This is a genomic window from Rothia aerolata (genome assembly GCF_014635585.1).
GTDB lineage: Bacteria > Actinomycetota > Actinomycetes > Actinomycetales > Micrococcaceae > Rothia > Rothia aerolata.
The window spans coordinates 1051504-1108310 of the sequence record NZ_BMDC01000001.1 but is presented as its reverse complement, the minus strand read 5'-3'; the positions used below and the strand labels follow the sequence as shown (position 1 = coordinate 1108310).

Genomic DNA, 56807 nt, shown 5'->3' with positions numbered 1-56807 from the left:
GAGCTGTTTGGACCGGGGACGACGCCGCCGGGCTAGGTTGCTCGGGGCTGGTTTGCGCCGGGCTGGTTTCTTCTGAGACGGTCACTTCCGGTGACTCGCTAGCTACCACGGTGCTGGGCTGCGGGGAGTCTGTTCCGGAACTTTCTACTTGATTGCTACTGCAGGCGGTGAGTGAAAATAACAGGCAAATCCCTGCAGAGAACAATGACTTTCTGATTTTCATGGGACACCTCACTACATTGGGAGATGCCCCTCAGTCTAACAATTTTCCCCTTGTCAAACCACCAGCAACTAACTGGTGGTTCGGCGAAAAACTGGTGTCTCAGCGGCTGATCTAGCTGCCTCAAGAAACTCTCTGTAGAAGACAACCAACCCCAAAAGTTGCAGTTTTGGTTCTTAAAACCTCTGAATAAGAACCAAAACTGCAACTTTTGGATTATGGGACCACTCTGTAGAAAAGAGTGGTTTCTAGCATGCTGGCTGACTTTCAATTAATAGGCAAGCGGCGACTCAATGAAGACGAGCTAACCGCACGGCCTGCCATAATCGCCGAGTGGCCATTTTTATACCGAAAATAGAAGAAAAACGGTACAAAAGTGGCCTCTCGGGAAAGCTTGGTGGTGGTAAGGTACAAGCTTCTTCTTGCCAGGCCGTCTAAAGTACAAGCGGGATCTCGCTAATGCCTTTGGTTGACCGACAGGGAATTTAGGTGTATCGAGAGCCTGTTTCAGCGCAAAATTCAGGAATGCCCCATGTTTCCCATAGCGCAGGTGCTGGCATTTTGGACGGTAGAGGGCTGAGGTTAGCTGCTGGACCTAGCCTGTGGAGCTGGTTGTCTTGTGTTTGTTGGGGTGCGGGGTGTTGCGGACACACTTTTCTGCCTATAACCCCAGAAGCGGGCCCTGCCTCACGAAAGCTAAATGAGAAAATCTGCCCCAATTTTCTCAATAAGGCTCTTATTGAGAAAATTGGGGTATATTATTCTCAATAAGCCCCTTCAGAAAAGTTGGTTTCCTATGAGTACGTCTTGGCCAAAGCTCACCTATGCGGAGCATCAGTGGGTTCACCGTGACCCGCTAGCGTCACATAGATCGCAGCTGAGAAACCGGGGAAGCTTCAAAGCAGCTGTTGCGCCCAGCATTTCCACCCAGGAAATTTCTGTACCAACTGACATTATGCGGTTGGTTTCTGAAGCAACCACCCGGATGACTCGATTTGACCAGGAATTCTCGCAGCTGTATCATTTTCCTTTCGCTGCGGTTTTGCTCCGCGGAGAGTCAGCTACCAGCTCTCAGATTGAGAATCTAACAGTCAATGCTCGTAAACTTTCTTTAGCGTCACTGGGTGCTGAGGTAGGTGGCAATGCGGAGCTGGTAGCCCGAAATGTGACAGCTATGCGGGCCGCTATTGACCTGGCTGAAAAACTTGATGCCACCGCAATTTTGACCATGCATCGAGAGCTGACCCAGGGGTTTCAGTCTGACGCCGGGAAGTTTCGACAGGAATGGGTATGGATTGGCGGGGAATCGCCGGTAACGGCCCACTATGTTGGCCCGAGTTGGGAGCAGGTTCCAGCGCTCATTGATGATTTGGTAGCTTTTGTAGCTCGGCGCGATATCGACCCAACTCTGCAGGCCGCTATTGCCCACGCGCAGTTTGAGACGATTCACCCTTTTACCGATGGCAACGGTAGAACGGGGCGTGCTCTGGTGTCTTCAATTCTGCGGGCACGCGGAGTGACCCATAACGTCACTGTGCCTATTTCAAGCGGTCTTCTCCACGATATTTCCCATTATATTGATGCGTTAACTGCCTATCGTCAGGGGGATTTGCTCCCTCTTCTTGAGTGTTTTGTTGAGTCGGTAGATGCGGCCCTTGAGAACGCGCGCTTGCTTGCCGCTGATTTGGAAAGGGTTGAGAGCGAGATCTTGGCAACGCGGTCTCGCGTAACTCAGTCAGTTCGACTTCTGGCTCAATTTGTCTGCTCTGAGCCAGCTTTCACAGCAAGTATGTTGGAGCAGCATGCGGGGGTCTCAAAGGCTACCGCCTATCGTCTTGTCGATTCTTTGACCCAGTCTGGACTGTTGCGGATAGAGAAGAAGGTTAGCGGGCAAAAGGTGTGGTCCTGCCCTGCGGTTTTAGCGGCTTTGGATGCTTTTGCGCAGAGGGCAGGACGCCGAGACTTCAACAGGTGATGATGCGGTGAGGAGCCGTTATTTCTTCTCACCACCCCATTTCATCTTAGTGTTATGTGTCACAAGAAGGTCTATTGTGTAGATATGACTACATTTACTCACCAAGGTACCCATGGCGAGCTGTTCGCCCGTATGGAAGCACCAGTTTCACCCCGCTACCTCGTTTTGCTTGCTCATGGCTACGGAGAACATATTGGTCGCTATGAGGAACTCTTCGAAAAAATTACCCAGCACGGTGGCGCTATCTACGCTCAAGACCATCAAGGTCATGGTAAATCTGAAGGTGAGAGGGCCTACGTAGCTGATTTCGAATCTGTGGTGGAAGACCTGCATAAGCTGTACCAGCGAGCAGCCTCAGAATATCCGCAACTACCGGTCTTCCTCATTGGCCATTCTATGGGCGGTATGATTGCTGCGCGATACACCCAGCTTTACGGAACTGAACTAACGGCTACCGTGCTCTCTGGCCCGCTTCTTGAAGGCTCACCCCTGCTCGATTTTCTCCTTGAAAACGACGACGCCCGTACCGCTCCCATTGATAGTATGGCGCTCAGTCGAGACCCGGAGGTGGGCGAAGTCTACAAAGCAGACCCTCTGGTTTGGCAGGGTGAGTGGAAAATCCCCATGCTTCAGTCTCTCAAGTCAGAGTTGGAATTAATCAAGGTTGGTGGCAGGCTTGAAACTCCAACTATGTGGCTTGTCGGCGGAGAAGATCCGCTGTGCCCGCCGTCCGTGACCGAACCGGTGTGGGAAAAGATCAAACCGGTTGATTCTCGGCAAAAGGTTTATCCCGGCGCACGTCATGAAATCTTCAACGAAACTAACCGGGCAGAGGTATTTGAGGATGTGCTCACCTTCATTGTCTCGTACCTTTGAAACAAAGCTTTGATCCACCAGTTTTTTTGTTGAACCATCAGCAACTAACTAGTGGCTCAGCGGCTGACTTAACGGCCTGCCATAATCGCCGAGTGGCCATTTTTATACCGAAAATCCCAGAAAAACGGTACAAAAGTGGCCACTCGAGGAAGCTCGGTGGCGGCAAGTTATAGGTTTCTTCTTGCCAGGCTGGCGTAGGTACACCAACAGGAACCTATGTGTACCGAGAGCCTACCCTAGAAGTAGTAGGGGTAGTCCTCCCAGTTGGGGTCGCGCTTCTGCAAGAAAGCATCGCGGCCCTCCACCGCTTCGTCCGTCATATAGGCCATGCGGGTAGCCTCACCGGCAAAGACCTGCTGACCCACCATGCCGTCGTCCGGCAGATTGAAAGCAAACTTGAGCATGCGGATAGCCTGCGGCGACTGGCGGGCAATATGGGCGGCGTACTCCAGCCCCTTCTTTTCTAGCTCAGCGTGGGGAACCACGTCATTGACCGCGCCCATTTCGTACATCCGCTGAGCGTCATACTCCTTAGCCAGGAAGAAAATCTCGCGGGCAAACTTCTGACCCACCTGCCGGGCCAGCAGAGCTGAACCGTAGCCGGCGTCAAAGGAGCCCACGGTGGCATCGGTCTGCTTGAACTTGCCGTACTCTTCAGAGGCAATGGTCAGATCCGCAACCACGTGCAGGGAGTGGCCTCCGCCGGCTGCCCAGCCCGAGACCAAGGCAATAACCACCTTGGGCATGGTGCGAATCAGGCGCTGCACCTCGAGGATGTGCAGGCGGCCCGCGCGGGCGGGGTCAATGGTTTCGGCGGTCTCGCCGTCGGCGTAGTGGTAGCCGTCGCGGCCGCGAATCCGCTGGTCGCCTCCGGAGCAGAAGGCCCAGCCGCCGTCCTTGGGGGAGGGGCCGTTACCGGTCAGTAGCACGGTTCCAACATCGGAGGTCATGCGGGCGTGATCCAGGGCCCGATAGAGCTCATCGACGGTGCCGGGGCGGAAAGCGTTGCGCACCTCGGGGCGGTCAAAGGCAATGCGCACGGTAGGTAAATCGCGCACAATTTCTCCGGCTTCATTGCGTTCCACCTGGCGGTGGTAAGTGATGTCGGTGAAGTCTTCGAATCCTTCGACCACGCGCCAGGAATTGGGGTCAAAAATGTCAGAAACTTTTTCGGGGAGTTCAATGCTCATGATTCTAAGTGTACTTGGGTAGAGATGGCTGTGGCCCCTGGAGCAAGAGAAGTCTTGTTCCAAGGGCCACAGCCTTATCTTCAGAGAAGAATCGAAAACCTAGGCTTTCAGGGTCGCCTGCATCTGATCGAATTCAGCGTCAATCTCCGCATTGGGCTTGTAGGTTGCCAGGGAGACCAGCACAGCCAGAACCAGGTTCACCACAAAGCCGGGGATAATCTCGTAGAGCATACCCGAGAGGGTCTCGGAGTTACCCCAGACAAAGACGGTGATGGTCGCGGCAACCAAGCCCACGATAGCGCCCCAGTTGGTGAGCTTGCGCCAGAAGAGGGAGAGCAGCACCAGCGGGCCAAAAGCAGCACCAAAACCGGCCCAGGCGAAGCCCACCAGGTCAAGCACCGAAGAGTCGGGGTTCCAGGCCAAGAGGGCGGCAATAATAGCGACCACCAAAACGCCAGCGCGACCGAGCCAGAGACCGTGCCAGTCCTGTAGCTTCTTTTCGGTTATTACGCCGTAGAGGTCTTCTGCCAGGGCTGAAGAGCAGACAATGAGCTGAGACGAGAGGGTAGACATAATCGCTGCCAGCACCGCTGCCAGAACGAAACCGGAAATTAGCGGGTGCAGCAGGGTCTGCGAGAGGTCGAGGAAGACCGTCTCGGCGGCGTCCTTATCAGTAAGCACCGCATCGGGGTTCTTGGCAAAGAAAGCCACGCCGATGAGACCGGCAGAGCAGGCACCGAGAACGGTCAGAACCATCCAGCCGATGCCGATGCGGCGGCCGGTGGTGGCATCTTTGTGGGAGCGCAGCGCCATGAAGCGGGTGATGATGTGGGGCTGGCCGAAGTAGCCCAGACCCCAGGCTGCTGAGGAAATAATGCCCGCGAAAGTTGTTCCGGCAAACAAGGACATAGCGGTGGGGTTGATCTCAACAATGGTGTTGTAGGCCTCTACGGGGCCGCCCACATAGAAGAAAGCGATGACGGGCAGAACAATCAGCGCTGCCAGCATGAGCAGACCCTGCACCATATCGGTGTAGGAAGCACCCAGGAATCCGCCGAAGAGAGTGTAGAGAACGGTCACGCCGGCAACCAGCAACATGCCCCAGTGGAATTCCAGACCGAAGGAGGACTGGAAGAACTTGCCGCCAGCCACCATGCCGGAGGAGGCGTAGAAAGTGAAGAAAATCAGGGTAATGACCGAGGTGAGAATGCGCAACAGGCGGGTGTTATCGCGCAGACGGTTGTGGAAGAAAACCGGAACGGTCACTGAGTTGCGCGATACTTCGGTGTAAACGCGAAGGCGAGGGGCAACGACTTTCCAGTTGACCCAGGCGCCGATGGTGAGACCGATGGCCAACCAGGCTTCTGCTAGGCCCACCATGTAGAGAGCGCCGGGAAGACCCATGAGCAGCCAGCCGGACATATCCGATGCTCCCGCAGAGAGAGCTGCGGTGGTGGGGGATAAGCGGCGGCCACCGAGCACGTAGTCTTCAAGGTTCTCATTCTGGCGCTTAGCCCACAGGCCGATGGCAATCATTGCCAGAAGGTAGATTGCCAGGGCTATGAGCTGCCATGCTGATGCGTTCATGAAGCCTCATTCCAATAGAAAAAATATGTGACTGCCGTAATAATAGCGCTATGACCTTTACTCTGTGCTGTGAAACATAAAGATTTCGCGCGAAAACGGTTAGTTTTAGTAAATGATACAGGTTACTTTTTCTGGTTTTCTTCGGACTTTGGATGATGAGGACGCCGCTGCTGCGGCTTGATAGCGGGCAGCTGGCCGGTCTTGGTAGAGACAATGGCATCGAGAACAGCGGTGTGGACGGGAATTTTGAGGCCCGACCGGTTGGTCTGCCAGACCAGAACCGCTCCGGAAACAGCGATGAGCAAAATGCCAAGGTAAGCGGGCAGGGGCAGAACCTCACCGAGGAGAACGGTGCCAATCAGCGCGCCGATTACCGGGTCTAGGCTGAAGAGCACGCCAATTACCGCTGCCGAGGTGAGTCTGCCCGCTATGCCGTCTGCGGAATATGCCAGTGCCACGCCAAAGGCGCCCGCCAACAGAACCCGAATCCAGGCATCAGTGTGCAGGTGGGGGATAGCTGGTACAGAGAAGGGTGCCAGCAACAGGGCTGAGATGGTGATGGAGAGGGTGAGTCCCTTGAGTCCCTCTACCGCGGGGGAGCCGTGACCCATGCGGGCAGAGAGCAGGGTGTAGCCGCCCATGCACAGGGCACTGAGGGCACCGAAGAGGTAGCCGATAGCGTGGGAATTTTCGAAGGTGGGCCCGGCAATGAGAATTACACCCACCAGAGCACCGATAGAGAGCAGACCGTCTCGCCAGCGGCGCACGCCCAATAGAGAAACACCAAAGGCGCCAAGGAACTCGATGGTCACAGCAATGCCCAGGGGAATGTATTTGACCGCGCCAAAATAGCCGATGGTCATGAGCGTAACCACCACTCCGTAGAGTACAACCTGGGGCCAGTCGCTTCTAAGCAGACGGGAGGGGCGGGGCCGCACTAAAAGAAGCAAGATGACTGCCGCACTTGCCATGCGCAAGCCCGCAATCGAGATAGGCGAAAACTCTGTGAAAAGGGTAGAAACCACCGCCGTGGAGGTTTGGATTCCTAAAGAACCCAGTATGACAAACAGTAGCGCGGTGGTTCCCCTGTGCTGGGCGGGTACTTTATCGGCAATGGTCGCAACAGAGAATTTAGCCAATACAGCAGGTTCCTTCCATGAGCGGGTCGAGTACGGTCCAGGGATTTAGGGAAATATTCTCGGGTGAGAATACAGTCAGCATTTCAGCGGCGTTTTCGGGGAGGTGGAAATCATCATTGGTCTTCACCGGAGCAAGCGGTATAGAAGCAGAAATCATGCGCACAACATCTTCCCTGCTCAAGCCCGCCGCCAGCAGCTGCGCCAGGGTCACCGCGCCGTCCCGCTTAGCCAGGCGGGCGCCGTCCTTATTCAGCGCCAGCGGAACGTGCACGTAGCGGGGCGCCTCCCAGCCCAGCAGGTTGGCCAGGTAGGCCTGGCGGGGAGCCGAGGGGAGCAGGTCATCGCCGCGCACCACCTGGGTGACTCCCTGAAAGTGGTCATCGACCACCACCGCCAGGTTATAGGCAAAGACGCCGTCGGTGCGACGGAGCACAAAGTCGTCTACCTCGGCGGTGTATTCGCCGGCAAAGCGGTCAAGAACGGTATAGGTAGCCACCTCTGATTTCAAACGCAGAGCGGGGTTGCGCTGGGTGCGTTTTTCCGCGCGTTCTTCCTCGGTGAGGTTGCGGCAGGTACCCGGGTAGGCGCCGGGGGCACCGTGGGGAGCAGAGGACGCCGCCTGAATCTCCCTACGTGTGCAGAAGCACTCATAGACCAGGCTCTTCTCTTGAAGCTGGCTCAAGGCTTCTTCGTAGGCGGCAGTGCGGGTGCTCTGATAGAGAACCTCGGGCTCCCAATCGATGCCCAGAGCCGCCAGATCTCGCAGCTGAGACTCGGCGGCGCCCTCGCGTACCCGGTCTAAATCCTCCACCCGCATCTTCAGCACACCGCCGGCTGAACGTGCAAAAAGCCAGGCAAAGAGGGCGGTGCGCAGGTTGCCCAGGTGCAGGTCTCCCGAGGGCGACGGCGCGTAGCGGCCCACCGTCTCAGCTTCGGCTGAGACAGTGCGGGCACGGGGTGAAGAGGAGGAAGAAGTAGTCACCCTCCCATGCTAACCCCTGGAAAATTCGGGGTAAATCCTGGGAGGATGCCCCTGTGAAAATAACCGCACCTCACACCCTGAGAGTGAAATATATGCTTTTCTGCAATTTAGTCGAGTACCTTTAACATATGGCACGTACTAATGAAATCTCAGACGGTGTGTATCTGATTAGCACCGATAACTATCGTCTGAACTCCGGCCTAATCGTAGGTAAAGAACGGGCGATGGTCGTAGATACCGGAGCTGGCCCCCGCCAGGGAGCCGAAATTCTGCGCGCGGTTCGCCGTATTACCGAACTTCCTCTGGTGGTGGTGACCACCCATGCCCATTTTGATCGGTTTATGGGCAACGCAGTCTTTGAAGCAGATGGAGCCACAGACTTTTGGGCTCATGCTCGGGCGGCTCGCGCTATTGAAAAATACGGTGATTTGCAGCGCAACTACCTGGAAACTCTTGAGCCCGAGATGGCTCACGCCGAAGGGCCTAACACCCACCTGGTGGTGCCGAATAAGCACCTGCCCGGCGACGGCACCCGGGCCTCCTTTACCCGGGTCGAACTTGGCGAACGCGCGGTAACCCTCTTCTACCTGGGGCTGGCGCACACTGACTCCGACGTGTTGGTGGGGGTTGACGACGTCCTCTTCACCGGCGATTTGCTCGAGCAGGGTTCCGACCCCGCTTTTGACGATTCCTACCCCGAGCTGTGGGTCTCTACCCTGCACGATTTGGCTGGGCTTGACCGCTACCGGGTGTTTGTTCCTGGCCACGGAGTTCCGGTGGAACGTTCCTTTATCACTAAGATGGCGGGAACTATGCAGGATGCCATTGACCGAATCCGTGCTTCTGCCCTGAATACCACTGCTGGCCCTACCACAGCCGCCATGTATAAGCTGCCCTACTCGGGTGGCTCCACCCGCATTCTGCTTGACCGACTGAAGTGGTTGGAGAAGCAGGAAGAAGAGGGCAAGGGTCCCTCGCACATGCGCTTCCAGGAAGAGCCAACCGGCTTGACCGGCCCCATTACCTTAGGTAAGCAGCTCTAAAGAGAGATAAAAACCGCCAGCCCGGGTCAAATAACTGACCCGGGCTGGTTTCTTTAAGAGCAGATCTTTAGTAGGTCCAGATTTTTGTGTAGGCAGACCGCACCTTGTTTTGTGGCCTCAGCAGGGCAATCTGAAGTGAGGTGGTAAAGGCGGTGACGGAGAGAATCATGCAGGTTGCCGCCAGCAGCGCCCCGCCGGGAATAGGGTCAAAGTAGGTCACTGCGTAGAGCGCCACGGTGCAGAAGCCTAAGAAGAAACCAGCAATCGAGAGCAGGGGTACCAGAATCAGCCCGGAATAGCGGGTATTACTCATATCGAGCTCTTCGGAGCGCATAAAGCGCAGTACACCCAGCCCCAGCACAGTCCAGAAGGTCGTGAGCAGAATGGCTGAGACAACATCGACGGGGCGGTGCCAGGCGTTGACCATGGTGGAAAAACCGGCGGCCAGAGCAAAGAGGGCGCCCAGCACGGCGACGGTGGGACGGAGTTTCTTGGGTGAGGCCAAGAAGAGGGCAGCTCCTGCTCCCGCCGCGAAGGCGGTGTGGCCCGAGGGGGCCGAATTCATCAGGGCCTCTTGCACCCCGTAGTCAGGTTTAGTGAGAAGAAAGTGCTTAATGAGCTGGGTTGAACCGTTGGCGCAGAGGGCCACCAGTAGGCCAATCACAGCCGGAACAAAGCGGTGCTTCCAGATGAGAACAAAGAGCAGACCCACCAGGGCAAGAATTCCGGCGGTGGCTGGAATAAGGTTGAGCAGGCTGGTGGTCTGGGTCTGAATGCGTAAGAACTGGTAGGAGAACTCGTTGAAGGAGTCTTCATCGAGCTGCTGGCCAATGGCGGTCTGGGTGAAGAAATACAGGGAGAGAACGAAGAGTCCGCCCAGAAGAATCAGAGCCAGAAGGTGCTGAAGAATAACCCAGGTGGTGGGCCGGGTTCTGCGCCGGTGGTCAGCGAGGGGAGCCTCCTGCCCGGGCTGCGCTAATGGGGGAGCCGCTACGGCAGGCTGTGGCGTAGCACCGGATGAAGATACCGGAAGCAGACGAGTCTTCTGCGTATCTTCGTGCGATGTGTAAGGCTGATTCTCGAGGTTTCTGTTCATAGAACTAGAGAGAACTACCTTTCCTTTTCCGCTGCGGTAGTGCTTGCTGACACTGTTTTCTCCCCTATTGTGCCAGGTTCACTTGTGGGTTTCCTGGGAGTCTGCAGTGGATGAACCTGGGGAATTCACCACAGGCAGGGGCTCGGGAGTAGATTTGTTTTTATGACTATGGTTGAGCTTCCTGCTGTTTTTGAGGGTAAAGAACTTCCTGACCTGGGCGAAATCTTGGAAAATGTGCGTGTGGTGTCTCTTCCCATGCGGGTGAAATTCCGCGGGGTGACCTTTCGCGAAACCGCTCTGATTCAGGGCCCTGCGGGCTGGGGCGAATTCGCCCCATTTTTAGAGTACGGCCCCGCTGAGGCTTCGGCCTGGTTGGCAGGTGCGCTGGAGGCCGCCTGGCTTGGCTACCCTGAGCCCCTGCGAGATTCTATTGCGCTCAATGCCACGGTTCCGGCGGTAGCGCCCGAGCAGGTGGAACAGGTGCTGAGCAACTACCGCGGGGAGATCCGCGAGGTCAAGATTAAGGTGGCGGAGGCGGGGCAGACTCTTGAGGACGACGTCGCCCGGGTCGCCGCCGTTGCGGCGGCGGCCCCCGATGCTCGACTGAAGATTGACGCCAACCAGGGCTGGAACCACGAGCAGGCCCTCGAAGCCCTCACTCGGCTGGAAGAGTTTGACCTGCTCTACGCCGAGCAGCCCGTGGCCTCGGTTGAGGGGCTGGCCCGACTACGGGAGGCCCTGCGACAGCGCGGTATTTCGACCCCGATTGCCGCCGACGAGTCGGTGCGCAAGGCTGAAGACCCGCTACGGGTGGCTGAACTGGGGGCCGCCGATGTGCTCATCGTCAAAGCTGCACCGCTGGGAGGAGTGCGGCGGGCCCTGGCAATCGTTGAAAAATCGGGGCTACCCGCTGTGGTCTCCTCTGCCCTGGAATCGTCGGTGGGGATTAGAACCGGTGCTGCCCTGGCGGCGTCCCTGCCGGAGCTACCCTTTGGCTGCGGGCTGGGAACTGTTTCACTGATGAAGGCCGATACGGTACAGGACTCTCTGGTGGCTGAAAACGGCTACCTGCCGCTGCGGGACGTCACGCCTGATTCGGTGCTTCTAGAGAACCTGGCGGTCAGCGCAGAGCGCCTGCACTGGTGGAGGGAAAGAATCAAGAAAGCCTATGAGCAACTCAAGTAGCCCACTAGCCAGCCCGAGCGCGCTGGTCAACCTCCCTTAAACGCACGCTCCGCGATTCCGCTCACTCCTGAGTACTCGCAAGCTCGCACCCGTGTCGCTTCATCCCGATGCCAGTTGACCCGCGCGCTTGGGCTGACTGGCGGTAGCAAAGTTTCTTTATTTGGTTTTTCTTCATCTTCTATTTAGCCGGATTCTCCGTCTCGGTAAGGCTGACCAGCCACGATGGTTTCTGTAAGGAACGGAAGAGCTTTCCCGACTTCCGTAATAAATACAGTCAATCTCAGAAGCAAGGCGCGACATACCTGTGGGCACTTGTCCCCAAAAGTGCCGGAGTGTAATCTTGATTTCACGAATAAAACTTTCTGCTGAAAATAAGTTGTGCAGAAAGGCTCCGGATGAATCCTCTGCACCATCTCCTGATACGCAAGAGGTTCCCCACTCAACGCGCGCCAGAGAGGTACCCCATGTTCCTGTTCCAGTCAGCTTCCCAGAACTCAACTGTTCAGTCCATCAGCAGCAAGGCTGTTCAGGGTTTCAAGCAGATTTTTATGACTCCCGAGCTCACCGAAGAGGAGCGTTGGGATCTGTTCTTTGATTACTCGGCGGTAACTTCTCGCTAATTTGGTCAGGGCGCTAGCCGGTGGGGTAATAAAATAGCTGTGATGACTTCTCCAGTTCCCGCCTCAATGTTTTCCGCCCTCTCTGTGCTCGACTCCCTGGTGCGCGCCGGTATGCGCCACCTGGTGGTTTCGCCCGGCTCCCGCTCTGCCCCGCTGACCTATGCGCTGGCGGCTCTGGATCAGGAGAAGGTGGTAAAAACCCATGTGCGGATTGACGAGCGCAGCGCGGGCTTTACCGCGCTGGGTTTGGCGAAAAAGACCCTGGAGCCGGTGGGTATTGTGACCACCAGCGGAACTGCTGTGGGCGAGTTGCTCCCCGCCGTCATGGAGGCCTATCACTCGGGGCTTCCCCTGGTGCTCCTGACCGCAGACCGCCCCGAGCGCCTGCGCGGAACCGGCTCTAACCAGACCACCCGCCAGGCGGGCATGTTCAGCAATTTTGTGCGGGCAGAAGTAGACCTCACCAGCTACCCCGAAGAGACTCCGGGAGAACAGACTCGGTTGTTGAGTCGGGCTATCTCTCTGGTTGCTGGCCGGAGCGAACAAGACTGGTCGGAGGCGTCCTTACAAGCGCGCGGGCCGGTGCACCTCAACCTCGCTTTTGACACTCCGCTGACCCCTGATTTTTCAGCTGCCCCGCTGTTGAAGCAGTGGGCGCAGAGTCTGCGCGGTGCCCAGGCACCCAGCCTGGCCCACCCTGATCTGGCTGGTGAGGGGCAAGTTCCAAGTAATCTGCCCGAGCGCAAAACCGTGGTGGTCGCCGGTGACGGCGCAGGAGAAGTTGCCCAGAAATTTGCGCAGACCCTGAACCTGCCCCTGTTGGCTGAGCCCTCCTCGGGGGCGCGCTTTTCTGAGGTTGCTATTGAGGCCTACCGCGAGGTGCTTGCCGGTGAGCTGGGCGACCGTATTGACCGAGTGGTTCTCTTCGGCCACCCCACCCTCTCACGCCCGATTGCCTCGCTGCTGGCGGATGAGTCCAAGGAATCTGCGATTTTCGCCCCGGTTCAGCCCAGCTGGTTTGAGGAGGGACGACGCCGCGAGCGCGCCTTTTCCTCACTGGGCGAGCTGGCGGAATTTGCCGGTCGCGGTAGCGAGGCCTGGCTGAACTCCTGGCAGGTAGCCGGGGCGCAACGGCGGGCTCAGCTGATGGAGCAGGTGGAGAGATTCCGGTCAGACGGTGAGAGTCTTGGCCGGGCCGCCGGTATGTCGCTGGCCTTAGAGGCCTGGGAATCTGCCCTGGAACAGGGCGAGATTTTACTTTCGGGCTCCTCCAACCTGATTCGCGACCTCGATGCGATTGCACCGAGTGGGCAGCGGGCGCCCGAGGTGCTGGCCTCGCGCGGTCTCGCCGGAATTGACGGCACTCTGGCGGTGGCGGCCGGTATTTCCTTGGCGGGCGTGGACGGCGCCAGGGGAGAGCCCCTGCCGGTGCGGGTGCTCTGCGGCGACCTCACCTTTATCCACGATGCCATGTCGATGAACATTGGCCCGCTCGAAGAAAAGCCCCGGGTTCAGGTGGATGTGCTGGATGACCGCGGCGGTGGAATCTTTGCCACCCTGGAACACGGGGAGCTGGGCGCCCACCCCGATTTCGCGGCGACCGTCAATCGTTTTTTCACCACCCCCCACACTGTGGATCTGGAAAACCTTGCAGCTTCTTTCGGGACTGACAATGGGTTTAGTGTTCGGGTGGTGCGGGTTGAGCCCGCGGTTGGCTAAGAATACACCTCGACAGATCTCTCCGCTTTAATTAGCATATTAAACGCAAGATATGTAATGGGCGGGCAGAAGGAGGCCACCGTGGCAGGAACTCACGAGGGTAGGGTCATTGAGTTTAACGAGCTCTTCAAGGAGCTGGAACCCTTTGAAACCAAGCCCCAGGCCAAGAAAATTTTAGAGGCGGACGGCGCTAACCTGGTGCTTCTCGAGTTTGCCACCGGGCAAACCTGGAAGGAGCACCACAGCGTTCATCCGGTGGTGGTGCAGGTGCTCAAGGGTGCGGTGGACTTTACCGTGCGCGGAGATACGCTCCATCTGGTGCCCGGTAAGCCCATTCATCTCACCGCCCACCTGCTCCACGAACTCACGGCAACCGAACCTTCCACCGTGATGGTTACCATGCTCACCGGTGAGCTCCACCCCGAGCCCACGGTGAACCTGCCCGCTACCGAGCACTAGCTCTCCTCTAGGCCCACCCCGGTGGGGTTAAGTACGCGGGAGAGGAAGTCCTGGGTACGCGGCTGCTGGGGGTTACCAATCACCTGGTCGGAGGTGCCCTCCTCAACCACCACGCCGCCGTCCATAAAGACCACCCGATCGGCGACGTCGCGGGCGAAAGCCATCTCGTGGGTAACCACCAGCATGGTCATTCCCTCATCGGCCAGCTCGCGCATAATGGCAAGAACATCGCCCACAGTTTCGGGGTCAAGCGCTGAGGTGGGCTCATCGAAGAGCATGAGCTGTGGATCCATCGACAGGGCACGGGCAATGGCTACGCGCTGCTGCTGGCCGCCGGAAAGCTGGTCTGGAAAACGGTCTGCCTTATCGGCAAGACCCACCTTGGCCAGGTTCTTCAGGGCGACGTCGCGGGCCTGGGCCTTATCGCGCTTGAGCACCTTGATCTGGGCAACGGTGCAGTTCTCCAGCACGCTCAGATGGGGAAAGAGGTTGAACTGCTGAAAGACCATGCCGATGGTCTGGCGCAGGGCGTTAATGTCAACGTCTGGGTCGGTGACCTCGTGGTTGGCCACCTGAATGTGACCCTGGTTGGGGGTCTCCAGCATGTTTACACAGCGCAGCAGGGTTGATTTGCCCGAGCCCGAGGGGCCAATCAGGCAGACAACCTGGCCGGGCTCAACGGTCATGTTAATCCCCTTGAGCACCTCAACGGAGCCGTAAGACTTGTGCAGGTTGGTGATGGTTACCGAGGCATGGGCGGGGGCTGTAGATTCGGCAGCTACTGACATGGATTTTCCTTAAAACTGAAGTGCTAAAGCGGGTTACTTGCGGGAGCGGGCCTTGGTCTTGTTTTCAAAATAGCGGGCAAGCAGACCCAGGGGAATGGTGATAATCAGATAGCAGAAACCGGCAACCACCAGGGGAGTCAGGCCGGCCTCGGCGGCAGAGAGACCCTCACGGCCGAACTTGGCCAGCTCGTACTGGCTGACCGTCATGCCCAGCAGGTAGACCAGGGAGGAATCCTTGGTCAGCAGAATAACCTCGTTGGTCAGCGGGGGCAGAACAATGCGGAAGGCCTGGGGAATAATGATGGTGACCATGGCGCGGGTGTGGCTCATACCCAGGGTGCGGGCCGCCTCGTACTGGCCCTTGGGTACAGCCTGTAGGCCGGCGCGCAACACCTCGGCGATATAGGCAGCAGAGACCATGCCCAGTGCCAGCATCACGGTTACATAGGAGTTAAAGCGCACCTGGAAAGCCAGCGGAATACCGTAGCCGAAGGCCAGGAAAACCACCAGGGCGGGCAGGCCGCGGAAGAGCTCGATGTAGAGGGTAGAGAGCCAGCGGTAGGGAGCCACCGAAGAAATCTTCATCAGCGCCAGAAGAATACCCAGGGTCAGGCCCAGGGCAAAGCCCAGCAGGGTGTAGATAATGGTGTTCTTCAGCGCGACCGTCAGTACCTCGGGGAACTGGTCAGCAATGATGGTCGGGTTAAAAACCTGCTGAATCAGGGTGGGCCAGTCGGCCACCACAATCAGCACCAGGGCGAGCACAATCAGCAGGGCGTACTGAACCCAGCGGGAGTACTGCTGTTTCTTGCGGAGGGAGATTGCCATGAATGTGTGACCTTACTTCTGCTCGTTGTCGAGACCCAACCACTGCTCCTGCAGCCTGCTGAGTTCGCCGGTGTCTTTGAGTTCTTGAATGGTTTTGTTTGCCTGCTCCAGCATGGCGGGGTTGGCAGTGGAGACCGTGCCGGCAATCTGCTCGCCGGTTTCAATTTCGGTGGCGAGCTTGAGGCTGTCGTCTTCGGCCAGAGCCGCCGAGACAATGGAAATATTCGCGACGACGGCATCCACCTGGCCGGTCTGGAGCGAGGAGAGCATCAGAGCGGCGTCCTCATACTGCACGACGTCGGCGCCCGCCTCAGTCGCGTAGTCCTCGCCGGAGGTCGCCTGCTGGGCACCGGTGCGCACGCCAGCCAGCTGGTCAACACCGGTGATCTCTGAATCTGCGGGAACCAGCAGGGCCAGGTTGTCATCGAGGTAGGGGATGGTGAAGTCCATCTTGGACTTGCGCTCTTCGGTAACCGTAATGCCCGAGAAAGCAATATCGCACTGGCCGGTAATCAGCGATGCAGCGGAGTCAATGCCCTCAAAGCCGGTGGATGCCATGTTCAGGTCCACGCCCATGTCATCTGCGATAGCGCGGGCAATATCGGCGTCAAAGCCCACTATCTTTCCGCCCTCCTCAAATTCAAAGGGCTTGTAGGGCGGATTGGTGCAGACGGTCAGCTGCCCGTCATTGACCAGGTTAATGGAGCCGTCAGGGTTGGTTCCCGCAGTGGACTCACAGGCAGTGAGCGCCAGGGCAGAGAGAACTGAAACCAGGGCTAATGCTTTGTGAGACTGCGCCATGAGGGCTCCTTGTGCTGTGCTGGGAAAAAATCAATACACCACATCATAATGCAAAAGTATGCACATATGTGTAAATTTATTACTCTTGGCGCTGTTTGTGGGGCAGAGCATGAAGAAACACACTGAGGAAAGGTCACTTTCCATCTCGGGATTAGCGCCAAAACATGAAACAATGGCATAGTGAATCGCGCAGATCTAAACAAAAACACCGCAGATATTGCTTCTATGTTTGACCAGGTTGCAGACCGCTACGACCTGATGAACGGCGTTATGTCCATGGGGCAGCACCTCTACTGGCGTGCCCAGACGGTCAAAGCTGTTGAGGCCGCCCCCGGCCAGCGAATTCTAGATATTGCCGCCGGTACCGGAACCTCCTCGGAGCCCTTTGCTGACCTCGGTGCAGATGTGGTGGCTGCCGATCTTTCCGAAGGCATGCTCGAAGTCGGCCGCAAGCGGCGTCCTGACATCACCTTTGTACAGGCGGACGTCACCGACCTGCGGTTTGAGGATGAAGAGTTCGACGCCGTCACTATGTCCTACGGTCTGCGCAACGTGGCAGACTATCCCAGGGCCCTGCGCGAACTGTACCGGGTGACCAAGCCCGGTGGCCGAATCGTCATCAACGAATTCTCCACCCCCACCTTTGCCCCCTTCCGCGCGGTGTATAAAAACTACATCATGAAGGCAATCCCCCCGGTTGCCCGTGCCCTTTCCTCCAACCCCGAATCTTACGTCTATCTGGCAGAATCAATTATTGATTGGCCCGATCAAGACACCCTGGCTCAGGCTTTTGAGCAGGCGGGCTGGCGGAATGTTCAGTACCGTAACCTCACCGGCGGAATCGTGGCCCTCCACCGCGGTTTCAAGCCCGGAAAGTAACCCCAGCTAAGCACGAGAAGAAAAGAAACAAGATTCGTGACTGATACTCAGCAGACACCTGAAGCAGGCTCATCAGCTTCTCTTTTCCTGGATACCGATCTCAAGCTACCCAAGGGCTTTGAGATTATTGCTCAGGATGAGCAGCTCGGACCACAGATTCTCGAGTCGCTCACCGAGATTGAAGAGCGGCTGTCTCGTTCTGTTAACCAGACTTCTCGTATCGCCGATGTGGCCTCCCGCCATCTGCTCCAGGCGGGTGGCAAGCGGGTGCGCCCGCTGCTGACCCTACTGGCGGCCGCCGCCGGTGGTGGCATTAATGACCGGGTTTTGGACGCCGCTGTGGTGGTGGAGCTGACCCATTTGGCAACCCTCTATCACGACGACGTGATGGATGATGCCCCCAAGCGCCGCGGAGTAGACACCGCCCAGAACATCTGGGGTAATTCGGTAGCCATTTTGACCGGCGATCTGATTTTCTCTCGCGCCTCGCTGATCGTCTCAGAACTGGGCTCTCGCGCGCTGGCGGTACAGGCACAGACCTTCGAGCGGCTGGTGCTGGGCCAGCTCTTTGAGACTACCGGCCCCGAGCACGGTGAAGATTTGCTCTCCCACTACATCAAGGTGATTGAGGGTAAGACCGGCTCGCTGATTGCTGCCGCCGGCTCCTATGGAACCATTCTCTCTGACTCGCCTGAGGCAACCGTGCAGATGCTCGCCCGCTACGGCGAGCTGGTGGGTGTGGCCTTCCAGCTGGCCGACGACGTCATTGACGTTACCTCCGCCTCCCAGACCTCCGGTAAAACTCCCGGCACCGACCTGCGCGAGGGCGTGCCCACCCTGCCGACCATCCTGCTACAGCAGGAGGCGGCAGAGGGTGACGAAGCCGCCGCGGCCCTGCTGGAGCGGATTAGGGGAGACCTTTCGGACGACGCCGAGCTGGCTCGGGTGGTTGCCGCCCTGGCTGAGCACCCGGTGACCGATAGGGCCTGGAAGATTGCCTACGGTTGGGCGGACGACGCTATTGCTGCTCTTGAGCCCCTGCCGGACTCCACCGCCAAGGAGGCGCTGAAGTCCTTTGCCCACGCGGTGGTGCACCGAGAAGCCTAGGTCTACTGAGACCCCGCAGGTGTCTCAAAATGTGAAATTTACTAGTTTTTGACCTCATAATTAGTCACAATCTAAGAGCCGACCGAAGAGAGTGCCCTGGGGCACGTCAGCGGTCGGCTCTCACTTTTTCATTCAAACATTTCACTCAGCTGAGGTCACCATGGCAGTAAGTGCTCCGGCACCGAAGAAGCGCGAGAGCTTCTCCAGCCGCAAGGTCTTTATTTTCGCCGCGATTGGCTCCGCGGTTGGTCTGGGAAACATCTGGCGTTTCCCCTACATCGCCTACGATAACGGCGGCGGTGCCTTCATGATTCCCTACCTGGTAGCTTTGCTCACCGCGGGTCTACCCTTCCTCTTCTTCGACTACGCTGTGGGCCACCGCGGCCGCGCGTCGTCCCCCCTGTCTTTCCGCCGACTGAACCGGGGCACCGAGTTCATCGGTTGGTGGCACATGGGAATCAACTGCATCATTGCCATTTACTACGCGGCAATTCTGGCCTGGTCTCTGCGCTACATGATTTTCTCCTTCACCCAGGCCTGGGGTGATGACCCCGCGACCTTCTTCGCCGCCGACTTCCTCCAAGCCGGTGACCCCGAGCTGTCTTTCAACTTCGTACCCGGTATTCTCATTCCCACCGTTCTGGTGTGGGTTGCGCTCATCGCCGTGATGTCCCTGGGCGTACAGAAGGGAATCGGCGCTGCCAATATCGTTTTTATTCCGCTGCTGATTCTCATGTTCGTGGCCCTGGTGGTCTACTCTCTGACGCTGGACGGCGCTCTGACCGGCCTGACCGCCCTCTTCACCCCCGACTGGTCATCTTTGGCTGAGCCCCAGGTGTGGGTTGCCGCCTACGGGCAGATTTTCTTCTCCCTGTCCATCGGCTTTGGCATTATGATTACCTACTCCTCCTACCTGAAGTCCAAGACCGACCTCACCGGCACCGGCGCCGTCGTCGGCTTCGCAAACTCGGGCTTTGAGCTGCTGGCGGGTATCGGCGTTTTCGCGGCCCTGGGCTTCATGGCCACCGCTGCCGGCACCCAGGTTTCTGAGGTAGCAACCTCCGGTATCGGCCTGGCCTTTATCGCCTTCCCCACCATCATCTCCCAGGCACCCGGTGGTGCGATTATCGGCCTGCTCTTCTTCGGCTCCCTGCTCTTTGCCGGTTTTACCTCTATGATCTCTATCGTTGAGGTGATTGTGGCGGGTATTCAGGATAAGTTCGACATGGGCCGGGTCAACGCCACCCTGCTGGTCGGTGTTCCTCTGGCTGCCCTCTCGATTCTGCTGATGCCCACCGAGTCTGGCCTCTACGTGCTGGATATTCTCGATAACTTCGTCAACCAGTTCGGTATTCTGGCGGCGGGCCTGGTATCTATCATTACCCTGGCCTACATCGTGCGGGCCCTGCCCGCCCTGCGCGACCACGTCAATAAGAGTGCCTCTTTGAAGATTGGCCCTATTTGGATGGTTCTGCTGGCGCTGGTGACCCCGATTATCCTGGGTTACAGCCTGATTTCCACCCTGATTACCTCACTCCAGGAACCCTACGAGGGCTACCCGCCCGCCCTGCTGAACGTCTTTGGCTGGGGCATGGTGGTGTTGCTGCTGGTTCTTGCAATTGTGGTCTCTTTCCTGCCCTGGTCTAAGACCTCCCGCGCGGCTCTGAAGCCTCCGGCACCTCCGATCTCCGGCGGTAAGGTTCAGGACTCCCACGTTGATCCTTCGCGGGCAGCCGCCCGGGCTCACCTGAATAAGGAGGTATAACCGATGACTTCTTCGGCACTCATTATGCTCATCGTCTCCATCGTGATGATTTGGGGCGGACTGGGCCTGGCCATCCTCAACCTGATGCGCCACCCCGAACCGACTGAGCACGCCAGCGAGGTAGACGAATACGACCCGTTGGCTGACTAAGCCGGGCTAGGGCTCCTCATTACTAAAACAGCGGTGTCTTATCTCCCCACTAGATGGTAGGGATAAGACACCGCTGTTTTTAGCTATTGTTCTGAGATTTGCTCACTGAGCTTTACGTGCTGTACGAGAATGTCTCATCGTACTACTAGCAAAGATAAGGCAGGCAATCCAAATGCCGATGAAGCCCAGCAGGCGTTCGGTGGTGAGTGGCTCGTCAAAAATAAAGAAAGCAATCAGAAACTGCAGGGTGGGAGTGATGTACTGGGCCATGCCGATGACATTCAGGGGGAGCTTGGAGGCGGCGTCGGCAAAGAGCAGCAGGGGCACGGCGGTGATGATTCCGGACGCCGCTAAGATCCAGAAGTGCGCGGAGCCTTCTGAGACGAGGGTGGCGGTTCCGGTTGAGAAAAAGATTCCCATGCTGAGTAGTGCCAGGGGCAGAAGCACCAGGGTTTCCAGGGTGAGCGAGGTCAGTGGAGTTACCTTACCGCCCAGCTTGGACTTGACGAGCCCGTAGAAGCCAAAAGACCCCGCCAGGCCCAAGCCCAACCAGGGAACCTGGCCGTAGAAGATACTCATGAGAATAATCGAGATTCCCGCCAGCGCCACCGCAATCCATTGTGCGGGGCGGAGCCGCTCACCCAGAAAGAGCACCCCCAAGAAGACCGAGACCAGCGGATTGATGAAGTAACCTAGCGAAGCGTCCAGGGTGTGCCCCGAGGTAGTGGCTACCACGTAGAGGGTCCAGTTGGCGCCGATGAGCAGGGCACAGGCGGCCAGAATACCCAGCATTCGGGGGCTCTTCATCAGACTAATCACCCGGGCAAAGCCTCCGCGGGTGAGCGCGAGAAGAAAAACGCAGAAGATCAGCGAAAAGACAACGCGGGCGGAAACCACCTCAAAGGCATGAGCCGGAGCTGTCAGAGCAAAGTAGAGGGGCAGGGCGCCCCACAGAAGGTAGGTGCCCAAAATTGAGCCCGTACCGTTCTTCAAGAAACCGTGCGCCTGCTCCGCTTCTTTCACCGCTACCCTTCCTCTCGTGTTTTAGTGCTTGAACCATCATAGGGGCAAAAGAAAGTCCCCGGCTGCGCCAGGGGTGCTACCGGGGACTGGAGAAGGTCTGTTTAGAGACCGAAGAAGCGGGAGAAGAAGCCCTTCTTCTTGTCGTCTTTCTTTTCGGGACGACGCGCTGCCTCTTCGCGCTCTGCCTCGAGGTCGGGGGCCTGGCCAGCCACGCGGAAGGCACCGGGACGGCGGTCGGCTTCGTCGATCTCTTCGTCTTCGGTCGCACCTACAGCAACGGAGCTGGGTCGCTCAGAAGTCTCGGCAGCTTCTGCCTCATGCTCGCTTGACTGAACAGCCTCGGTTTCGGCAACCTGAGCTTCTGCAGGCTCTGCCTCGATTTCTTCATCGGCAATGGCAGAGGTGGTCACGCGACCGGGCTGAGCGTCCTCGCGGGGATCCTGGTCGAAGGGAGCCTCGGCATCGCGGTAGACGCGGTCGGTAGAGACAACGCCCTCAACCTCTTCAGGTGCCTCAGCTGCCTGGGGCTGCTCGGTGGAGGTGCTCTCGCCGGTCTCGGCTGAGGATTCAGTCTCGGCCTCTTCGGCGGCGGCAGCTTCTGCTGCGGCGCGCTCGGCAGCTGCCTCAGCCTCAGCCCTCTGGCGCACCTCTTCAGCGTGGGCCTCTTCGCGGGCTGCAATCTGCTGGGCTGCTTCGGTTGCGGCAATGCGCTCAATCTCGGCTCGCTCGGAGGCCAGCTGCTCGCGCAGGGCAACAGCCTGGGCAGCGCAACGGTTGAGCTCGGCAGAATCTGCCTGGGGCTCGGCGGACTCAATGCCGGAGATCTTGCCCTCGTCGAACCACAGGCGCAGGGCGCCGTCGGTGGCGGTAATCACCGCGGTAGCCTCGGTGTCCCAGGCGATGTGGGCACCGCGCAGACGGGCGTAGGAATCAACGGCCCGCTGCTGGTTGACGATGGTGTTGGACTTCAGGGTCTCAGCCATCACCCGACCCATACGGTTGACGGTGGGGGCCTCGAGCTCCAGGGCGTCGCCGTCCAGAAGAATCCAGGCGCGCACACCGGCACCGGCGCTCACCGGGTAGTGGGCGTAGAGGCCGGTCAGGGCTTTGGCCGCCAGGGTTAGACGGCGGGCCAGGCCGTCAGAGAGCACCAGCTCGTCGGTGGTGAGCTCAGCAATGCTGTGCTGCCCGCCCGACTCCCGCGCCTGAATCGCTGCAGAAACGACCGAATCGGGGAAGTGGCCCAGTTCCTGCCACGACCAAATCCAGGAACCGCGGTTCTCAGACTCGGTACCCAGCAGGTAGGGATTCAGCTGAACAGAGCTATCAGAATTCAGCGTAAAAGAGGGCGCTGAGAAGTCCACCGACCAGTCAGAACCATTGCTGATTTCGGCAAGCCGCGCCTGGTATTCAGTAGAGATGAAGATTGATTCGTCAATCAGATCCTGCAGTGATTTAGTCATGCTTTAAAGGCTAGCAATGATTGGGGCTAACTGCCTGTTCATTTCGCCCTCAACATGGAGGTTACACAGCCCACTTGGCAAATCCGCTTTGGAGGCCCAAGAGATAAATCACAGACCGCGCTCAAGGAAACTTGATTTAATGGATATATGACTGAAACAACCCGTTTTGCCCCGGAAGAACGCCCCGCCAAGATTCAAGAAGCGCTCAACGCTATCGGTAGTTGGTTGCTGGCGACCGTGCAGGCAGAACCCGGCTGGAACGAGCTGGTGCTCGATATCAAGCCGCTGACCGACTCGGTTTTTGTTCGCGTGGTTGAAAGCCGCGACGACCAAGACTACGTCGGTAGCGTTGGCCCCCTGAAGTCGACCTCCAAGGCGCTGCCGGAAATTCACAAGCTTCAGCAGGCGGCCTATGACGAGGTGGAGGGCACCTGGTTTACCGCAACCGTGGTGGTTGCCGCCAAGGACTGGCCCAACCCCCAGTACCAGATTGGCGCGGCCTATAACCGCCAGGAAGAACCCCAGGACTGGGAGGGTGAGGGGCGGTTGACCGCCCGCGAACTGCGCGCCCACCTGGCGGAGTTTCCCCGCGCCGAAGAGCGGATTCCCGACTGGGCGCGGCAGCGTCTTGAAGGACGCCGCACGGGCGGGTCGAGCGGGCGAGGTGAGGATGCCGAGGTGCCCAACCCCTACCTGGTGGTCGCCCTCGAAGCTATTGAGCCCGGCCGGCGGACTGACTCCGGGGTGGTCAATGTGCTCCGGGCCAGCCTGGGTGGAGAAATTCTCATGGACATCACCGGTTCAGAGCTGGTGGCTGAGGGGCAGAATCCGGCCGGGCCCCAATCCCGTATCGAGTATAAGACCCTGATTCTTTCCAACGGTATGCGGGCGGTGTGCGCCTTTTCCTCCTCGGAACACCTGCTCAATCACGCAGAAGCTACTAGCCCCGACGTGCAACCGCTGATGATGCGCGAGAACGCCACCAAGATTCTCATGGACTTTGTGCAGGATTCCTCTACCGACCTGCTGGTGATTGACCCCGGTACGGATCACGAGACTTTTATTGAGAAGCCGCAGGCAGGCTGGGTGCTCTCCACTCCCTTTAACGATTCCGCCAAGCGGGCACTAATGACAGGAGACATGCAGCTGCTGCTCTCCTCGCTGGCTGCCCCCGGCGCTTTTCTGCTCATGGGGGTTCGCCCCGGTACAGACACCCCCATTTTTGTACCTTCCACCGGTGACGAAGACCCAGATACCATGCTGGCCTTCACCTCTGCCGCCGAGGTGGCCGCGGTAGACCCCAGCCTCGAGGTGCGCTCAGCGCCCGCCCTGGAAGTCCTCAAGTTTGCCCAGCAGATGAATGCCACGGGAATCCGTATTAACGCGGCTAACCCCTCGGCAACCCTGCCTATTGAGCAGGTGAGGGAGCTGATTAGTTTGGTGGAGAATTCCCAGGCCTAAGAGAAGTACCGCCGGTTGGACCGGCGGTACTTCTTTTAAAGTTGGCTCAGAAGAGTAAATGGAGGGCCCGAGAGTGCCCCCGCCCAACCTCCCTTAGTGGGCGGGGCGCTCTCGGACGCTCCCTGAATATCTACTGCGCGGCGTTTACAGCCTCACGCACGCGGCGTCCCAGTTCCTCGTGAACCGAAGACCAGTAGCCGAAAGCGCGCTCGCGAATCTCAGCGGACTCCACAGCACCCACGTGGCCGGCGATGTTGTGCACCAGGCGCTCGCGGGCGGCGTCGTCCATAACATCGGTGTAGAGGGTGCGGGCCTGGCCGAAGTCATCGTCCTCGGCATGCAGGGTGGCGGCGGTACGTACCAGCTCACCGTCGGACTCCCAGTTGGCCTCGGTGGTGCGCTCGGGCTCCGCGTGGGGGCCACCGGCACCGTTGGGGGCGTAGGTGGGAACGTCGGGAGCGTTGAACTCGTGGCGCATAGCACCGTCGATGCTGTAGTTATTCACCGGAGCGTTCTTCGCCTGGTTGATGGGCAGCTGGGCGAAGTTAGCGCCGATGCGGTAACGGTGGGCATCGGGGTAGGAGAAGATGCGGCCCAGCAGCATCTTGTCAGGGGAGGGGCCAATGCCCGGAACGAAGTTCGCGGGGGAGTAGGCAGCCTGCTCCACCTCGGCAAAGAAGTTGTTGGGGTTCTCGTTCAGGGTCATCTTGCCCACCTTAATCAGGGGGTAGTCAGAGTGCGGCCAGACCTTGGTCAGGTCGAAGGGGTTGAAGCGGTAGGTCTTGGCATCCTCGTAGGGCATCACCTGTACGTAGAGGGTCCAGGAGGGGAAGTCACCCCTGGCAATTGCGTTGTGCAGATCTTCGCGGTGGTAGTCGGGGTCGCTACCTGCCAGACGCTCTGCTTCTTCGGCGGTCAGGTAGTCGTTACCCTGGTCGGTCTTGAAGTGATACTTGATCCAGAATCGCTCGCCCTCAGCGTTAATCCACTGGTAGGTATGGGAACCGAAACCATCCATCTGGCGGAAGCTTGCGGGAATACCGCGGTCGCCCATGAGCCAGGTGACCTGGTGGGCAGATTCGGTGCGCAGGCTCCAGAAGTCCCACTGCATATCGTGGGAGCGCAGACCGGTCTGGGGGTGGCGCTTCTGAGAGTGGATGAAATCGGGGAACTTAATGGTGTCTCGAATGAAGAAGACCGGGGTGTTGTTACCCACCAGGTCGTAGTTACCCTCGGTGGTGTAGAACTTAATGGCGAAGCCGCGGGGGTCGCGCCAGGTATCGGGCGAGCCCTGCTCGCCTGCCACGGTGGAGAAACGGATGGAAAGATCGGTTTTCACACCGGGCTGGAAAAGGGCAGCCTTGGTGTACTGGGAAACGTCTTCGGTGACTTCCAGGTAGCCGAAAGCGCCCGCACCCTTGGCGTGGACGACGCGCTCGGGAACGCGCTCGCGGTTGAACTGGGCCAGCTTCTCAACGGCGTAGACATCGTGGAGAACGATGGGGCCGTCAGCGCCGACGGTCAGCGAATCGTTATCTGAAGCAACGGGGGTACCGGTGGTTGTAGTGGTGAACTTTTCGGGATGAATAGGCTGGTGAGCAACCATTGTTTTTCCTATCTGTGAGTTGTAGCCGGGCTACGGACACCGTTGAGGCCTGGAGCTTCAACGGAAGTTTACGAGGCAACCTTGAAAACGTGCGGGTGTTCGGCCGCCGCTGCTGCCTGCTGGCGGGTGGCCAGCTCGTGTTCTTCGCTGGTCTGGCAGTCTGCGCAGATTCCCTGGTAAAGCACATCTGCTGAAAGCAACGCCATGCCGTGGAAGTTGTTGGGAACCAGGCAGGGAGCAGACCCCACAGCGCAGTCGACGTCCTCCACTTTTCCGCAGCGAATGCAGAAGGCGTGGTGGTGGTTATCGCCGATTCGGGTTTCGTAGAGGGCGGGGGTTCCCGGCGGCTCGAAGCGCCGGAGCAGGTCGATATCTACCAGGTCTGCAAGAATCACGTAAACGGACTGAACCGTGATGCTGGGTAATTCTTCACGCACCGCCTCCACAATGGCCTCGGCGGGGGAGTGCTGGTGCTTTTGGACTGCGGTAAGGACGGCGAGGCGTTGCTTGGTCACGCGCCGCCCCTTATTGCGCAGGGTGGAAGACCAGGTCTCTTTGAGAGCCTCGGGCGAAATATCTTGACCTACATACACGGTGTCACCTCCTTGAGGATTGGGTAGGGGTATTCTTCGTTGCTTTCCATTTTATTTTGACTTACTCAAAATAACAAGGGTCCCGGGGAGGTTTGGCGCTGGGGGAGGGAAGAAAATTTAAAAACTTTTGGCAGAGTGTTTCTGCTAGTCAAACGCTCTTTAAGGGGATTTGTGCGAAAAAATTAAAAATTTTTTTGGATTTTCGCGTCATGATTTTGCCCCGCTCCGCTCTTAATGGGTGACGGCGTAAAAACCGTTGCCCGCAAGCGGGAACCAAAGGCAGTCACCCAGGAATGCTCCTGATCGCGCCGGTGAAGATGCTGATGGTGAGCAGAGAAATCTGCGACAAGCTCGCGGGGGCTCTTGAACCGGTTGGGGAATCGGGGCAAGACATAACTAAATAGGGACGTAAGGGTTGAATGGGGAAGAATCCCTTACGCATCAATGCGAGGGTGAGTGTGACGTCGCAGGTCAATACTCTTAGGGACTCTGGCATTGCGGGGAAACTTAGAACCCGGGAAGTTCTTGGTTTCACCCCACCGGTCGTTGTTGACCGGATTATATAGATACGCACCTTCTCCGAGGTGGAGCCGGGGTACAGTCTGGTGCCCCGGCTTCATGCTCGTAGGTGATAAATCTTTCGACTAAATAGCCCAATTATGTCGTAGTATCTATATAAAGGGGAATTACCGCTTACCGGTGTACTCAGCGTGGAGTCCGGGCCGTTACTACTTGAAAATTTGTTCACTTATGAAACCACAGGAAGAAAGTCGGGGGCTGGAGCTAAGCTTCTCGGTTTTATGGAATTAGATTCGTCATGCAAACCCAACATTCGCTAGGTGGCGCAGAGATATCGGATGAGGCTCTGCTCGCGGCTGTGCGCGAGGGCGATATTGACCAGTTTGGTCAGCTCTATAAGCGCTATTACGGTATGGCGCGGGCTATTGCGTTTAAGCACACCTCTGATGCTTCTCGTGTAGATGATGTGGTCTCTGAATCTTTCGCCCGAATTCTTCAGGCGCTGAAAAACGGCAAGGGCCCCCACTCTTACATGGGCGGCTATCTCTCGACCACCATTGCCCACCTTGCCGGGGAATACGGAATGCTCTCGGCCAAGGAACTGCCCAGTGAGCAAGAGCATCTTGAGGCGATGGGCTCCCTTGACGATACTGTGCTGAAGCTCCACGAGTCCCACGAAGTGGTGACTGCCTTTACCTCCCTGCCTGAGCGGTGGCAGACCGTGCTGTGGATGACCGAGATTGAGTTGAAGAAGCCGCGCGAGGTTGCCACCGCTATGGCTCTGTCTCCCAATGCGGTATCAGCCCTGGCGGTTCGGGCAAAAGAATCTCTGCGCGAGGGCTTTCTGCGCGCCCACCAGAATTCACCGGCCACTGCCGAGTGCCACCGTTTTCATTCTTTTATTAGCCCCTACGTGCGAGGTTCGCTGAGCCAAAAGCGCTCTGACGCACTGCGTTCCCACATGGAAGAGTGTAAACACTGTACCGCTGAGTATCTTTCGCTGGTGGGCATTAATAAGTCCATGCGTAGCTGGGTTTTCCCGGTACTGGCGGGCTTGGGGCTGTGGACGACGGACGGCGCCACCCTGCTGACTGCCGCCGGCGTTTCGGCTAGCAGTGGAGCTTCGGCGGCCGCTACCGGTTCTACAGTGGGCCAGAACGGCTCTGCAGGTACGGCCGCGGGCGGGTCTTCTGCCGCCACGGCGTCGTCCTCGAACTTTTCTCTTCTCGCGCCCTCAACCTGGGGCATGGGCGCCCAGGTGATTGCGGGTGCGGCGGCAACGGCTGTTGCGGTGGTTGCCGTGGTGGGCGGCTCGATTCTTGCCGACAATAACCAGGAACCAGACCACGTCCAGGCAGACCCCCAGGGTTATGCCCAGGTAGAGGAGCAGCAGACCTCCCGCCTGGGGGAAGAGTTTAGCCCCTATACCGAGACTCCTACCTGGAATGCGCAGAATCCCTCATCTGCTGCACCTACCGCAGCGGGTTCTACCACGGCGGGTCGAGTTCCTGCCCCTGTTGCGGCCCCTTCTTCTGCCCGGATCGGTCGAGATACCGGCGGTTCTTCAGCCCTGGCTAACAGTGGCTTGGGAGCCTTTGGCGCGCCGGGTAGCGTGGACGGCTCGGTGGGGTCGTCTGAATCGACCGGCCTGTCCTCTAACACTGGTTCCCGGCTGCTGGCTGACGGAGCCCCCGGTGCAGGGAACGGTATGACGCCGCGTGCCCCTCTGAGTTTTGGAGCCTCCTCCCTGCCAACGGCCGGCCCTTCTCTGGGTGGCTCCGTCTCTGACGGCGCTGCGGGTGCCAGCTCTCCCTCGGCATCTGAACTGCCCCTAGAGCCCCAGCAGAATACTGCTACCCCCACCCCGGCAGAGGGTACCTCGCCCGAGGCTGAGACAGCACCGCCGGCGACTGGCCCCTATGCCGCTGACCCCACGCCCACGGCAGAGGCACCCGACGCTCCTGCAACTGAACCGACAGCGACCGATGGCGAGGAAGAATACCGGGCGGCAGAGCCTTCTGCCCCCGGAACTGACCCGGCAGCTGAGACCGGAGAGCCCGGCCCTGCTGAAAATGGGAACCCGACTCAACCCGCAGATCAGCCCAGCGAACCAGCTGCTGATACCGAAACTCCTGCTCCTGGATCCGGGGATCCTGCCGAGGGCGTAGAGCCCGGCTCTCCCGCTGAGGAACCTGGTTCTCCCGACGAAGAACCCGGTACTCAGCCCGGGGAGACACCCGGAGAAGTTACGCCAACGCCGTCCGACGACGCTATTCCCGAGCCCAAACCTACCTACTCTGCCCCCAAAATCGAGGCACCTGAAGGATCCAACGAGGAGGACTTCTGGCGGTGGTTTAGTTCTGTCAACTGGGCGGACTTTGGAAAGACCTCGGCTTTCGCCCCCAATAACAGTATGTACACCATCCTGTATGTCAACGATGAGGGCGAAAACAAGTGGGTCAATATGTACCTGCCCCGATCTTTTGTCGGTTCCCCCTATACCAAGGACGTTCTGACACAGATGTACGGCTGGCAACAGGTCGTTGACCTGCATCGGGCCTTCTTCTAGTGCCTCCCGTTCAGCTGAATTCCAGCCTCATGGAGTAAATATTTACTATGCATAGACACAACAACGGACTTAAAACCGCGTTGCTGATGGGCGGCATGGTGGGTGTTCTCCTGCTCATCGGTGCGGCAATTTCCGCGATGACCCGCAGTAGCGTCTTCATCTGGATTTTCGCCCTGATCGGGGTGGCAACAGTTGCCTACAGCTACTGGAATTCAGATAAGCTGGCAATCCGCTCGATGAACGCCTACCCGGTCACCCGCGAGCAGGTACCCGGCCTCTACAAGATTGTGGAGGAGCTCAGCGCCAAGGCGGGCAAGCCCATGCCCCGCCTCTATGTGGCGCCAACCATGACCCCCAACGCCTTTGCCACCGGACGAAACCCCGAGAACGCGGCGGTCTGCTGCACCGAGGGCATTCTTCAGCTTCTGAACGAACGCGAAATGCGCGGGGTGTTAGGGCACGAGCTCATGCACGTCTACAACCGCGATATTCTCACCAGCTCCATTGCCGCCGCTATGGCAACGGTGATTACCTCGGTGGCCCAGTACCTGAGCTTCGCCGGCATTTTCGGCGGGGGTAACCGCGACAACAACGGCGGTAACGTAATCGGTACCCTGGCGCTGGCCTTTCTCGCGCCCATCGCCACCTCGGTGATTCAAATGGCGATTAGCCGCACCCGCGAGTATGACGCCGATGAGGACGGCGCCGCGCTCACCGAAGACCCGCTGGCGCTGGCTTCTGCCCTCCACAAGCTGCACAACGGAATTAATACGGCCCCGCTCTACACCGAAGACCGCAAGGTGGCCTCTACCGCCTCCATGATGATTGCCAACCCCTTCCGCGGTGGCAACTTCAAGAACATGATGTCTACCCATCCGCCCATGGAGGACCGCATCGCCCGCCTGGAGAACCAGGCCCGCGCTATGGGTCAGTTCTAACGCTCTGTTAAAGCAGCTAAAGACAGCGCATGGGGAGTCATCACGCCGCGGGGAGCCGCGACGCGCCGTATGGACTGAAAAAACGCCCCAAGCCCTCTAGGGGCTTGCGGCGTTTTGAGGGAATCAGGCGCTAGCGACTCCCCGCGGCTGTTGCGTCAGTTGCTTTCCGCGCTCTGCTGTGGCTGAGGCGTCGTCCTAGCGGTAGTTCACGAACTGCAGATCTACCTCCAGGTCGGCTCCCTTCAGCAGGGCGATGACCTCCTGCAGGTCGTCGCGGGACTTGGAAGAGACGCGCAGCTCGTCGCCCTGGATAACAGCCTTGACTCCCTTGGGGCCTTCATCGCGGATGAGCTTGGTGATCTTCTTTGCCTGGTCTTGGGCAATGCCCTCCTTGATGGAGGACTCAATGCGGTATTCCTTGCCCGAGGCATAGGGCTCGCCTGAATCCAGCGATTTGAGGGAGATGCCGCGCTTGACCAGCTTGGACTGGAAAACATCGAGCACGGCCAGGGCGCGTTCCTCGGAATTTGCCTTAATGAGAATCTTCTCGCCGGAAAAGTCGATGTCGGCACCCACACCGCGGAAATCGTAGCGCTGCGCTACCTCTTTCGAGGCCTGGTTTAGCGCGTTGGAAACTTCCTGCTTGTCTACCTTAGATACAACATCGAATGATGATTCGCTGGCCATGGTTTCTCCTTCTACTCAAGGGTTTTCACTTTCCACCGTACATGCTTCACCGCGGGGTTGGAGTTAATCATAAACGTTACAGACTCGTGACCTAATTCTCAGCTGAATTTAATGTTGGGCAGGAACAATGGTGTTTATGAAGAAGAATAAGCAAGCCCTGCGTGAGATTCTGTCGGCTGAAGATGCCGAGCTACTGCTGGCGCTGGGCGATTCTATCTACCTGCCAGAATTGAAAGATCGCTTCCAGGGCGTTTTTGAAGACATCGTGCGTGAAATTCGCGGTGGCATGTGTACTGTCGACCAGGGGTATGCCTACCTGGAGCACTTCGAAATGCGTTTGCGGGTAGAGCAGGCCCGTATTGAAGAATCAACCCCGATCGGGGCTTAAAAGTTGCCTTTGTCACAAAACTGAGTTTTGATTTTACTTTGGCTGAAAATCTCCGGTAGTGTAGTCACGTTCGCTCATGCGAATGGACAACCAAATATTTGGTTGCGGCAGATTACCCGAGCGGCCAAAGGGGGCTGACTGTAAATCAGCTGGCACTGCCTACGGGGGTTCGAATCCCTCATCTGCCACCCACTAAGAATCCCGGTTTGGAAATATCCAAACCGGGATTTTTGTTATGCCCTGAGTACGGTGCCAACCACCGCGTAAGCGGGCCAGATTCATTGAGAGAGAAATTAGGTTGGCAGTGACTAGGAAGAAAGGTAGTGTAAACAGCATGGCTACACAAGAAATTACTCAGGAAAACCTCACTCAGACCGTTGAGAACAGCGACATTCTGTTCTTGGACTTCTGGGCTGACTGGTGCGGCCCCTGTAAGCAGTTCGCTCCCGTTTTTGAGGAAGCATCTGAGCAGCACTCCGACATTACCTTCGGCAAGGTAGATACCGAGGATCAGCAGGAGCTGGCAGCGGCTGCGGGTATTTCTTCTATCCCCACCCTGATGGCTTTCCGCGAGGGCATTCTGGTCTTCTCTCAGCCCGGTGCACTCAACGGTAACCAGTTTGACCAGGTGATTCAGGCTGTTCGCGACCTCGACATGGACGAGGTGCGTCAGCAGGTTGCTGAGGCAGAGGCTGCCGAGGCTAACAAGCAAGCATAATAGGTTTTAGTAGAGGGGCGTCTTCCGGTCAGGAAGACGCCCTTTTTCTTGTGATTGTGGGAAGAAAAGTGTGCTCCCTGGGCTTGTCATCCGCGATAGCGGCAGAAAAGCGCCTCTTCTAACATGCTGGGTGTTTTTCAAGAATAGGCAAGCGCACTGAGTCGCCGCTTAGATTACAGACGCCGCTTCAACGACGTTTCGCCGGTAACGAACCGGCGAAACGTCGTTGAAACGGCGACTCGACGAGCACAGGGGCAACTGCACGGTCTGCCATAATCGCCGAGTGGCCATTTTTATACCGTTTTTCTCCGATTTTCGGTATAAAAATGGCCTCTCGGGAAAGCTCAGCGATGACAAGGTATAGGTTTCTTCTTGCCGGGCTATCTAGGGTACAAGTGAAGTCCCCGAGTACAAGTATTGTCTTGTACCTGGGGACTTCACGTGTACCTTTGGCCTCTTCACGGGAATTTGCTTGTACCTGAGGTCTACTAACAGGAATCTATGTGTACCGAGAGCTTGTTTCAGCTCAAAATTCACGACTGGTCCATATTGCAGGTGCTGGAGTTTTGGGTGGGGGAGGACTGGGGTTAGCTTCTGGGGCTAAGTTGTGGGGCTGGTTGCCTGGTGGTTGTTGATGCGGGGCGGGACATACTTTTCTGCCTATAGCCCTTTTCTTCTTCCCTGATCCTGACACCCCCGGGAGCAGGGGGCGGGCTAGTGGTGCCGGTGGTCCTGCGGTGCCAGCCGGGCCCCGTGCTTGGGGGCCTCAATCCGGGCGGCCTTAATCAGGGCGACCACCCGGTTGCGGTGCCCGGTGAAGGGGGCCAGCAGCTGAAGCATACGGGCGTCGTCCGCGCGCTTTTGCTCAAAAGCCCAGCCCACGTGCTTGGCCAGGTGGTAGTCGCCCACGCTCACGGCGTCGGGGTGGCCGTGGGTTCTCTGCAGGATTTCGGCGATGGTCCAGGGGCCAATACCCGAAATCGAGTGCAGGGCGGTGGAGAGCTCCGCGGCGCTGCGGGTCTGCGCGATTTTCTCGAGGGAGTCTGCGCGGCGGGCGTATTCGAGGACGGCGCGTGAGCGGGCGGAATCGTAGCCGGCCCGGTGCCAAATCCAGCTGGGAACTTCGAGAAAAGACGCTGTGACGGGAAAAAAGAGCATACCGCGGGGCTGGTCGGCCAGACCCGTATTCGGCAGGGGCTCTGCGATGCGGCGCAGGACGGCGCGAAGTCCGCCCATTGCCTCAATTCCGGTGACCCGCTGTTCGGTGATGGCCGAGATAGCGTGCCAGGTGAGCTGGCCGGTGGCTCCCAGGCGCAGACCGGGGTGCTCGCGGTGGGCCAGCTGAAGCTGCTCGGGGAGGTGGGCGTAGGCGGGGGAGCCCAGAAAATCTGACCAGTCATCGCGGGCGCCCACCCAGGCATCGAGGTCAGCGCTCAGTGCCTCGATAGCCGCCAGTCCAGCGGCAGAGCGCTCTGCCCACAGCCGTACATGAATGGGAGCCAGATAGCGTTCGGCGGTAGGAGCAGCCCGGCGGGTTTCCTGCTCGAAGCGCAGGACGACGGGCGTGGAACCCACTCGAGCGCTCGTCCAGAAAGAAGGAGCTCCACCGGCACCTGCCCGCGCCACCGGGTCTTGATTACCCCTGCTCCAGGGCGCCACAACAGAGCCCAGACTAACGGGAAAGGGCGGGGTAACGGTGACGGTGGCTGAATACACGACCTCATTTTCTCACTCCAGCCCGGTGTGCGCTGAATCCGGGCAGGCTGTACCCTTGAAATTTGAAGAGCACCTAAACCAAGGGGAAAACTCGTGCAGCAAATCAAAAGCAAAACCCGGCAGCTGGGGCTTCCTGCCCTGCTGGCGCTGGCGAGCTTTGCGCTCTACAGCGTGTTTTCCTTCTTCCAGTACAGACATTTTGTCACCCCCTCCTGGGACCTGGGTATTTTTACCCAGCTGGCCCAGGACTACGCCAGGTTCCAGCTACCGCCGATCGTTGAAATTAAGGGGGCGGGCTTCAACCTCTGGGGCGACCATTTTCACCCCATCCTGGTTCTGCTGGGGCCCATCTACTGGCTCTTCCCCTCACCGCTGACCCTGCTTCTGGTGCAGAACGCCCTGGTTGCGGTTTCTGTCTTTATCATGACGGCGGTTGCCCAGCGGGTTCTGGGGCGGGGGGTTGCTGCCCTGCTGGGGCTGGCCTATGCCCTGAGTTTCGGGGTTCAAAATGCCGTTTACGTTCAGTTCCACGAAGTAGCTTTTGCTCTGCCTTTTCTTGCTGCTTCGCTGGGGCACCTGGTGTTGGCCAGGGCACAGGGGCAAGCCGCAAACCACCTGAAAAAGGCTGTCTGGTGGGCTATGCCCCTTGCCTTTGTCAAAGAGGATTTGGGCGTGACCGCCGCCCTGGTTGGCATTGCGGTGATTCTTCGCTCGGGCTGGCTCAGGCAGGCAGTCGATCTTCTCTTTCCCTCCGCCTCCAGCATCTCAGCGGAGGATGAAAAATTCTCTTCCCGCTTGCTCAGCACAGCCCGATCGTGGGTGCGCACCCCCGCTGTGCTTGAGGCGAGTTTCCTGGTGCTCTGGGGCTTTGGCTGGTCTCTGCTGGCCATGAAGTTCATTCTCCCTTTCTTCAACACCTCTGGGGTCTTCGACTACGCAGACCGCGTAGATTTAGCGGGAGCTCTGGGAGACCCCCTGCAGGGGCTGGGTCAAATGTTCTACCCCTGGCAGAAGGCCCAGAGCCTGGGTCTTCTTCTGCTGGTGGGAGTTGCCATCTGGGTCTTCTCGCCCCTGGCCCTGGTGGCTCTGCCCACCCTCGCCTGGCGCTTTCTCTCCACCAACGAGGGCTACTGGGACTCCACCTGGCACTACTCCCTGGTGCTGATGCCGGTGGTGTTCCTGGCGCTGGCCGACTCCCTGGCCGGGTTCAAGCGGCCGGCCTGGCGCGCTTGTGCCCCCACCGTTTTCTCAGCGGTGGCGCTGGTGGTTGCCCTGGTTCTTACCCCCGGCCTGCCGCTGGCCCGCCTCGCCGACCCCGCTTTCGCCACCGCCGCGGCGTCGTCCTCCGATCAAGAAAAACAGCGGGTCATCGACTCCATTCCCGCAGGCACCGTCGTGGCCGCAGACCTCTCGGTACTGACCTACCTCATACCCGACCACACCGTCTACTGGATTGGCCATGAGGGGGAGCCGGCGCCAGATTACGTGGTGATTGACTCGCTGGGAACCGCCTGGGGCGGCAACCCGCCAGCAGACCCGGTTGCCTACGCCCAGCAGCGCTACGGGCAGGTCTACGAGCTCGAGCGGCAGGTGGGCAGCATCTCGGTGGTCAAGAAGAGCAGCTAAAAGTGTGTTGTACCCTTTATCACCAGCTCCACCTTTTTCTCCTGCCCTGCTGTAAGGTTGAACCTGTACACACCGGATAACCCCGATGACCCGCGCCAACCGACTGAAAACACAGCGCACGAGCAGCCTCAGATAGGTTGCTCGAAAACGGTTAGAAGATGACAGCTCGCCCAAGAGTGCATCAACGCTCATAGACTCCCTCAGACACAGGGAAGAGAAGCGTTCAGAAAGACTCACGAAATTTTCGTGCATCATTGCGCCCATGAACAGATTCACTGACTGAGTGGAAGACTGGTTTTGCGAGCATATTGAAGGGGGAAACCGGTACAGCACCTCTGCCGGGTGCTGCCGTTCCCACTCGATTGAGGAAAATTGACTAAAGAAAACTCTGTGTCCGTAGCAGAACCGGCTTTCATTGAGCCCACTCTCGATAATGTAGAGAACAAAACCGAAGAAAAAGGCGTGAAATTCGCTGATCTTGGCCTGGACCCCCGCGTTCTGGCAGCCGTTGAAGAGGTCGGCTATGAAACCCCTTCTCCCATTCAGGAACAGACTATTCCGCTGCTGCTCGAGGGCAAGGACGTCATGGGTCTGGCCCAGACCGGTACCGGTAAAACCGCAGCCTTTGCCCTGCCCGCCCTGTCTCGCCTGGCTGAGCTGGCAGATGTCAACGGCCCCTCCAAGGATGTTCAGGTTCTGGTGCTGGCCCCCACCCGCGAGCTGGCACTTCAGGTAGCCGAGGCCTTTGGTTCCTACACCACCCAGCTTGAGGGCTTTACCGTGCTGCCCATCTACGGCGGCTCCCCCTACGGCCCCCAGCTCAACGGCCTGCGCCGCGGTGCCCAGATTGTAGTGGGTACCCCCGGCCGCGTGATTGACCACCTGAACAAGGGCTCCCTGGACCTTTCCAACCTGCAGTACCTGGTGCTCGATGAAGCAGACGAAATGCTGCGCATGGGCTTCCAGGAGGCCGTGGAGGAAATCTTCGAGAAGACCCCCGAAGAGAAGCAGGTTGCCCTCTTCTCGGCAACCATGCCCAAGTCAATCCGCAAGATTGCAGACCAGTACCTCAACGATCCCAGCGAGGTTCGGGTTAAGGCTAAGACCACCACCTCGGCCAACATCAAGCAGCGCTACATGCAGGTGATGCACTCCCATAAGCTCGAGGCGATGACCCGCGTGCTTGAGGTGGGGGACTATGACGGCGTGATCGCCTTCGTGCGCACCAAGAAGGAAACCGAGGAACTGGCCGATAAGCTCAAGGCCCGCGGCTACCAGGCGGCAGCGATTAACGGCGACATTCCGCAGAACCTGCGCGAGCGTACCGTTGACTCCCTGCGCGACGGTCGTATTGATATTCTGATTGCCACCGACGTTGCCGCTCGCGGTCTTGACGTTGAGCGTATTTCCCTGGTGGTTAACTACGACATTCCTCACGACACCGAGTCTTACGTGCACCGCATTGGCCGTACCGGCCGTGCTGGCCGCGACGGTGAGGCTATCCTCTTCATGACTCCCCGTGAGAAGTACATGCTGCGCCAGATTGAGAAGGCAACCCGCCAGAAGGTTGAGCTCATGCACATGCCTTCTGTCGATGACGTCAACGAGAACCGCAAGACTCGTTTTGCCCAGCAGATTACCGACACCATTGAGACCGAAGATCTTTCGATCTTCCGCGAGATTATCACCGCCTACGAGAATGAAAACGACGTAGACGCGCTAGAGATCGCAGCCGCTATCGCTGTGATCGCCCAGCAGGGTCGCCCCTTCTTTGCCGAAGAGACGATTCCCGCTAAGGGCCGCGGCCGCGACCGTTTCGAGGACGACGACCGCGGTGGCGAGCGCCGCGAGCGTAAGGGCCGCCGCTCTGAAGAGGGCATGGTGGACTACAAGCTGCAGGTGGGCCACGTGAACCGCGTGAACCCCGGCATGATTGTGGGTGCCCTGACCAACGAGGGCGGTATCAAGGGTAACCAGGTTGGTTCCATTGATATCCGTAAGCACTTCACCATCGTGGGTCTGCCCGAGGATCTTCCGCGGGACTTCTTTGACCGCCTGGAGAACACCGAGCTCAACGGTCAGCCGCTGGACATTACCAAGGACGACGGCCCCAAGAAAGGCGGCCGTGGTTTCGGCGGAGGCCGCAAGTTCGACCGCGATGATCGCCGGGGAGGCCGCGGCTTTGGTGGCCGTAAGTTCGACCGGGACGACCGTCGCGGTGGCTTCGGCGGCGGCTTCAAGAAAGACCGTAAGGGTGGCAAGAAGTTCTAACTTCTTCCCCCTAATTTAGGGTGGTGCAGAACACGCCAAAAAGCACAAATTCAATTTGCACTACCCGCAGAGAATCGGTAGAGTATTCTCTGTTGCCCCGATAGCTCAGTGGTAGAGCGCCATCTTGGTAAGATGGAGGTCCCGGGATCGATTCCCGGTCGGGGCTCTCGTATGAGCCCATACAGTTCATACATGGCGGTGTAGCTCAGCTGGTTAGAGCGCACGACTCATAATCGTGAGGTCGACGGATCGAGCCCGTCCACCGCTACGCCCCGATAGCTCAGTGGTAGAGCGCCATCTTGGTAAGATGGAGGTCCCGGGATCGATTCCCGGTCGGGGCTCAGACAAACCTGTCAAGCAGATTGCTTGACAGGTTTTTTCTTTGCCTAGAGAACCTTCACCACCGCGTCGATGGTCTGGTAGACACCCAGCGCCACGAAAAGCACAGCGCAGACTGCCAGGGTGATGTTGGTGAACCAACCGTTGCGCCACTGATCGGGAACCCGCCGGGTATTGAGAATCCAGAGCAGGGTTACAGCGAGGAAGGGCATAAAGAGGGCTCCCAAAACGCCGTAGAGCAGAATCAGGAAAATCGGGCGGTCAAGGAAGAAGAGGAGCATGGGCGGAAAAGTAATCCACAGCAGGTAGAACTTGAAGTACTTACCGCCGGTCATGGTATCGGGGTGACCGGTGGGCTTGTTGCGCATGTTGCCCCAGAAGTCGGCAAACATGAGGGAAACGCCAGACCACACGCCAATAATGGATGAGAAAGAAGCAGCCCAGAAACCGACAAGAAAGAGGTTGCCAATCACGGTACCGTAGCGGCCCTTCAGCACGTCTGCCAGGTCAAGTAGACCCTTGTCGCCGGTGGAGACAGCAACTCCGGCGGAGTAGAGAACCTCCACGCCCAGCACGAGGGTTGACGCCACGAAGATACCGGAAATCAGGTAGGCAACCGTGTTATCCAGCTGCATCACCCGCATGAAGCGAGGGGAGCCCCACCCTTTTTCCCTCAGCCAGTAGCCGTAGGCGGCCAGGGTAATGGTGCCGCCCACCGAGCCTGCCAAGGCGAGGGTGTAGGTAACACCACCGGAGGGAATCATGGGAATAAGCCCCTTAAGCAGGGCGGGAACATTGGGCAGGGTCAGCAGGGCTAGGCCCACAATGAGAATGAACATCAGGCCCACCAGAACCGCGGTGATTTTTTCAATGGCCTGGTACTTACCCAGCCAGACCATGCCGAAGCCAATCAGACCCATGATGATAGCCCAGCCCCAGAGCGGTAGAAAGGGAAAGAGAACCGCCAGCGGCATGGCGGCTGAACTCATGGCGGTGGCGCCGTAGACAAAGCCCCAAATGAGAATGTAGGGGCCGAAGTAGACAGAGGTCCAGCGACCCAGGGTGCGCCAGCCCTCAAACATGGTGCGGCCGGTGGCCAGGCTGTAGCGGCCAGCTCCTTCAACCAGCACAATTTTCATAATCACGCCCACCACGATTGCCCACATCAGGGCGTAGCCGTAGCGGGAGCCCGCTACCAGGGTCGCCACCAGGTCGGCTGCGCCGATGCCGGTGGCAGCCACCACCAGACCCGGCCCAATGATCTTGTATTTTTGGGCGCGGTCCACCGGTTCATTGGGGTCTACCAGGTGGGTCAGGAATTTTTCATGCTTGTTCATGGGTACTCCCTGTTCGTAAGAAACAATCGACAACCAGTGTTACACGTCACCTGTCACACGCGGGTAAAATTATGCCGTTTCCCTAAACCCGATAGACTAAAACCATGTCTGAAACTAAAGGTATTAACCCCGAGATTGTGGGCAGGGTTTATCCCGCCCGCGAGGTATTTCAGGTGGGCCGCGAGCACATTCGCGACTTCGCCCGCGCCGTCAAGGCTGAGAACGCCCTGCACTTTGATGTTGAAGCTGCCCAGCAGGCAGGATATGCCGATCTGGTTGCTCCGCCGACCTTCGCTATCATCCTGGCGCAGAAGGCAGACGCCGCGCTGATTCAAGACCCGGGCGCGGGCATCGACTTCTCACGCGTCGTCCACGCTGATCAGCGGTTCACCCACCACCGGCCGATTGTGGCCGGCGATGAGCTGAGCACCGAGGTACACGTCGATAAGCTGCGCGCTATGGGCGCCGGCGCTATGCTGACCACCCGCGAGGAGATTAAGGACGCCGCTGGGCAGCCCGTGGCGACCTGTGTTTCGTCTTTGCTGGTGCGAGGGGAGAGCTAAGAACCATGAAGGTACAGTTTGAAAATCTTGAAAAGGGCGAGGAAATCGGTAGCCGAGACATCTCGGTAACTCGCGCTGACTTGGTGCGCTACGCCGGGGCCTCCGGTGACTTTAACCCGATTCACTGGAACGAGCGCTTTGCCACCGAGGTGGGCCTGCCCGGTGTGATTGCCCACGGCATGTTTACCATGGGAGCGGCTGTACAGCTGGTGACCGACTGGGTGGGTGATCCTGGCGCTATTATGGACTACCAGACCCGTTTCACCAAGCCGGTGCCGGTGCCCGATGCTCAGGGCGCCGAGAACCCGGCCACCGGCGGCAACGTAATTTCCGTAAGCGGTACGATTGGTGCCCTGGATGAAGAAGCCCGCACCGCCCGGGTTGATCTGACGGTTTCAGCCCCCGATACCGAGGGCAAAGAGCAGAAGGTGCTGGGCAAGGCCCAGGCCCTGGTGCAGCTCTAGCCACCGCCCTCGCGGGAAAATTTGAATAAATCCCATATTTCTGTGGAAGGTTCCTCCCTCTGTGGTTTCATCCGCCGCTCTCACCAAAACTGAGATTAACCGCTGGTACCGCGCCGTCCTGGCTATCTTTTTCGCCTCCGGGCTACTGACCGCCTCGCTTCTGGCCCGACTACCCGACGTCGCTACCGGTCTGAACCTCAGCCCCGGCCCCATGGGCGCCCTGCTACTGGGCATGACTCTAGGCTCCTTCTGCGCGGTGACCGTCTCGGGCATCCTGGTTTCAAAGCTGGGCTCCCGTACCTGCCTGGTGCTCGGCTACCTGGTTGCCTGCTGCGGTATCTCCCTGGTGGGCCTTGCCGTACATCTGAGCACGGTGGCGCTGGCTGTGGTGGGCCTGGTGATGCAGGGGCTGGGGACGGCGGTCTCCAACGTCGCTGCCAACGTGCAGGGCGTTTCCGCCGAGCGCGCCCTGGGCCGCTTCGTCACCCCCATCATGCACGGCTTCTTCTCTATCGGAACCGTGCTGGGTGCCGGAGTGGGCTCCCTGGATACCAAGCTGGGCGTGCCCTTCCTCTGGCACATGCTCTATTTCGCCGTCGTCATTCTCGCCATCGTTCTCTTCAGCCTCACCCGCTGCCACAGCGAGAACTACGGGCAGGACGACACTCAGGCGCTCGCCGCCGTGGGAAACTACCGGGTACGCGATGCCTGGCGCGATAAGCACACCATTTTGATTGGGCTTTTTGTGCTGGGCATGGCGCTGGCTGAGGGCTCGGCCAACGACTGGGTGGCGCTGGCCCTGACCGATGACTACGGAACCAACAAAACCGTAGGCTCCCTGGGCTACACCATGTTTGTGGTGGCGATGATGACCGGCAGGCTCTCCGGCACCTGGTTCCTGAACCGCTTTGGCAGGGTGAAGGTGCTGAGAGTTACCTGTTCGCTGGCGATTCTGGGGCTGGCAATCTTTATTTTTTCGCCCAGCCTGCCGCTGGGTTTTGTGGGTCTCTTTATCTGGGGCGTGGGCGCCTCTCTGGGCTTTCCCACCGGTATGTCGGCAGCCTCAGACGACCCTCTCAAATCAGCGGTGCGGGTTTCGGTGGTCTCCACCATCGGCTACGGCGCTTTCTTGGGCGGGCCGCCCATTCTCGGTCTGCTGGGCGAGCACTTTGGTATTCGTAACGGTCTGCTGGCGGTGCTCATTTTTGTGGCGCTCTCGCTCTATCTCACCCGCTATCTTGAGCCGGAGAAGGGCACCAGGGAGCACGGTGCCATTTACACCGAGACCATACCCACTATTTATCCGCACACCGGTGAAATAACAATCGTGCCTGAGCCTCAGAGCTCCTCGGCCGAAGCCGAAAAACCAAAAAGGGTAGACTAGAGACCGTGACTGAGAAGCTTTTATCTGAACTGACCACTGCCGCTGTGGGCGGCCCCGCGCGCAAGTACGTGCGGGCCGAGACCGAGCAGGAGATTATGGACGCCGTCGCAGCGGCTGACGCTGCCGGCGAGAAGGTGCTGATTGTGGGCGGCGGATCCAATATCCTGGTGGCCGACTCGGGCTTTGAGGGCACCGTGGTTCACATTGCCTCCACCGGCATTGAGAAGCTGGATATTCCCGCCTGCGGTGGCGCTAACGTGCGGGTGGCAGCCGGCCATAACTGGGATGACTTCGTTGAATACGCTATCTCTCAGGAGTGGGTGGGCATCGAGGCTCTCTCGGGTATTCCCGGCGTGGTGGGCGCTACTCCCGTGCAGAACGTGGGGGCCTACGGCTGCGAGGTAGCACAGACTATCTCTCAGGTGCGAACCTACGACCGCGAAACAGGCCAGCGCAAGACTTTCGCCCTGGCCGACCTCAAATTCTCCTACCGAGATTCTATTCTTAAGCAGTCCATGGTCAACGGTTCTCCCCGCTACGTGGTGCTCTCAGTTGACTTCCAGTTCACGCTGGGCAACCTCTCGGCGCCGATTCGCTATGCTGAGCTGGCCCGCCAGCTGGGTGTAGAGGTGGGCGACCGCGCTGATTCCGCCACGGTTCGTGAAACCGTGCTGCGCCTGCGCGCCGGCAAGGGCATGGTGCTTGACTCCGCCGATCGCGATACTTTCTCCACCGGCTCCTTCTTCACCAACCCGATTGTGGACGATGCCCTGCTGGCTTCCCTGCCCGACGAAGCCCCGCGCTACCCGGTCACCGATGCCACCAGCGGGGCCGTGATGGAGGGCAAGACCAAGCTCTCCGCTGCCTGGCTAATTCAACATGCTGGCTTCGATAAGGGCTTTGGCCTTGAGGGTGACTCAGCGGCGATTGCCGGTGGCCGGGCTTCCCTCTCCACCAAGCACACCCTGGCAATTACTAACCGCGGTGGGGCAAGCTGTGCCGACCTGCTGGCCATTGCCCGCACCGTGCGAGACGGAGTTTTGCAAGCCTTCGGCGTAAAGCTGGTGCCTGAACCCGTGATCGTGGGCGAAAGTCTCTAAAATAATCGGTAATGAGAGCCTAGGGGAGGGGAAACCGTGGCGATTCACCACGAGATTGCCGATAGCGAGTCGGGCCCCATCCACCGCGCCATGGAACGCTTTCGGGGCTTCATGGGCAGGCACTACCTTCTGCGGCTCATCTACCGCAGCGTCGTCATTACCCTGGGTCTCATCTTTATTTTGGCGGGCATTATCATGCTTGTTACCCCGGGCCCGGGCTGGCTCTTTATCTTTCTGGGCATGGGTCTGTGGGGCACAGAATTTCACTGGGCCCACAGGCTCAATGTCTGGGCCAAAGCCAAGGTGCTGGCCTTTTTCCACGCGGCGGAGGCCCGCCGTTACAAGCGCCGTCTAGCCAAACGCAACGCCCTCTGGCAGCAGCGGGGCAACACTAACCACTATTGCCCCACCGGCTGCCACTACCACTAATCCAAGCCCAACTCGTGCTGGCAGAGCGCTAAAATAGCGTCGTCCTCAAGCCCTAACTTCCGCATGGAAGAAATGTAACGGCTGGTCAGTTCGTGGGTTTTCTGCGCGGTTGTATCAACCGCCGTGATAAAGCTACCTGCCCGCCCGTGCGTCTCAATGGCGCCTGCGGCCTCTAACTCTTTATAAGCTTTGGCCACGGTGTTGACCGCCAGGCCCAGCTCGGTGGCCAGAGACCTCATGGGCGGCAGCCGATCACCGGCAACCAGGGCACCGGAGGCCCGCAGACCAATAATGGCGCGGCGCAACTGGGCATAGGGAGGCACGTCAGAGTCTTTGTCTACCCTGAGGTTAAGGCCGGAAATCCCGGCGGATACGGGTTGGGCAGATAGCTGATCAGACATAAGAACCTCGCGCAGAGATTAGAGGGTACCGGTCGCAATCTTAAGCATACGACGAATCGGCTCTGCTGCACCCCACAAAAGCTGGTCGCCCACGGTAAATGCCGAGATGTACTCGGGGCCCATGGCCAGCTTGCGGATACGGCCCACCGGGATAGTCAGCGAGCCGGACGCCGCCACGGGGGTGAGGTCTCGCATGGAGGCCTCGCGCTCGTTGGGTACGACCTTCGACCACTCGTTGTCCTCATCGATAATCTTCTCGATTTCTTCAACGGTGAGGTCTTCTTTGAGCTTCAGGGTCAGCGCCTGCGAGTGGGAGCGCATGGTGGCAATGCGAACGCACAGACCGTCGAGAATCACGCGGTCATCGCCTTCGAGGCCAAGAATCTTGTTGGACTCTGCATCGGCCTTCCACTCTTCCTTGGACTGGCCGTTGCCAAGATCCTTGTCGATCCAGGGGATTAGCGAACCAGCCAGGGGCACCTCAAACTGTTCGGTATCGAGTTCGCCCGAGCGCTGCTTCTCTAGCACCTTGCGGTCGATTTCTAGAATGGCAGAGGCGGGGTCAGCCAGCTCGGTCTGCACAGAACCGTTGATATCGCCAAACTGCTTGAGCACCTCGCGCATGTGGCGGGCGCCGCCACCGGAGGCTGCCTGGTAGGTCATGGAAGTTCCCCACTCCACCAGGCCCTGCTTCCAGAGGCCGCCCAGGCCCATGAGCAGGCAGGAGACGGTGCAGTTACCGCCGATAAAGTCTTGCACGCCAGATTCCAGGCCGCGGTCAATGACGTCGCGGTTGATGGGATCGAGCACAATCACCGAGTCGTCCTTCATGCGCAGGGTTGAGGCGGCGTCAATCCAGAGCCCCTTCCAGCCGGCATCGTGGAGCTGCTTGCGCACGGCGGTGGTGTAGTCGCCGCCCTGGGTGGTCACAATAATGGGTAGCTTGGCTAGCTCCTCAATATCGTAGGCGTCTTTTAGGGTTGATTCCTCCAGCACACCGTTGAAGGTGGGGGCGGGCTTGCCAGCCGCCGAGGTGGAGAAAAAGACGGGCTTAATGCCCTCGAAGTCGTTTTCTTCGAGCATGCGGTTCATGAGCACGGAGCCCACCATGCCGCGGTATCCTACAAAACCTACTGAGTCGCCGGGAGTAAAAGTCATGACCCCAGTCTAACCTTTTATCGAGCTGGGAAGATAGGCGCTTTTCTTATGCTGAAATGAAAGCTTAACCTCCCTCCCGCGAGGGGTCACATATCGTTCAAAAAATAGCTAATTTGGGGTGTTTTTTGAACGATATGTGACCCCTCGCGGAGAGAAGGAGGGGAGTTATCCACAGATTTTAAAAACTACTGTTGAATTCAACATCTAAATGCAAAAATTTAGCTATGAATCACATCTATCCATCTGTGTTTACAACAAATGAAGCAAAAATACATGGAGTATCAGCTTCTGCTCTCTATAGAGCCAGCAACGTTCTGAGCCATTCAAGGAACATAAAACCTCTGGTCAGCCGGAGTATCTTGAACTTGCTCGCAAAATCTGCGAAATTTCACCCCATGCTGTGCTCTCTCACTTCACGGCTGCCGAGATTCACATGCTGAGATTGCCACACTGGTGGTTTAGACAACCTGCGGATGAACGGAAAATCTATTTGCTCAATGACGGCGATTTTCGGGCTGTGCGTCGGAAAGAAGTTCAAGCTTTTCGCACTAAAAATCTGCGGGATGATGAAAAGGTGATGTGGAAAGGGGTTCTTATAACCTCGGTGGAACGCACTGTCTTCGATCTTTCTCACGAGCTGTCTCCCTACCAGTTAGTTCAGCTGATAGACGGAGCTATCAATGCTCACGGAGGCTACAGAACCATTGAACCGCTCACTTCTATTGACAAGCTTTTTGCCCTCTGCCGAAACCACCGCGGGGAACGCGGCGTCAAGAAACTGAAGCTCTGTCTCCAACGAGCGCGGGTCGGTTCAGACTCCGCGCAGGAAACTCTTTTGCGTTTGCTGCTTGAGGATCACGGTGTAAAAGATTTGGCGCTCAACAAAGCTGTTTATGGTGAGCATGGCGAGCTACTCTTTCAAGCTGATCTTGCTGTAGAGAAAGAGCGAATCAGTATTCAGTACGAGGGAGAGCACCATAGCGGAGTCGAACAAATGCAGAAAGATATTCATCGTCAGAGGAGAACAGAGTCTATGGGGTGGAAAGAAGTCCGTATCGTTTCCAAGGATCTCTACCAGTCCGAGTTCGACCATGAGGTGAAAGATTGGGTGCCGCGAGCGGTGCTTTTGGTGCGGAGAGCCTTTAACCAAGCCCGAGGGGTCACATATCATTCAAAAAACACCCCAAATTAGCTATTTTTTGAACGATATGTGACCCCTCGCGTGAGAGGTGGGGTCTAGCGGGTCCAGGTCTCGAAGCGGTAGCCCAGGGGTAGTTTCTCACCGCCGGTCATCGGCTGAATCCAGCCCTTCTCGCTCGTTTCCCAGGACGACGCTTCGGCCAGCTTCCAGCGGGTATCGAGTTCCGGGGCGGTTGCGGCGCCGTCGGCGGCCTCTGAAAAGAGGGTCCGTTCCACCAGACTGACTCGCCCGCCGGCAACATAGGGGAGGTCGGTGCGGGGCAGTATTGCTTCAAAGAGCTGGCCGCCTCCGATCAGCCAGACCTTCTCGCCGGACTCAGACTCTGCCCGCGCCAGGGCCGCCTCGAAAGAACTCACCCATACCGCGCCGTCCTTCTCGGGGGAGGCGCCATCAAGCCCGGTGCCGCCCTGCTCCGTCTCTTCAGCCACAGTTGAGGAAACAACAATGTTGAGCCGGCCCGGCAGAGGCCTGAAGCGGGCAGGAAAAGACTCCCAGGTCAGCCGGCCCATAATCACCGGAGAACCCAGGGTCACTGACTTGAAGTGCGCTAAATCTTCGGGGGCGTACCAGGGCATGGTGCCGTCTCTACCAATCACCCCGTTAGCAGCCTGCGCCCAGACGGCGCCCAAAATCTTAGTCATGCCTAGACCGCAATCGGGGCTTTGATGCCGGGGTGGTGCTTGTAGTCGATGAGCTCAAAGTCTTCGAACTCGTAGTCGGCCAAAGACTGCTTCTTGTTCTTGATGACCAGCTTGGGGTAGGGGTAGGGCTCACGGCTCAGCTGCTCGCGTACCTGCTCAAAGTGGTTGGAGTAGATGTGGCAGTCGCCGCCGGTCCAGACGAATTCTCCGGGTTCCATACCCACCTCTTCGGCAATCATCTGGGTGAGCAGAGCGTAGGAAGCGATGTTGAAGGGCACCCCCAGGAACATATCGGCAGAACGCTGGTAGAGCTGGCAGGAGAGCTCGCGGGTACCGTCTGCTCGAGTGGAGACGTAGAACTGGAAGAGGGCGTGGCAGGGAGGAAGCGCCATGTCGTCTACCTCCGCCGGGTTCCAGGCGGAGACAATATGACGCCGTGAGTCGGGGTTGTTCTTCAAAGAATCCACGACCTTTTCGATTTGGTCGATGGTTTCACCGTGGCCGGCGGGCCAGGAGCGCCACTGCACACCGTAGACCGGACCCAACTCGCCGTGCTCATCGGCCCATTCGTCCCAGATAGTCACCCCGCGCTCCTGCAACCAGCGCACGTTGGATTCTCCGCGCAAGAACCAGAGCAGCTCCAGGGCAACGGACTTGAAGTGAACCCGCTTGGTGGTGATCAGCGGGAAGGATTCTCGCAGGTCAAAGCGCATTTGGCGGCCAAAAACAGAACGGGTACCGGTTCCGGTGCGGTCGCTCTTGTCTTCGCCGTGCTCGATGATTTCACGGAGCAAATCTTCATAGGGCGTGGGGATAGAAGTAGTCATCACTTCTTACTATAACTCAGTCAGCGAAGGGCTTGATCTGCTCCAGAGAAACTACCTGAGAGGGGTTTCTACGGGAGACCTGAAGTACCAGCATTTCGCCGGGAGCCAGGTAGGGATCTTTCTCGGGAAGATGTCCAGCCAGGGTCTTGTTGCAATGCTTGGCCAAAACCTCTAGCACGGTGGGTAAGACGGGCCGGTGGGTGCACAGGGCAACGGGGTTGCTTTTCTCGAAGAGAGACTCCACTACCTTGCCAGCTTTCTTGGGGGAACGCTTGTGGGCGGCTTCGGTCAGGGCGGGCTTTTCTTTGATGGGCACACCGGTGGACTTGTTATAGCTAATAACGGTCTGCATACACCGCACCCAGGGGGAGGAATAGACCTTTTCGGGTCGCCATGCCTCCAGTAGACGGCAGACAGAGATTGCCTGGCGCTTGCCGGTGGCCGCCAGGGGGCGCTCGCCCTCAGCCGCGCTCCAGGAGGAGCGGGGTTTCGCCTTGGCGTGGCGAACAATAATGACCGGCCGAGTAGCCAGGGCAGATTCCTCAGCGAGCTTCTCAAGCACATCGAGGGGCTGCCGGTCAGATTTGTTGGTGAGCAATTTACGGGCTTGGGAGATAGAAACCCAGCGCAGCTCATCGACTTCGCCCTCGTCTGCCTTTGCCTTGGAGCCCACCGGAGCCTCAGCGGCCCAGTAGAAGACCTCCTTGTTGCCCCCGCGCACCTTGTACTTGGTCACCGCCAGAGGAACCCCCAGGGTCACCTGAAGGTTAACCTCTTCGCTTACCTCTCGAATGGCGGTCTCTGCCACGGTCTCACCGGGATCCTGCTTACCCTTGGGCCATGACCAGTCGTCGTAGTTGGGGCGGTGAATTACCAGAACCTCAAGCTTGCCCTCGTTCAGTCGCCAAATCAGGCATCCGGCAGCGGTGACGTCCGGTGTGTTGGCAGGGGTTCGGGTAACCGAAAGCTGACCATCGCGCAGGTGGGCGCTGTAGAGCGGTGTTTTGGGCATGAGTTCCTGACCTTAGTGTGTTGCTGAGACAAGACTATAAAAGAATGTCTTGGGAAAGAACACTTTCCCAAGACATTCTAGTGCCTGATCAACCAACTATTTGGTCTTCTTACGTTCGCGGGATGCGAGGTAGAAAGACTGCACATCGGTTAAGGGCTCATTTGTTGCCGAACGGTGGTGGCGGGTCCACTCGCCGTCGGATTCCAGGTGCCAGCTTGAGGTTTTCTCCGAGAGGTACTGGTCGAACATGTCGAGCAGGTACTTCTGGTTTTCCTCTGACTTGATGATGGTCAGGGCCTCCACACGGCGGTCAAGGTTGCGGTGCATCATATCAGCCGAGCCAATGTAAATCTTGGGCTTGCCGGCGTTTTCAAAGGTGAAGACGCGGGAGTGCTCAAGGAAGCGACCCAGAATTGAGCGCACCTTGATGTTCTCGGAGAGTCCGGGCACGCCGGGGCGCAGGGCGCAGATACCGCGCACCACCACATTGACCTCCACCCCTGCCTGAGAGGCGCGGTAGAGGGAGTCAATGATTGCTTCATCGACCATAGAGTTGCACTTAATCTGAATCTTTGCCTTGCGGCCCTGTAGCTTGTGCTCGATTTCCTTGTTAATGCAGTCAATCAAGCCGGAGCGGATAGACCGCGGTGCCACCAGCAGAGACTTGTAGGTGGTCTTCGGGGCGTAACCCGAGAGCTGGTTAAAGAGGCGCGAGACATCCTCGGTAATCTGCGCATCGCAGGTGAGCAGACCCAAATCCTCGTAGAAGCGGGCGGTAGAGGGGTGGTAGTTACCGGTACCGATGTGGGCGTAACGGCGCAGGCCGTCTGCCTCCTTGCGTACCACCAGCGAGAGCTTACAGTGGGTTTTCAGTCCCACAATGCCGTAGACCACGTGCACGCCTGCGCGCTCGAGTTTACGGGCCCAGCGAATGTTTGCCTCTTCGTCAAAGCGAGCCTTAATTTCCACTAGGGCCAGAACCTGCTTGCCCGCCTCCGCGGCCTCAATCAGTGCATCCACAATGGGGGAGTCGCCGGAGGTGCGGTAGAGGGTCTGCTTGATTGCCATGACGTTGGGGTCTGCCGCAGCCTGCTCCAGGAAGGCCTGCACCGAGGTGGCGAAGGAATCGTAGGGATGGTGGAGTAGGACGTCGTGGGAGCGGGTGGCCGCGAAAACGTTGGCTGCCTTAGCGGTTTCGTTTTCGTTAAGACGGCGCGAGGTATGGGCGATGTGCTTGGGGTAGTGCAGGGCCGGGCGGTTAGCCTTGACGATGGCCCCCACCCCGCGTAGATCCAGCGGGGCGGGGAGTTTGTAAACCTCAGACTCCTCAATACGCAGCTCAGAAATTAGCAGTTCCAGCACGGTGGGGTTGATGGTGTCTTCGACCTCCAGACGCACCGGAGGGCCAAAGCGGCGGCGCAGCAGCTCCTTCTCCAGCGCCTGCAGCAGGTTCTCGGCGTCGTCCTCTTCTACTTCCAAATCCTCGTTGCGGGTCACACGGAAGGCGTGGTGCTCCACCACCTCCATGCCGGGGAAGAGCACGTCCAGGTGCTGGGCAATAACGTCTTCGAGGGCAATAAACCGGGCCTCGCGGGAGGGAGAGTTCACGTTGCGGGAGCCGTCGATAGAAATCATGCGGTCAATCTGATCGGGCACCTTCAAACGGGCAAAGAGCTCCTTGCCCGACTGGGGGTTGCGCACCACAACAGCCAGGTTTAGCGAGAGACCCGAGATGTAGGGGAAGGGGTGGGCGGGGTCAACCGCCAGTGGGGTCAGAATCGGAAAGAGCTCTTCTTTGAAGTAGTGGGTGAGCTTGGCCTGAGCTTCATCTTCGAGCTCGTTCCACTTCACAATCCGCAGCTTTTCCTGCTCTAGAGCGGGCAGAATTTCCTGGTGGAAGCAGCGGTGGGAGCGCTTCATCAGCTCGTGGGCAGACTCAGAAATCTGCTCCATCTGCTCGTCGGGGGTGAGCCCCGAGGCGGTGGGAACAGCAATGCCGGTGGCAATGCGGCGGCGCAGACCAGCTACGCGCACCATAAAGAATTCGTCGAGGTTAGAGCCCACGATGGAGAGGAAGTTCAGTCGTTCCAGCAGATAGAGGTCTGGGTCTTCCGCCAGCTCTAGCACGCGGGTGTTGAACTCCAGCCAGCTGGTTTCACGGTCGAGAAAGCGCTCGGGGCCAAAGTCGCCCGCCAGGTGGGGGAGCTTGACCTTCTCGAGAACCTCAATGCGGTCACCCTGGGTTTCGGCTCGATCAATCTTGTTGATGTCGCCACCGAGGTGGTGGGGTTCGGCAGTGGCTGCCTGCGACGCTGTCTTAGCGGCCTCAGTGCTCATGGGTTTCCTTTCGTTCAAGGGATGAAAGCCTGTTAGTGGTCGGAGGAAGAATCGGCGGGGAACTGCGCGGTGTACATAATGTCGATGGTCTCTGGCTCAAAGCCCAGCGACTCGTAGAGCTTGACCGCCGCGACGTTCTCGGCATCCACGTAGAGGGCAATTTTTTCAAGTGATTCACCCTCGGCGCTTGCCTGAGCCAGGTAGTTCATACCCGCCAGAGTCAGTGCCCGGCCCAGGCCCTTTCCCTGCCAGGCCGGTGAAATACCCACCGCGTAGACCTCGCCCTCTTCGTGCTGGCCCGCGGGAATCTTGGTCCAGTGGTAGCCCGCAAAATCTTTGCCGTCTCTGGCAATGAAGAAGCCCTCAGCCCTGAACCAGTCGCTGTTCACGCGCTCGTCTAAATCTGCCTGAGTGAGCGATCCCTGCTCGGGGTGGTTGGCAAAGGCCGCCGCGTTGAGCTCTAGCCAGGCGGCGTCGTCCTCACCCGGCACAAAGGTGGTCAGCTCCAGGCCCTGCGGCAGGGAAGCCGCTACGGCGGCGTCCTTAATCTTCTCCCGCGAACTATCGGTCAGCGCCAGCGCCATCTTCCGCAAATCTCGAACGGGCCGAAAGCCCAGGGCACTCGCCAGGTGCTCGGCGTGGGCGGTCGGCTCGGCTCCCGCCTCACCGCGAATCTGGTGGGCCCAGAGGTTAAATTCGCCGGGATTATCGGCGAGATAGGTGGCCAACGCATCGGCGAGTTTCCGCCCCAGCCCCCGGCCGCGGTAGGACGGCGCTACGGCGGCTTCGATGGTGCCCGCGGCCTGGTCGGTGGGCGGCAGAATCACCGCTAGAGCGTGAAGCTGTCCCTGCTCGCTCAGCCAGAAGCTCACGGGCTGCTGCTGGGACTTCTGCCCTGAAGCGGAGGCAGCCTTGCGCACCTCTACCAGGGTCTGCTCGGAGAAAGCCGGGGTGCCGTCTTCGGTATGAACCTCCTGCACAAAGCGCTCAAAATCAGCCAGGGCTGATGAATCGATGCTACCTACCCAAAGCGGCTGCCCGGCGGGCTGGGGGGAAGATGATACAGACACGGTGCCTCCTGAAACCTACTATTTTTCTACTCTACCGGTTGTCTCAGGCGCCACATGTTTCTTCAGCTCGCAGCCGGGGCCAGATCAGGCGCCAAGAGTAAAAGTTCATGCTGCGTTCACCTAAACCCCTATTTATCTGATTTGTCTGAGGACTTAGGGGTGTTGAAACAGTAGCCAACATTGCGCACCGTAGAAATCAGGTGCTCGTGCTCGGTGCCCAGCTTGGAACGTAGGCGGCGCACGTGTACATCGACCGTGCGGGTGCCGCCGTAGTAGTCGTAGCCCCAGACCTCAGAGAGCAGCTGGGCGCGGGTGAAGACCCTGCCGGTGTGCTGGGCCAGGAACTTCAGCAGCTCAAATTCCTTGTAGGTGAGGTTCAGCGGAGCGCCGTCGAGACGGGCGGTATATGAAGCCTCGTCAATGAGCACCGCCCCCGACTTAATAATGGAGTCGTCTTCATCGGCCGATTCCTGGCTCTGGGCTGTTGCCAACCGAAGCCGGGCCTCTAGCTCGGCGGGGCCAACGCCGGGCAGTAGCACGTCGTCCACCAGCCAGGTGGCAGAAACCGCAGCCATGCCGCCCTCGGTTAAGACCATAAGAACGGGGGCAGAAACCCCGCCGCTTTTGAGCATCTGGGCGGTGTTGCGGGCACCCACCAGCGCGCTGGTTGCGTCAATCATAATGACGTCGGGGTGGTTGGACTCAAGCGCGCCAGTCTGCACCGACTGGGGGAAGGTTTGTACCTCGTGGCTGAGCAGGTCGAGGGAAGGAATGAGCTCGTTGTAGGGGGCTGAGGAATCGGACAAGAGGGCGATTCGCATCATTTTTGTACCCCACCAACTTTCACATGTGCATCCGGCATTTTGGGCTCTGACTAACTCACTCAGTATTCTCCCAATATTAAACGTTCGGTATATGAATTGATAACTTTGTCTCACAAACAAAGATTCAGTGTCACAATAGAACGTAATAGAAGATCACTCCCGATACTTCTGTTCCCATGCCCAGCGCGCAACACGAAAGAATGTCGGAATCACCTTGAGTCAAAAGCAGACCACCGTTCACACCTCGCGCTATCGCAACTTTGTGCCCCAGTTGCGTGAGCGCAGAGACCGCTTTGTTTACTCCGGGCGAGTGGGCGCCATCGGAGCCACTCCCCGCTCCCGCTACCAGCTGGTGGGCTTCTCTGCGGTGCTGACCCTGCTCGCCCTGATTGCTTCAGCCCTTATCCACCCCGTAGCCACCGCCGTCATCGCCGTGGTGGTGGTAGCCCTGATCGCCGGGGGCTGGCCCGCGGCAACCGGCGTGGCAGAACTGCGCCGGGTAGAGCGTATCTACTCGCACTCCACCATTATTTTGGTCTCTGGCCTCTTTGCCGTGGGGTTTGCGCTGATGGACCACGGTATCTACCGGCTAGCCCTTTTGCCCGCGGTGGCGGCGGTGGGCATTGTCGCCAGCTTTATCGTTGAGCTGGTGCGCGGTGAGGGTTCAGTGGGCCGCCTTGAGTCGGTGATCTCCTGCGTTTCGGGCGTGCTGGCCGCCATCTCTACCGCCGGCTGGATTGCCATAGCCGATCTTCAGCAGACCTCCCGAGATACCTCGTCCATTCTGCTTATTGGCCTAGGTCTTGCCCTGGTAATCGGCGCCTTCGGAATACGCATGATTTCTGCCAGCCCCAAAGACGGCCCCCGTCGCGGCGCCGTAACCTTGGGCGTAACACCCGTAGCATTTGTGGGCGTAGTCGCCTATGTCATCGCGATCTCCATCTCACCCGTGATAGGGTGAATCACATGTTAGTAGCACTTGAAATCTTCTTCCTCTGCCTTCTGGGCGTAGCAGGTCTGTGCATTGCTGGCTTCATGGCAGCGGTGCTCATGGGTCTTTTCCGCGGTCAGAAGTAAGACTCGAAGAAATACGAAACAATAGCGGCGCCGCGGCAAAGTAGCCAGTAGCGCCAGTAACCCGCCCTCTATGATGGGGGCGGGTTTTTTTATCGGGCTTTCTTGGGTTCCCACAGGCTACTAGACTGGTGGCTATGCCTATTGAAATCCCCACTAACCTCACTCCCGAACTGGTTCCTTTCTCATGGTTGCTCGGCACCTGGGAGGGCACCGGCACCCTCTGGTACCCAGAAGCAGAGGGCACCAACTTCGGGCAGATTATTACTTTTTCCCAGGACGGCCTGCCCTTTATCGAATACCGCGCAGAGTCCTTCCTGCTCGATGACCAGGGTAACAAGCTGCGCCCCTTGACCGTTGAGACCGGCTTCTGGCAGCTGGACCGTGCCCAGGTGGACGGCGACGTCGGCCCCGGCCTCAGGGCCGCCGATGTAGTGCCCGTTCACCCCGATGCCGAGTCCGTTGAAAAACTGCGCAACGGAGACGACGGTTTTAATATTCTCGCCACCATCAATCACCCCGGAGGCATTAGCGAAAACTACTCGGGCCTGATTAAGGGACCGGTGGTTCGCATGCAGACCGCCAACCTGATGCGCGACTCTATCTCTAAGGACTACGCCGGTTCGGTGCGCCTCTGGGGCCTGGTCAATAGCAACCTGATGTGGGACTGGGAGGTTGCCGACGAAAAGGGCAAGCTGCACAAGCACGCCTCGGCCGAACTGCGCAAGACCAGCTCCATGAGCGGTATGGATCTGGGCTCCCACCTTTTTGAGACCGGCGCTGAGTCTGATGCCAACGGAGATGAGAAGTAGGAATGTCTGCTTATACCAGTCCTCTGCTCTCAGCTTTTGGAGTCTTTGAGGCAACCGGCCCCGACGCCGGCGTTGCCGCCCACTACGGTGAGCCGCTGAAGGAACAGCGCCGCCTGGTGCTCGGTGCCGAGAAGTTTGTGCTCGCAGACTACTCCCACCTGGGCGTGGTGACCGTGAGCGGCCCTGACCGGCTCTCCTGGCTGACCACCATCTCCTCCCAGGTGCTGGCAGGACTTTCTGCCGGTGAATCCACCGAGCTGCTCTTGCTCTCGGTACAGGGCCGCATTGACTTTGCCGCCTATGCGGTGGACGACGGCGAGAAGGTGTGGCTGATCTGCGAGGGTAGCCAGGCCGCTGACCTTGCAGAATACCTGGACTCCATGAAGTTCATGCTCCGCGTGGAAATCGCAGACGTGAGCGATACATATGCGGTCCTGAGCTCAACAGCCGACCCGCGCACCGCCGAGACAGCGCCCGAAAAGCTGGCGGCCGGCGTCATCTGGGAAGACCCCTGGCCGGGCATTACTGCAGGTGGCCACTCCTACGCCGAGGTTTCCGAGCAGGAGCACCCCGGCGCTGACTTCAAGCGCTTCTTCACTATTGTTAACCGCTCAGATTTGATGGAGATTGCTTCTTCGGTATCGCTGGCAGGCGTTTGGGCAGCTGAGGCCCTGCGGATTGAGGCCTGGCGGCCGCGCTTCGGCACCGAGGTGGACGAGAAGACCATACCCCACGAGCTCGACCTCATGCGCACCGCCGTCCACATGAATAAGGGCTGCTACAAGGGGCAGGAGACCATCGCGCGGGTGCACAACCTGGGGCACCCGCCGCGCAGGCTGGTTTTTCTTGACCTGGACGGCTCCGAGCACACCCTGCCCGCTGCAGGCTCCAGTGTCTACGCGGGCAGCAAGAAGGTGGGGCGCGTTACCTCGGTAGCCCAGCACTGGGAAGCCGGCTCTATCGCTTTGGCGGTAATCAAGCGCAACGTTGATCCCGCCGCTGAACTGCGGGTGGTTGACGAAACGACTAACGCTGATACCCCCGCCCAGTATGCCGCCGCGCAGACCGTGATTGTTTCGCCCGAGGCGGGGCAGACGGTAGGACGACGCGACATGGGGGACTTCCTGCGTAGGTAGGGCCTCAAACTTTTTCAGGTATAAGGTTTTGAGGCGATTAATTCTTCAGGGCTTTTCGAGAGGCCATTTTTGAACCGAAAATCTGCGAAAAACGGTATAAAAATGGCCACTCGGCCGGCGAATTCGCCACTCATGCCCACTAAAAACGCCTGCCAGCCCTCTGAAGGCTGGCAGGCGTTTTTTGAAGAAGATGCCGAGAGCGTATTCTCTGGCTCGAGAGGCTTAGCGGCCGAAGAGAACCTTTGCCTCTTCCCAACGATGCTGGGGAACAGTCTTCAGGCCGTCCAGAGCAACCGAGAGATCAACGCGGTTAATCTCGGTGCCCTGCAGAGCAACCATCTTGCCCCATTCCTTATCGTGAACCATATCGGTCACGGCCATGCCCAGGCGGGTTGCCAGCACACGGTCAAAACCGGTGGGGGCGCCACCGCGCTGAATGTGGCCCAGAATGGTGTTGCGGGTTTCAATGCCGGTCAGACGCTCAATCTCCTGGGTGACGTAGTCGCCGATACCGCCCAGGCGGGGGCGGCCGTCCTTCTCTACACCCTTGTTGTGCAGAACCTCGTCGAAGCCTTCGGGAATGAAGCCCTCAGCCACAACAACCAGGGGAGAGCGGCCGCGCTCGTGAACCTCAGAAACCCACTTGGCAACCTGCTCCATAGAAACCTGCTGCTCGGGAATCAGCACCGCGTGGGCACCTGCGGACATACC

52 protein-coding genes and 4 tRNA genes (2 of these 56 only partly in view) are annotated in these 56807 nt (G+C 58.6%); 31 read left to right on the top strand and 25 right to left on the bottom strand.

Annotation, left to right across the window (positions count from 1 at the left end):
* Positions 1–85, bottom strand: partial view of a hypothetical protein gene (locus IEV00_RS04960; RefSeq protein ID WP_188359171.1) — the beginning only. It extends 704 nt beyond the left edge of the window; 85 of the gene's 789 nt are visible here — the first part of the coding sequence; the start codon lies at positions 83–85; its stop codon lies off the left edge, out of view.
* Positions 86–1205: 1120 nt separating this feature from the next.
* On the opposite strand from IEV00_RS04960, the gene IEV00_RS04955 reads away from it, so the two are divergent.
* Both IEV00_RS04955 and IEV00_RS04950 read left to right on the top strand, forming a co-directional pair.
* On the top strand, positions 1206–2195 hold the full coding sequence (locus tag IEV00_RS04955) for a Fic family protein (RefSeq protein ID WP_229723064.1): 990 nt from the start codon (positions 1206–1208) through the stop codon (positions 2193–2195).
* Positions 2196–2279: 84 nt separating this feature from the next.
* Positions 2280–3071 carry an alpha/beta hydrolase gene (locus tag IEV00_RS04950; RefSeq protein ID WP_229723063.1) on the top strand — a complete coding sequence of 264 codons (792 nt, stop codon included), beginning with the start codon at positions 2280–2282 and terminating at the stop codon, positions 3069–3071.
* A gap of 236 nt (positions 3072–3307) precedes the next feature.
* Here IEV00_RS04950 and IEV00_RS04945 read toward each other — a convergent pair whose 3' ends face one another.
* The 4 genes from IEV00_RS04945 to gluQRS form a co-directional block, all read right to left on the bottom strand.
* A complete protein-coding gene (locus tag IEV00_RS04945; protein ID WP_188359169.1) occupies positions 3308–4261 on the bottom strand; it encodes a 1,4-dihydroxy-2-naphthoyl-CoA synthase in 954 nt (317 codons plus the stop codon).
* A gap of 99 nt (positions 4262–4360) precedes the next feature.
* On the bottom strand, positions 4361–5848 hold the full coding sequence (gene putP / locus IEV00_RS04940) for a sodium/proline symporter PutP (RefSeq protein ID WP_188359168.1): 1488 nt from the start codon (positions 5846–5848) through the stop codon (positions 4361–4363).
* Positions 5849–5970: 122 nt separating this feature from the next.
* Positions 5971–6987, bottom strand: coding sequence for an EamA family transporter (locus tag IEV00_RS04935; protein ID WP_188359167.1), 1017 nt, complete (start codon positions 6985–6987; stop codon positions 5971–5973).
* Positions 6980–7969, bottom strand: a complete 990-nt coding sequence (gene gluQRS / locus IEV00_RS04930) for a tRNA glutamyl-Q(34) synthetase GluQRS (protein ID WP_188359166.1) — start codon at positions 7967–7969, stop codon at positions 6980–6982. The genes IEV00_RS04935 and gluQRS overlap by 8 nt, the downstream gene beginning before the upstream one ends.
* A gap of 128 nt (positions 7970–8097) precedes the next feature.
* Between gluQRS and IEV00_RS04925 the strand changes: the two genes are divergently transcribed.
* The gene (locus IEV00_RS04925; protein ID WP_188359165.1) at positions 8098–9012 is read left to right on the top strand and encodes an MBL fold metallo-hydrolase; all 915 of its coding nucleotides are present in this window, start codon (positions 8098–8100) and stop codon (positions 9010–9012) included.
* A gap of 67 nt (positions 9013–9079) precedes the next feature.
* Here IEV00_RS04925 and IEV00_RS04920 read toward each other — a convergent pair whose 3' ends face one another.
* On the bottom strand, positions 9080–10108 hold the full coding sequence (locus IEV00_RS04920; protein ID WP_188359164.1) for a phosphatase PAP2 family protein: 1029 nt from the start codon (positions 10106–10108) through the stop codon (positions 9080–9082).
* 162 nt (positions 10109–10270) lie between these two features.
* On the opposite strand from IEV00_RS04920, the gene IEV00_RS04915 reads away from it, so the two are divergent.
* From IEV00_RS04915 to IEV00_RS04900, 4 genes are all read left to right on the top strand, one after another.
* Entirely contained in the window at positions 10271–11293 is a 1023-nt protein-coding gene (locus IEV00_RS04915; RefSeq protein WP_229723062.1) for an o-succinylbenzoate synthase, read from the top strand.
* 464 nt (positions 11294–11757) lie between these two features.
* Positions 11758–11913: a hypothetical protein gene (locus tag IEV00_RS04910; RefSeq protein ID WP_188359163.1), complete on the top strand. Its 156-nt coding sequence runs from the start codon at positions 11758–11760 to the stop codon at positions 11911–11913.
* Positions 11914–11955: 42 nt separating this feature from the next.
* On the top strand, positions 11956–13632 hold the full coding sequence (menD, locus tag IEV00_RS04905) for a 2-succinyl-5-enolpyruvyl-6-hydroxy-3-cyclohexene-1-carboxylic-acid synthase (RefSeq protein WP_229723061.1): 1677 nt from the start codon (positions 11956–11958) through the stop codon (positions 13630–13632).
* Between the two features lie 81 nt (positions 13633–13713).
* Positions 13714–14091 (top strand): cupin domain-containing protein, encoded by a 378-nt coding sequence (locus tag IEV00_RS04900; protein WP_188359162.1) that lies wholly within the window; start codon positions 13714–13716, stop codon positions 14089–14091.
* On the opposite strand, the gene IEV00_RS04895 is transcribed toward IEV00_RS04900, so the two are convergent.
* From IEV00_RS04895 to IEV00_RS04885, 3 genes are read right to left on the bottom strand one after another with little or no spacing between them, the layout of a single operon-like run.
* The gene (locus IEV00_RS04895) at positions 14088–14879 is read right to left on the bottom strand and encodes an amino acid ABC transporter ATP-binding protein (RefSeq protein WP_188359161.1); all 792 of its coding nucleotides are present in this window, start codon (positions 14877–14879) and stop codon (positions 14088–14090) included. The genes IEV00_RS04900 and IEV00_RS04895 overlap by 4 nt on opposite strands.
* Positions 14880–14912: 33 nt before the next feature.
* The gene (locus IEV00_RS04890; protein ID WP_188359160.1) at positions 14913–15707 is read right to left on the bottom strand and encodes an amino acid ABC transporter permease; all 795 of its coding nucleotides are present in this window, start codon (positions 15705–15707) and stop codon (positions 14913–14915) included.
* A 12-nt stretch (positions 15708–15719) separates the two neighbouring features.
* Complete coding sequence (locus IEV00_RS04885; RefSeq protein WP_188359159.1) at positions 15720–16508, bottom strand: ABC transporter substrate-binding protein; 789 nt, start codon at positions 16506–16508, stop codon at positions 15720–15722.
* A 180-nt stretch (positions 16509–16688) separates the two neighbouring features.
* On the opposite strand from IEV00_RS04885, the gene IEV00_RS04880 reads away from it, so the two are divergent.
* From IEV00_RS04880 to IEV00_RS04865, 4 genes are all read left to right on the top strand, one after another.
* A complete protein-coding gene (locus IEV00_RS04880) occupies positions 16689–17387 on the top strand; it encodes a demethylmenaquinone methyltransferase (RefSeq protein WP_188359158.1) in 699 nt (232 codons plus the stop codon).
* A gap of 36 nt (positions 17388–17423) precedes the next feature.
* On the top strand, positions 17424–18494 hold the full coding sequence (locus IEV00_RS04875) for a polyprenyl synthetase family protein (RefSeq protein WP_188359157.1): 1071 nt from the start codon (positions 17424–17426) through the stop codon (positions 18492–18494).
* Positions 18495–18654: 160 nt separating this feature from the next.
* Positions 18655–20259, top strand: a complete 1605-nt coding sequence (locus IEV00_RS04870) for a sodium-dependent transporter (RefSeq protein WP_188359156.1) — start codon at positions 18655–18657, stop codon at positions 20257–20259.
* Between the two features lie 3 nt (positions 20260–20262).
* Entirely contained in the window at positions 20263–20409 is a 147-nt protein-coding gene (locus IEV00_RS04865) for a methionine/alanine import family NSS transporter small subunit (protein ID WP_188359155.1), read from the top strand.
* Between the two features lie 102 nt (positions 20410–20511).
* On the opposite strand, the gene rarD is transcribed toward IEV00_RS04865, so the two are convergent.
* Positions 20512–21432: an EamA family transporter RarD gene (gene rarD / locus IEV00_RS04860; protein WP_229723060.1), complete on the bottom strand. Its 921-nt coding sequence runs from the start codon at positions 21430–21432 to the stop codon at positions 20512–20514.
* A 101-nt stretch (positions 21433–21533) separates the two neighbouring features.
* Positions 21534–22895, bottom strand: a complete 1362-nt coding sequence (locus IEV00_RS04855) for a DUF6882 domain-containing protein (RefSeq protein WP_188359154.1) — start codon at positions 22893–22895, stop codon at positions 21534–21536.
* A 147-nt stretch (positions 22896–23042) separates the two neighbouring features.
* Between IEV00_RS04855 and IEV00_RS04850 the strand changes: the two genes are divergently transcribed.
* Positions 23043–24356 (top strand): SseB family protein, encoded by a 1314-nt coding sequence (locus IEV00_RS04850; protein ID WP_188359153.1) that lies wholly within the window; start codon positions 23043–23045, stop codon positions 24354–24356.
* 130 nt (positions 24357–24486) lie between these two features.
* On the opposite strand, the gene IEV00_RS04845 is transcribed toward IEV00_RS04850, so the two are convergent.
* Positions 24487–25962, bottom strand: a complete 1476-nt coding sequence (locus tag IEV00_RS04845) for a catalase (protein ID WP_188359152.1) — start codon at positions 25960–25962, stop codon at positions 24487–24489.
* A 68-nt stretch (positions 25963–26030) separates the two neighbouring features.
* A complete protein-coding gene (locus tag IEV00_RS04840; RefSeq protein WP_229723059.1) occupies positions 26031–26555 on the bottom strand; it encodes a Fur family transcriptional regulator in 525 nt (174 codons plus the stop codon).
* An 817-nt stretch (positions 26556–27372) separates the two neighbouring features.
* On the opposite strand from IEV00_RS04840, the gene IEV00_RS04835 reads away from it, so the two are divergent.
* Positions 27373–29643, top strand: coding sequence for a sigma-70 family RNA polymerase sigma factor (locus IEV00_RS04835; protein ID WP_188359151.1), 2271 nt, complete (start codon positions 27373–27375; stop codon positions 29641–29643).
* A 47-nt stretch (positions 29644–29690) separates the two neighbouring features.
* Complete coding sequence (gene htpX, locus IEV00_RS04830; protein ID WP_188359150.1) at positions 29691–30581, top strand: zinc metalloprotease HtpX; 891 nt, start codon at positions 29691–29693, stop codon at positions 30579–30581.
* A 195-nt stretch (positions 30582–30776) separates the two neighbouring features.
* Here htpX and IEV00_RS04825 read toward each other — a convergent pair whose 3' ends face one another.
* Positions 30777–31268 (bottom strand): YajQ family cyclic di-GMP-binding protein, encoded by a 492-nt coding sequence (locus tag IEV00_RS04825; RefSeq protein WP_188359149.1) that lies wholly within the window; start codon positions 31266–31268, stop codon positions 30777–30779.
* A gap of 136 nt (positions 31269–31404) precedes the next feature.
* On the opposite strand from IEV00_RS04825, the gene IEV00_RS04820 reads away from it, so the two are divergent.
* The 3 genes from IEV00_RS04820 to trxA all read left to right on the top strand — a co-directional run bounded on the left by IEV00_RS04820 (position 31405) and on the right by trxA (position 32374).
* Positions 31405–31656 carry a hypothetical protein gene (locus IEV00_RS04820; RefSeq protein WP_188359148.1) on the top strand — a complete coding sequence of 84 codons (252 nt, stop codon included), beginning with the start codon at positions 31405–31407 and terminating at the stop codon, positions 31654–31656.
* A gap of 106 nt (positions 31657–31762) precedes the next feature.
* Positions 31763–31844: transfer RNA gene (locus IEV00_RS04815), tRNA-Tyr, on the top strand.
* A gap of 146 nt (positions 31845–31990) precedes the next feature.
* Positions 31991–32374 (top strand): thioredoxin, encoded by a 384-nt coding sequence (gene trxA / locus IEV00_RS04810; protein WP_188359147.1) that lies wholly within the window; start codon positions 31991–31993, stop codon positions 32372–32374.
* 714 nt (positions 32375–33088) lie between these two features.
* Here the strand turns inward: trxA and IEV00_RS04805 are convergent.
* Positions 33089–34090 carry a DNA-3-methyladenine glycosylase family protein gene (locus IEV00_RS04805; RefSeq protein ID WP_188359146.1) on the bottom strand — a complete coding sequence of 334 codons (1002 nt, stop codon included), beginning with the start codon at positions 34088–34090 and terminating at the stop codon, positions 33089–33091.
* A 93-nt stretch (positions 34091–34183) separates the two neighbouring features.
* On the opposite strand from IEV00_RS04805, the gene IEV00_RS04800 reads away from it, so the two are divergent.
* From IEV00_RS04800 to IEV00_RS04780, 5 genes are all read left to right on the top strand, one after another.
* On the top strand, positions 34184–35716 hold the full coding sequence (locus IEV00_RS04800; RefSeq protein ID WP_188359145.1) for a DUF2079 domain-containing protein: 1533 nt from the start codon (positions 34184–34186) through the stop codon (positions 35714–35716).
* 390 nt (positions 35717–36106) lie between these two features.
* Positions 36107–37987 (top strand): DEAD/DEAH box helicase, encoded by a 1881-nt coding sequence (locus IEV00_RS04795; RefSeq protein ID WP_229723058.1) that lies wholly within the window; start codon positions 36107–36109, stop codon positions 37985–37987.
* Between the two features lie 94 nt (positions 37988–38081).
* Positions 38082–38153, top strand: a tRNA-Thr gene (locus IEV00_RS04790).
* Positions 38154–38181: 28 nt separating this feature from the next.
* A tRNA-Met gene (locus IEV00_RS04785) sits at positions 38182–38255 on the top strand.
* Between the two features lies 1 nt (position 38256).
* Positions 38257–38328 (top strand) — tRNA-Thr (locus tag IEV00_RS04780).
* Between the two features lie 45 nt (positions 38329–38373).
* Here the strand turns inward: IEV00_RS04780 and IEV00_RS04775 are convergent.
* A complete protein-coding gene (locus IEV00_RS04775) occupies positions 38374–39663 on the bottom strand; it encodes an Nramp family divalent metal transporter (RefSeq protein WP_188359143.1) in 1290 nt (429 codons plus the stop codon).
* A gap of 104 nt (positions 39664–39767) precedes the next feature.
* Between IEV00_RS04775 and IEV00_RS04770 the strand changes: the two genes are divergently transcribed.
* The 5 genes from IEV00_RS04770 (at position 39768) to IEV00_RS04750 (ending at position 43603) form a co-directional block, all read left to right on the top strand.
* On the top strand, positions 39768–40226 hold the full coding sequence (locus IEV00_RS04770) for a MaoC family dehydratase N-terminal domain-containing protein (RefSeq protein ID WP_188359142.1): 459 nt from the start codon (positions 39768–39770) through the stop codon (positions 40224–40226).
* Between the two features lie 5 nt (positions 40227–40231).
* Positions 40232–40690 (top strand): MaoC family dehydratase, encoded by a 459-nt coding sequence (locus IEV00_RS04765; protein WP_188359141.1) that lies wholly within the window; start codon positions 40232–40234, stop codon positions 40688–40690.
* A 61-nt stretch (positions 40691–40751) separates the two neighbouring features.
* Positions 40752–42074 (top strand): MFS transporter, encoded by a 1323-nt coding sequence (locus tag IEV00_RS04760; RefSeq protein ID WP_188359140.1) that lies wholly within the window; start codon positions 40752–40754, stop codon positions 42072–42074.
* A gap of 5 nt (positions 42075–42079) precedes the next feature.
* Positions 42080–43174 (top strand): UDP-N-acetylmuramate dehydrogenase, encoded by a 1095-nt coding sequence (locus IEV00_RS04755; RefSeq protein WP_188359139.1) that lies wholly within the window; start codon positions 42080–42082, stop codon positions 43172–43174.
* Between the two features lie 36 nt (positions 43175–43210).
* Positions 43211–43603, top strand: a complete 393-nt coding sequence (locus tag IEV00_RS04750) for a TIGR02611 family protein (protein ID WP_229723057.1) — start codon at positions 43211–43213, stop codon at positions 43601–43603.
* Here the strand turns inward: IEV00_RS04750 and IEV00_RS04745 are convergent.
* Both IEV00_RS04745 and asd read right to left on the bottom strand, forming a co-directional pair.
* Positions 43600–44004 (bottom strand): GntR family transcriptional regulator, encoded by a 405-nt coding sequence (locus tag IEV00_RS04745; protein ID WP_188359138.1) that lies wholly within the window; start codon positions 44002–44004, stop codon positions 43600–43602. The genes IEV00_RS04750 and IEV00_RS04745 overlap by 4 nt on opposite strands.
* 18 nt (positions 44005–44022) lie before the next feature.
* Entirely contained in the window at positions 44023–45162 is a 1140-nt protein-coding gene (asd, locus tag IEV00_RS04740) for an aspartate-semialdehyde dehydrogenase (protein WP_188359137.1), read from the bottom strand.
* A gap of 490 nt (positions 45163–45652) precedes the next feature.
* On the opposite strand from asd, the gene IEV00_RS04735 reads away from it, so the two are divergent.
* Positions 45653–46354, top strand: a complete 702-nt coding sequence (locus IEV00_RS04735) for a putative endonuclease domain-containing protein (protein WP_188359136.1) — start codon at positions 45653–45655, stop codon at positions 46352–46354.
* Between the two features lie 44 nt (positions 46355–46398).
* Here IEV00_RS04735 and IEV00_RS04730 read toward each other — a convergent pair whose 3' ends face one another.
* From IEV00_RS04730 to IEV00_RS04705, 6 genes are all read right to left on the bottom strand, one after another.
* A complete protein-coding gene (locus IEV00_RS04730) occupies positions 46399–47004 on the bottom strand; it encodes a dihydrofolate reductase (RefSeq protein ID WP_188359135.1) in 606 nt (201 codons plus the stop codon).
* A gap of 2 nt (positions 47005–47006) precedes the next feature.
* A complete protein-coding gene (locus IEV00_RS04725) occupies positions 47007–47831 on the bottom strand; it encodes a thymidylate synthase (RefSeq protein WP_188359134.1) in 825 nt (274 codons plus the stop codon).
* 16 nt (positions 47832–47847) lie between these two features.
* The gene (locus IEV00_RS04720; RefSeq protein ID WP_188359133.1) at positions 47848–48843 is read right to left on the bottom strand and encodes an NUDIX hydrolase; all 996 of its coding nucleotides are present in this window, start codon (positions 48841–48843) and stop codon (positions 47848–47850) included.
* A gap of 96 nt (positions 48844–48939) precedes the next feature.
* Positions 48940–51180, bottom strand: coding sequence for an RNA degradosome polyphosphate kinase (locus tag IEV00_RS04715; protein WP_188359132.1), 2241 nt, complete (start codon positions 51178–51180; stop codon positions 48940–48942).
* 32 nt (positions 51181–51212) lie between these two features.
* Positions 51213–52250 carry a mycothiol synthase gene (mshD, locus tag IEV00_RS04710; protein ID WP_188359131.1) on the bottom strand — a complete coding sequence of 346 codons (1038 nt, stop codon included), beginning with the start codon at positions 52248–52250 and terminating at the stop codon, positions 51213–51215.
* Between the two features lie 128 nt (positions 52251–52378).
* The gene (locus IEV00_RS04705; protein ID WP_188359130.1) at positions 52379–53074 is read right to left on the bottom strand and encodes a winged helix-turn-helix transcriptional regulator; all 696 of its coding nucleotides are present in this window, start codon (positions 53072–53074) and stop codon (positions 52379–52381) included.
* 214 nt (positions 53075–53288) lie between these two features.
* Here IEV00_RS04705 and IEV00_RS04700 point away from each other — a divergent pair, with 214 nt between their 5' ends.
* The 3 genes from IEV00_RS04700 (at position 53289) to ygfZ (ending at position 56096) form a co-directional block, all read left to right on the top strand.
* Entirely contained in the window at positions 53289–54035 is a 747-nt protein-coding gene (locus IEV00_RS04700) for a hypothetical protein (RefSeq protein ID WP_188359129.1), read from the top strand.
* Between the two features lie 250 nt (positions 54036–54285).
* Positions 54286–54960 (top strand): nitrobindin family protein, encoded by a 675-nt coding sequence (locus IEV00_RS04695; protein ID WP_188359128.1) that lies wholly within the window; start codon positions 54286–54288, stop codon positions 54958–54960.
* Positions 54961–54962: 2 nt separating this feature from the next.
* Entirely contained in the window at positions 54963–56096 is a 1134-nt protein-coding gene (gene ygfZ, locus IEV00_RS04690; protein WP_188359127.1) for a CAF17-like 4Fe-4S cluster assembly/insertion protein YgfZ, read from the top strand.
* 222 nt (positions 56097–56318) lie between these two features.
* On the opposite strand, the gene IEV00_RS04685 is transcribed toward ygfZ, so the two are convergent.
* A protein-coding gene (locus tag IEV00_RS04685) for a 6-phosphofructokinase (RefSeq protein WP_188359126.1) crosses the window boundary here: on the bottom strand, positions 56319–56807 show its end. The gene runs 543 nt beyond the window's last position; 489 of the gene's 1032 nt are visible here — the last part of the coding sequence; the start codon falls outside the window, past its right edge; its stop codon occupies positions 56319–56321.

What these genes read in the sequence shown, in the direction of transcription:
- IEV00_RS04955 (WP_229723064.1), top strand. Translation starts at nt 1,206, where the DNA reads ATGACTCGATTTGACCAGGAATTCTCGCAGCTGTATCATTTTCCTTTC.
- IEV00_RS04950 (WP_229723063.1), top strand. Translation starts at nt 2,280, where the DNA reads ATGACTACATTTACTCACCAAGGTACCCATGGCGAGCTGTTCGCCCGT.
- IEV00_RS04945 (WP_188359169.1), bottom strand. Translation starts at nt 4,261, where the DNA reads ATGAGCATTGAACTCCCCGAAAAAGTTTCTGACATTTTTGACCCCAAT.
- putP (WP_188359168.1), bottom strand. Translation starts at nt 5,848, where the DNA reads ATGAACGCATCAGCATGGCAGCTCATAGCCCTGGCAATCTACCTTCTG.
- IEV00_RS04925 (WP_188359165.1), top strand. Translation starts at nt 8,098, where the DNA reads ATGGCACGTACTAATGAAATCTCAGACGGTGTGTATCTGATTAGCACC.
- IEV00_RS04920 (WP_188359164.1), bottom strand. Translation starts at nt 10,108, where the DNA reads ATGAACAGAAACCTCGAGAATCAGCCTTACACATCGCACGAAGATACG.
- IEV00_RS04915 (WP_229723062.1), top strand. Translation starts at nt 10,271, where the DNA reads ATGACTATGGTTGAGCTTCCTGCTGTTTTTGAGGGTAAAGAACTTCCT.
- IEV00_RS04910 (WP_188359163.1), top strand. Translation starts at nt 11,758, where the DNA reads ATGTTCCTGTTCCAGTCAGCTTCCCAGAACTCAACTGTTCAGTCCATC.
- menD (WP_229723061.1), top strand. Translation starts at nt 11,956, where the DNA reads ATGACTTCTCCAGTTCCCGCCTCAATGTTTTCCGCCCTCTCTGTGCTC.
- IEV00_RS04895 (WP_188359161.1), bottom strand. Translation starts at nt 14,879, where the DNA reads ATGTCAGTAGCTGCCGAATCTACAGCCCCCGCCCATGCCTCGGTAACC.
- IEV00_RS04890 (WP_188359160.1), bottom strand. Translation starts at nt 15,707, where the DNA reads ATGGCAATCTCCCTCCGCAAGAAACAGCAGTACTCCCGCTGGGTTCAG.
- IEV00_RS04885 (WP_188359159.1), bottom strand. Translation starts at nt 16,508, where the DNA reads ATGGCGCAGTCTCACAAAGCATTAGCCCTGGTTTCAGTTCTCTCTGCC.
- IEV00_RS04870 (WP_188359156.1), top strand. Translation starts at nt 18,655, where the DNA reads ATGGCAGTAAGTGCTCCGGCACCGAAGAAGCGCGAGAGCTTCTCCAGC.
- IEV00_RS04865 (WP_188359155.1), top strand. Translation starts at nt 20,263, where the DNA reads ATGACTTCTTCGGCACTCATTATGCTCATCGTCTCCATCGTGATGATT.
- IEV00_RS04855 (WP_188359154.1), bottom strand. Translation starts at nt 22,895, where the DNA reads ATGACTAAATCACTGCAGGATCTGATTGACGAATCAATCTTCATCTCT.
- IEV00_RS04850 (WP_188359153.1), top strand. Translation starts at nt 23,043, where the DNA reads ATGACTGAAACAACCCGTTTTGCCCCGGAAGAACGCCCCGCCAAGATT.
- IEV00_RS04845 (WP_188359152.1), bottom strand. Translation starts at nt 25,962, where the DNA reads ATGGTTGCTCACCAGCCTATTCATCCCGAAAAGTTCACCACTACAACC.
- IEV00_RS04835 (WP_188359151.1), top strand. Translation starts at nt 27,373, where the DNA reads ATGCAAACCCAACATTCGCTAGGTGGCGCAGAGATATCGGATGAGGCT.
- htpX (WP_188359150.1), top strand. Translation starts at nt 29,691, where the DNA reads ATGCATAGACACAACAACGGACTTAAAACCGCGTTGCTGATGGGCGGC.
- IEV00_RS04825 (WP_188359149.1), bottom strand. Translation starts at nt 31,268, where the DNA reads ATGGCCAGCGAATCATCATTCGATGTTGTATCTAAGGTAGACAAGCAG.
- IEV00_RS04820 (WP_188359148.1), top strand. Translation starts at nt 31,405, where the DNA reads ATGAAGAAGAATAAGCAAGCCCTGCGTGAGATTCTGTCGGCTGAAGAT.
- trxA (WP_188359147.1), top strand. Translation starts at nt 31,991, where the DNA reads ATGGCTACACAAGAAATTACTCAGGAAAACCTCACTCAGACCGTTGAG.
- IEV00_RS04775 (WP_188359143.1), bottom strand. Translation starts at nt 39,663, where the DNA reads ATGAACAAGCATGAAAAATTCCTGACCCACCTGGTAGACCCCAATGAA.
- IEV00_RS04770 (WP_188359142.1), top strand. Translation starts at nt 39,768, where the DNA reads ATGTCTGAAACTAAAGGTATTAACCCCGAGATTGTGGGCAGGGTTTAT.
- IEV00_RS04765 (WP_188359141.1), top strand. Translation starts at nt 40,232, where the DNA reads ATGAAGGTACAGTTTGAAAATCTTGAAAAGGGCGAGGAAATCGGTAGC.
- IEV00_RS04745 (WP_188359138.1), bottom strand. Translation starts at nt 44,004, where the DNA reads ATGTCTGATCAGCTATCTGCCCAACCCGTATCCGCCGGGATTTCCGGC.
- asd (WP_188359137.1), bottom strand. Translation starts at nt 45,162, where the DNA reads ATGACTTTTACTCCCGGCGACTCAGTAGGTTTTGTAGGATACCGCGGC.
- IEV00_RS04730 (WP_188359135.1), bottom strand. Translation starts at nt 47,004, where the DNA reads ATGACTAAGATTTTGGGCGCCGTCTGGGCGCAGGCTGCTAACGGGGTG.
- IEV00_RS04725 (WP_188359134.1), bottom strand. Translation starts at nt 47,831, where the DNA reads ATGACTACTTCTATCCCCACGCCCTATGAAGATTTGCTCCGTGAAATC.
- IEV00_RS04720 (WP_188359133.1), bottom strand. Translation starts at nt 48,843, where the DNA reads ATGCCCAAAACACCGCTCTACAGCGCCCACCTGCGCGATGGTCAGCTT.
- IEV00_RS04715 (WP_188359132.1), bottom strand. Translation starts at nt 51,180, where the DNA reads ATGAGCACTGAGGCCGCTAAGACAGCGTCGCAGGCAGCCACTGCCGAA.
- IEV00_RS04705 (WP_188359130.1), bottom strand. Translation starts at nt 53,074, where the DNA reads ATGATGCGAATCGCCCTCTTGTCCGATTCCTCAGCCCCCTACAACGAG.
- IEV00_RS04695 (WP_188359128.1), top strand. Translation starts at nt 54,286, where the DNA reads ATGCCTATTGAAATCCCCACTAACCTCACTCCCGAACTGGTTCCTTTC.
- ygfZ (WP_188359127.1), top strand. Translation starts at nt 54,963, where the DNA reads ATGTCTGCTTATACCAGTCCTCTGCTCTCAGCTTTTGGAGTCTTTGAG.